Annotated in this window: 37 protein-coding genes, 1 tRNA gene and 1 pseudogene; 23 read left to right on the top strand and 16 right to left on the bottom strand. The window is 66.7% G+C overall.

What is annotated here, in order from left to right; translation table 11 throughout:
• Positions 1–448, bottom strand: a 448-nt coding sequence (locus tag ACK4HL_RS12645) for a chromate transporter (protein ID WP_409760824.1), incomplete at its 3' end; no start/stop codon positions are given.
• A gap of 22 nt (positions 449–470) precedes the next feature.
• On the opposite strand from ACK4HL_RS12645, the gene ACK4HL_RS12640 reads away from it, so the two are divergent.
• The gene (locus tag ACK4HL_RS12640) at positions 471–3,908 is read left to right on the top strand and encodes an indolepyruvate ferredoxin oxidoreductase family protein (protein ID WP_409760822.1); all 3,438 of its coding nucleotides are present in this window, start codon (positions 471–473) and stop codon (positions 3,906–3,908) included.
• On the opposite strand, the gene ACK4HL_RS12635 is transcribed toward ACK4HL_RS12640, so the two are convergent.
• Together ACK4HL_RS12635 and ACK4HL_RS12630 are read right to left on the bottom strand one after the other, a co-directional pair.
• The gene (locus ACK4HL_RS12635; RefSeq protein WP_409760820.1) at positions 3,909–4,823 is read right to left on the bottom strand and encodes an arginase family protein; all 915 of its coding nucleotides are present in this window, start codon (positions 4,821–4,823) and stop codon (positions 3,909–3,911) included.
• A 20-nt stretch (positions 4,824–4,843) separates the two neighbouring features.
• Positions 4,844–5,797 (bottom strand): sensor histidine kinase, encoded by a 954-nt coding sequence (locus ACK4HL_RS12630; RefSeq protein WP_409760818.1) that lies wholly within the window; start codon positions 5,795–5,797, stop codon positions 4,844–4,846.
• Positions 5,798–5,952: 155 nt separating this feature from the next.
• Here ACK4HL_RS12630 and hemH point away from each other — a divergent pair, with 155 nt between their 5' ends.
• The 3 genes from hemH to ACK4HL_RS12615 all read left to right on the top strand — a co-directional run bounded on the left by hemH (position 5,953) and on the right by ACK4HL_RS12615 (position 8,500).
• Positions 5,953–6,975 carry a ferrochelatase gene (gene hemH, locus ACK4HL_RS12625; protein WP_409760816.1) on the top strand — a complete coding sequence of 341 codons (1,023 nt, stop codon included), beginning with the start codon at positions 5,953–5,955 and terminating at the stop codon, positions 6,973–6,975.
• Positions 6,976–7,050: 75 nt separating this feature from the next.
• Positions 7,051–8,037 carry an SPFH domain-containing protein gene (locus ACK4HL_RS12620; protein ID WP_409760814.1) on the top strand — a complete coding sequence of 329 codons (987 nt, stop codon included), beginning with the start codon at positions 7,051–7,053 and terminating at the stop codon, positions 8,035–8,037.
• 16 nt (positions 8,038–8,053) lie between these two features.
• Positions 8,054–8,500 carry an NfeD family protein gene (locus tag ACK4HL_RS12615; RefSeq protein ID WP_409760812.1) on the top strand — a complete coding sequence of 149 codons (447 nt, stop codon included), beginning with the start codon at positions 8,054–8,056 and terminating at the stop codon, positions 8,498–8,500.
• A 10-nt stretch (positions 8,501–8,510) separates the two neighbouring features.
• Here ACK4HL_RS12615 and ACK4HL_RS12610 read toward each other — a convergent pair whose 3' ends face one another.
• On the bottom strand, positions 8,511–9,515 hold the full coding sequence (locus ACK4HL_RS12610; protein WP_409760810.1) for an SIS domain-containing protein: 1,005 nt from the start codon (positions 9,513–9,515) through the stop codon (positions 8,511–8,513).
• Positions 9,516–9,621: 106 nt separating this feature from the next.
• On the opposite strand from ACK4HL_RS12610, the gene ACK4HL_RS12605 reads away from it, so the two are divergent.
• Positions 9,622–10,809 carry an outer membrane beta-barrel protein gene (locus ACK4HL_RS12605; protein ID WP_409760808.1) on the top strand — a complete coding sequence of 396 codons (1,188 nt, stop codon included), beginning with the start codon at positions 9,622–9,624 and terminating at the stop codon, positions 10,807–10,809.
• Here the strand turns inward: ACK4HL_RS12605 and galU are convergent.
• Positions 10,806–11,699, bottom strand: a complete 894-nt coding sequence (gene galU / locus ACK4HL_RS12600; protein ID WP_409760806.1) for a UTP--glucose-1-phosphate uridylyltransferase GalU — start codon at positions 11,697–11,699, stop codon at positions 10,806–10,808. The two genes, ACK4HL_RS12605 and galU, sit on opposite strands and share 4 nt — an antisense overlap.
• A gap of 108 nt (positions 11,700–11,807) precedes the next feature.
• Between galU and galE the strand changes: the two genes are divergently transcribed.
• From galE to ACK4HL_RS12585, 3 genes are all read left to right on the top strand, one after another.
• Positions 11,808–12,797, top strand: a complete 990-nt coding sequence (galE, locus tag ACK4HL_RS12595) for a UDP-glucose 4-epimerase GalE (protein ID WP_409760804.1) — start codon at positions 11,808–11,810, stop codon at positions 12,795–12,797.
• 87 nt (positions 12,798–12,884) lie between these two features.
• Complete coding sequence (locus ACK4HL_RS12590) at positions 12,885–14,084, top strand: lytic murein transglycosylase (RefSeq protein WP_409760802.1); 1,200 nt, start codon at positions 12,885–12,887, stop codon at positions 14,082–14,084.
• Positions 14,084–15,136 carry a GDSL-type esterase/lipase family protein gene (locus ACK4HL_RS12585; protein ID WP_409760800.1) on the top strand — a complete coding sequence of 351 codons (1,053 nt, stop codon included), beginning with the start codon at positions 14,084–14,086 and terminating at the stop codon, positions 15,134–15,136. Before ACK4HL_RS12590 ends, ACK4HL_RS12585 begins: the two co-directional genes overlap by 1 nt.
• 18 nt (positions 15,137–15,154) lie before the next feature.
• On the opposite strand, the gene lgt is transcribed toward ACK4HL_RS12585, so the two are convergent.
• From lgt to gltB, 3 genes are all read right to left on the bottom strand, one after another.
• Positions 15,155–16,063, bottom strand: coding sequence for a prolipoprotein diacylglyceryl transferase (gene lgt / locus ACK4HL_RS12580; RefSeq protein ID WP_409760798.1), 909 nt, complete (start codon positions 16,061–16,063; stop codon positions 15,155–15,157).
• 66 nt (positions 16,064–16,129) lie between these two features.
• Positions 16,130–17,548, bottom strand: coding sequence for a glutamate synthase subunit beta (locus tag ACK4HL_RS12575; protein WP_409760796.1), 1,419 nt, complete (start codon positions 17,546–17,548; stop codon positions 16,130–16,132).
• 1 nt (position 17,549) lies between these two features.
• Positions 17,550–22,223 (bottom strand): glutamate synthase large subunit, encoded by a 4,674-nt coding sequence (gene gltB / locus ACK4HL_RS12570; RefSeq protein ID WP_409760794.1) that lies wholly within the window; start codon positions 22,221–22,223, stop codon positions 17,550–17,552.
• 387 nt (positions 22,224–22,610) lie between these two features.
• Here gltB and ACK4HL_RS12565 point away from each other — a divergent pair, with 387 nt between their 5' ends.
• The gene (locus ACK4HL_RS12565) at positions 22,611–23,066 is read left to right on the top strand and encodes a GNAT family N-acetyltransferase (RefSeq protein WP_409760792.1); all 456 of its coding nucleotides are present in this window, start codon (positions 22,611–22,613) and stop codon (positions 23,064–23,066) included.
• Positions 23,067–23,083: 17 nt separating this feature from the next.
• Here ACK4HL_RS12565 and ACK4HL_RS12560 read toward each other — a convergent pair whose 3' ends face one another.
• Genes ACK4HL_RS12560 through ACK4HL_RS12550 form a run of 3 tightly spaced genes read right to left on the bottom strand, consistent with a single transcriptional unit; the run spans position 23,084 to position 24,555 of the window.
• The gene (locus ACK4HL_RS12560) at positions 23,084–23,875 is read right to left on the bottom strand and encodes a sulfite exporter TauE/SafE family protein (protein ID WP_409760790.1); all 792 of its coding nucleotides are present in this window, start codon (positions 23,873–23,875) and stop codon (positions 23,084–23,086) included.
• 43 nt (positions 23,876–23,918) lie between these two features.
• Entirely contained in the window at positions 23,919–24,224 is a 306-nt protein-coding gene (locus tag ACK4HL_RS12555) for a rhodanese-like domain-containing protein (protein ID WP_409760788.1), read from the bottom strand.
• A gap of 16 nt (positions 24,225–24,240) precedes the next feature.
• Positions 24,241–24,555, bottom strand: coding sequence for an ArsR/SmtB family transcription factor (locus ACK4HL_RS12550; RefSeq protein ID WP_409760786.1), 315 nt, complete (start codon positions 24,553–24,555; stop codon positions 24,241–24,243).
• A gap of 78 nt (positions 24,556–24,633) precedes the next feature.
• Here ACK4HL_RS12550 and ACK4HL_RS12545 point away from each other — a divergent pair, with 78 nt between their 5' ends.
• From ACK4HL_RS12545 to ACK4HL_RS12515, 7 genes are all read left to right on the top strand, one after another.
• Complete coding sequence (locus ACK4HL_RS12545) at positions 24,634–25,503, top strand: MBL fold metallo-hydrolase (RefSeq protein WP_409760784.1); 870 nt, start codon at positions 24,634–24,636, stop codon at positions 25,501–25,503.
• 128 nt (positions 25,504–25,631) lie between these two features.
• The gene (locus ACK4HL_RS12540) at positions 25,632–26,525 is read left to right on the top strand and encodes a DMT family transporter (protein WP_409760782.1); all 894 of its coding nucleotides are present in this window, start codon (positions 25,632–25,634) and stop codon (positions 26,523–26,525) included.
• A gap of 5 nt (positions 26,526–26,530) precedes the next feature.
• Entirely contained in the window at positions 26,531–26,968 is a 438-nt protein-coding gene (locus ACK4HL_RS12535) for a DoxX family membrane protein (protein WP_409760780.1), read from the top strand.
• Between the two features lie 15 nt (positions 26,969–26,983).
• Positions 26,984–27,736, top strand: a complete 753-nt coding sequence (locus tag ACK4HL_RS12530) for a glutamine amidotransferase (RefSeq protein WP_409760778.1) — start codon at positions 26,984–26,986, stop codon at positions 27,734–27,736.
• A gap of 224 nt (positions 27,737–27,960) precedes the next feature.
• Positions 27,961–28,974, top strand: coding sequence for a ligase-associated DNA damage response exonuclease (locus ACK4HL_RS12525; RefSeq protein ID WP_409760776.1), 1,014 nt, complete (start codon positions 27,961–27,963; stop codon positions 28,972–28,974).
• Entirely contained in the window at positions 28,971–30,557 is a 1,587-nt protein-coding gene (locus ACK4HL_RS12520) for a cisplatin damage response ATP-dependent DNA ligase (RefSeq protein WP_409760774.1), read from the top strand. Before ACK4HL_RS12525 ends, ACK4HL_RS12520 begins: the two co-directional genes overlap by 4 nt.
• 182 nt (positions 30,558–30,739) lie before the next feature.
• Positions 30,740–31,969 carry an NAD(P)-binding domain-containing protein gene (locus tag ACK4HL_RS12515; RefSeq protein ID WP_409760772.1) on the top strand — a complete coding sequence of 410 codons (1,230 nt, stop codon included), beginning with the start codon at positions 30,740–30,742 and terminating at the stop codon, positions 31,967–31,969.
• Between the two features lie 3 nt (positions 31,970–31,972).
• Here the strand turns inward: ACK4HL_RS12515 and ACK4HL_RS12510 are convergent, their stop codons facing one another.
• Positions 31,973–32,887 (bottom strand): acetamidase/formamidase family protein, encoded by a 915-nt coding sequence (locus tag ACK4HL_RS12510; protein WP_409760770.1) that lies wholly within the window; start codon positions 32,885–32,887, stop codon positions 31,973–31,975.
• A gap of 118 nt (positions 32,888–33,005) precedes the next feature.
• Between ACK4HL_RS12510 and ACK4HL_RS12505 the strand changes: the two genes are divergently transcribed.
• Together ACK4HL_RS12505 and ACK4HL_RS12500 are read left to right on the top strand one after the other, a co-directional pair.
• Positions 33,006–34,070, top strand: a complete 1,065-nt coding sequence (locus ACK4HL_RS12505) for a polysaccharide pyruvyl transferase family protein (protein WP_409760768.1) — start codon at positions 33,006–33,008, stop codon at positions 34,068–34,070.
• Positions 34,057–35,451 (top strand): Coenzyme F420 hydrogenase/dehydrogenase, beta subunit C-terminal domain, encoded by a 1,395-nt coding sequence (locus ACK4HL_RS12500; protein WP_409760766.1) that lies wholly within the window; start codon positions 34,057–34,059, stop codon positions 35,449–35,451. The genes ACK4HL_RS12505 and ACK4HL_RS12500 overlap by 14 nt, the downstream gene beginning before the upstream one ends.
• Positions 35,452–35,471: 20 nt before the next feature.
• Here ACK4HL_RS12500 and ACK4HL_RS12495 read toward each other — a convergent pair.
• Positions 35,472–35,547 (bottom strand) — tRNA-Ala (locus ACK4HL_RS12495).
• Between the two features lie 111 nt (positions 35,548–35,658).
• Here ACK4HL_RS12495 and ACK4HL_RS12490 point away from each other — a divergent pair.
• The 3 genes from ACK4HL_RS12490 to folD are packed head-to-tail and all read left to right on the top strand — an operon-like array spanning position 35,659 to position 37,156.
• Positions 35,659–35,952 (top strand): YggT family protein, encoded by a 294-nt coding sequence (locus ACK4HL_RS12490; protein ID WP_409760914.1) that lies wholly within the window; start codon positions 35,659–35,661, stop codon positions 35,950–35,952.
• Positions 35,949–36,275: a DUF167 domain-containing protein gene (locus tag ACK4HL_RS12485; RefSeq protein ID WP_409760764.1), complete on the top strand. Its 327-nt coding sequence runs from the start codon at positions 35,949–35,951 to the stop codon at positions 36,273–36,275. Before ACK4HL_RS12490 ends, ACK4HL_RS12485 begins: the two co-directional genes overlap by 4 nt.
• 2 nt (positions 36,276–36,277) lie before the next feature.
• Positions 36,278–37,156, top strand: a complete 879-nt coding sequence (gene folD, locus ACK4HL_RS12480) for a bifunctional methylenetetrahydrofolate dehydrogenase/methenyltetrahydrofolate cyclohydrolase FolD (protein ID WP_409760762.1) — start codon at positions 36,278–36,280, stop codon at positions 37,154–37,156.
• A gap of 24 nt (positions 37,157–37,180) precedes the next feature.
• Here the strand turns inward: folD and ppa are convergent, their stop codons facing one another.
• On the bottom strand, positions 37,181–37,720 hold the full coding sequence (gene ppa / locus ACK4HL_RS12475; protein WP_409760760.1) for an inorganic diphosphatase: 540 nt from the start codon (positions 37,718–37,720) through the stop codon (positions 37,181–37,183).
• Between the two features lie 41 nt (positions 37,721–37,761).
• Between ppa and ACK4HL_RS12470 the strand changes: the two genes are divergently transcribed.
• On the top strand, positions 37,762–38,346 hold the full coding sequence (locus ACK4HL_RS12470) for a hypothetical protein (RefSeq protein ID WP_409760758.1): 585 nt from the start codon (positions 37,762–37,764) through the stop codon (positions 38,344–38,346).
• A 16-nt stretch (positions 38,347–38,362) separates the two neighbouring features.
• Here ACK4HL_RS12470 and typA read toward each other — a convergent pair whose 3' ends face one another.
• Entirely contained in the window at positions 38,363–40,195 is a 1,833-nt protein-coding gene (gene typA / locus ACK4HL_RS12465; RefSeq protein ID WP_409760756.1) for a translational GTPase TypA, read from the bottom strand.
• A gap of 126 nt (positions 40,196–40,321) precedes the next feature.
• Between typA and ACK4HL_RS12460 the strand changes: the two genes are divergently transcribed.
• Complete coding sequence (locus ACK4HL_RS12460; RefSeq protein WP_409760754.1) at positions 40,322–40,780, top strand: J domain-containing protein; 459 nt, start codon at positions 40,322–40,324, stop codon at positions 40,778–40,780.
• Here the strand turns inward: ACK4HL_RS12460 and ACK4HL_RS12455 are convergent.
• Positions 40,777–40,980 (bottom strand): annotated as a pseudogene (locus tag ACK4HL_RS12455) (alpha/beta hydrolase); the annotation flags it as partial. The gene ACK4HL_RS12460 and the pseudogene ACK4HL_RS12455 overlap by 4 nt on opposite strands.

Raw genomic sequence — 40,980 nt, 5'->3', positions numbered from 1 at the left:
AGTCGGCGCGGGTCTTCAGCGCGCGCCGGGCCACGCGGAGCAGGGCCTCGAGCACGATCGCCAGCACCGCCGCCTTGGTGCCGTAGAACAGCGCCTCGACAAGGGGCAGCCTGCCATAGGCCGCGTAAAGCATGCTGAGCGCCAGCACCACGGCGGCGCCGGGCAGCACGAAGAGGAGTCCCGCCGCGAGACCGCCTCTCGTGCCGTGGAGTTTCCACCCTGCGTAGGTGGCAAGCTGCATCGCCTCGGGGCCGGGCAGCAGCATGCAGAAATTGAGTGCGCTCAGGTAATCCTTTTCGGTGAGCCACTTCCGTTCCTCCACGATCTCGCGGTGCATCAGCGCGATCTGGCCCGCGGGCCCGCCGAAGGAGAGAAGCCCGATCCGGGCCCACACCTTCAGGGCTTCTCCGAATGTGACCGTTGCAGGGGAAGCGTTTTGATTGTCCATCTCTTTCAGTATAGTTGCGCCCATGTCCAAGTCGACCCACAGCCTTGCCGACCTCTATGACCTTTCGATCACGCGCCTGTTCCTGACCGGCCCGCAGGCGATCCTGCGCATGGTGCTGATGCAGTCTGAGGCGGACCGCCGCGCGGGGCTCGACACGGCGGGCTATGTGTCGGGCTATCGGGGCTCGCCTGTCGGCACGGTGGACAATCAGTTCCAGGCGGCGAAGCATGTACTGGCGCCCCGCAACATCGTGTTCCAGCCCGGCCTCAACGAGGATCTCGCCGCCACTGCCTGCTGGGGCACGCAGCAGGCCGAGATGCGCGGCGAGGGAAAGCACGATGGCGTGTTCGCCGTGTGGTACGGCAAGGGCCCGGGGGTAGACCGCACGGGCGACGTGTTCCGACATGCCAACATGGCAGGCACCTCGCCCCATGGCGGCGTTCTCGCCATCGCGGGCGACGATCATTCAGGCGAGTCGTCGACCGTCGTTCATGCCAGCGACGTGGCACTCATGGATGCGATGATCCCCGTGCTCTCGCCCGCCGGCGTGCAGGAGATCATCGATTTCGGTCTCCTGGGGTTTGCGCTCTCCCGCCATGCCGGCGTCTGGGCCGGGCTCAAGTGCGTGCATGACACGGTGGAATCCTCCGCTGTCGTCGAAGCCGGGCCTGACCGCGTGACGCCGGTTCTTCCCGTCGAGCCCCCGCCGCCGCCGGGCGGGCTCTCCATCCGCCCGAGCGATGACCGCTTCGCGCAGGAACAACGCCTGCACATGCACAAGATTGCAGCCGTGAGGGCGTTCACGCGCGCCAACGCCATCAACCGCATCGCGCTGCGCGGCGGCGATGCTCCGCGGCTCGGCATCGTCGCTGCCGGGAAAGCTTATCTCGACGTGCGGCAGGCCCTCGACGACCTCGGAATCGACGAGGCGAAGGCCGCCCGCCTCGGCGTCAGGCTCCTCAAGATCGGCATGGTCTGGCCGCTCGAACCCGCAATCGTCCGTGACTTCGCCGAGGGCCTCTCCACCATCCTGGTCGTCGAGGAAAAGCGCTCGCTCATCGAGGCGCAGATCAAGGACATTCTGTACACGGAGGAAGTCCGCCCCGCCGTCATCGGCAAGGCGGACGAGGAGGGCCGCACGCTGTTCGCGCCGCATGGCGTGCTGGAACCCAACGAGATCGCGCTCGCCATCGCGCGCCGCATCCAGGACCGCGCCACGGCGGATTGCGCCGCCGCCCTGCAGGATGGCGCCTCGGCGAGAAACCAGGCCGACCTCGTGGCGCGCGTGCCCTATTTCTGCGCCGGCTGTCCGCACAATTCCTCCACCGTGCTCCCCGAGGGGGCGCGCGGCTATGCCGGCATCGGCTGCCACTGGCTGGCGCAATTCGTGCCGGACCGCAAGACGGAGGGCGCCACCCACATGGGCGGCGAGGGTGCCAACTGGGTGGGCGAGGCGCCCTTCTCGACGCGCGGCCACGTGTTCCAGAACATGGGCGATGGCACCTACAACCATTCGGGCCTCATGGCGATCCGCCATGCCGTCGCCACCGGCACCACCATCACCTACAAGATCCTGTTCAACGACGCCGTCGCGATGACGGGCGGGCAGCGCAACGACGGCGGCCTCACGGTCGAGCAGATCGCCGCGCAGATGCGCGCGGTCGGAGTCGAGCGGATCGCGCTCGTCTCCGACGAGCCGGACAAGTATCCCTCGCGCGCCGCCTTCCCGCCTTTCACGAGCTTTCATCACCGCAGCGAACTGCAGGCCGTGCAGAGCGAGATGATGGGGGTGAAGGGTACCAGCGTCATCATCTATGACCAGACCTGTGCCGCCGAGAAGCGCCGCCGCCGCCGCAAGGGCGAGTTCCCGGACCCCGCCCGCCGCGTCTTCATCAACGAGCTCGTCTGCGAGGGCTGCGGCGATTGCGGCGTGCAGTCCAACTGCGTGGCGATCCAGCCGGTCGAGACCGAGTTCGGCAGAAAGCGCCGGATCGACCAATCGAGCTGCAACAAGGATTTCTCCTGCCTCAAGGGGTTCTGTCCCAGCTTCGTGACCGTGGAGGGTGGCGAACTGGTGAAGGGTGCGGGCGGTCCGGCGCTCGATTTCGACAAGGTTCCCTTTCCCCCCGTGCCCGAGCCGGAGCTTCCGGCCCTCGACAGGCCATGGAGCATTCTGGTCACCGGCATCGGCGGCACCGGCGTCGTCACCATCGGCCACATCCTCGGCATGGCCGCGCACATCGAGGGCAGGGGCGCGGCGCTGATCGACATGGTCGGCATCTCCCAGAAGAACGGCGCCGTCGTCACCCATCTCAAGATCGGGCACAAGCCGGAGGATATCTCGGCCGTGCGCGTGGCGCGCGGGGCCGCGGACCTCATCCTCGGATGCGACCTCGTCACCACCGCCTCCGAGCGCATCCTTTCCTCCGCCTCGCGCCGCAGGACGAAAGCCGTCGTCAACAGCCACGAGACCATGCCGGCGCAATTCACCCATGAGGCGGATTTCGACGTGCAGGGCGGCGCCCTTGCCTTGCGGATCGCCGCGGCGGTGTCGCCGGGCGGCCTCTCGGCCATCGATGCAACCATGATCGCGACGAGGCTCCTCGGCGATTCAATCGCCGCCAATCTCTTCACGCTGGGCTACGCCTGGCAGAAGGGCCTCGTTCCCGTTTCACGCGCCGCCATCGAGGAAGCCGTGAGGCTCAACGCTGTTTCGGTGAAGATGAACCTTGCCGCCTTCGCCTGGGGCCGCCGCGCCGCGGTGGACGAGCAGGCGGTGCGCACGGTGATCGGCGCGCGGGCGGAGAGGAAACCCGAGACCTTGGACGAGATCGTCGCCCGCCGCGCGGATTTCCTCACCGCCTATCAGGATCGGGCCTATGCCGAGAGCTACCGCGCTTTCGTCGCCAGGGTGCGCGCCGTGTCGGAGCCCCTCGCATTCGCGGTGGCGAAGAACATGTTCAGGCTGATGGCCTACAAGGACGAATACGAGGTGGCGCGGCTCTACACGGACGGCAGCTTCGCGCAAAGCCTCGCCCAGCAGTTCAAGGGCGATTTCAAGCTGAAATTCCATCTCGCCCCGCCGATCCTCGGCCGTGTCGATCCCGTCTCCGGCAAGCCGGTGAAGACGGAATTCGGGCCCTGGATGATGGGTGCCTTCCGGCTTCTCGCCCGGATGAGGCGGCTGCGCGGCACCGCCTTCGACGTGTTCGGCCGCACCGCCGAGCGCCGCATGGAGCGCCGGCTCATCGCCGATTACCGGGCGATGATCGAGGGTCTTCTTCCGGTACTCGCGCCGGCGAGGCTGGAGACGGCGCTGGCGCTGGCGGAACTCCCCGGCACGATCCGCGGCTTCGGCCATGTGAAGGAGGCGAACCTGGCCAAGGCGAAGCTGCGCGAGGCCGAGCTCCTCGCCGCCTTCCGCGGCAGCGCCCCCGCGATGAAGGCCGCGGCGGAGTGATCACGCCCGCTTTTCGATCCGCGCGATCACGTGGGCGGCGATCCGCGCCGCGGTGAAGGCGGCGGTTCCCGCGGGGTCGCGCCCCTGCACGAATTCCACCATCGCGAAGCCGGCGATCCGCGCCCTGGCCGCAACGCCCGCGATCAGGTCCGTCACCTGGGTGTAGTCGAGCCCGCCGGGCGTCGGATAGGCCACCGCCGGCATCAGGCTCGCGTCGAGGGCATCGCAGTCGAGCGAGATCACGCAGTCGCAATCCTCCGGGATGTGCGAGAGCACCGCCTGGACGCCCGCATGGTGAATCTCCCGCGCCGTGACGATGTGCGCGCCCCAGTTCAGCGCATCGCGGAGTTCTCCCTCGCGCGCACTGCCGAGCCCCCTTATGCCGGCCTGCACGATGCGCCACACATGCCCGTGCTCGGAGGCCCGCCGCATGGTGGAGGAAAATCCCATGGTCTCGCCGTGCCGCTCGTCGCGCCAGTCGATATGGGCATCGATCTGCAGGATCACGATCGGCGGCTGGTTCGAATAGGCGGCGATGAAGGGAATGGGAACCGAGTCGTCGCCGCCGAACATGATGGGCACCGCGTTGGCCTCGAGGATGCGCCGCGTCGTCTCCTCGATGAGCCTGCGGTTTCCGGGCCCGTCCTTGGCTCGCCCCGGGAGGTTTCCAAGGTCGCAGACGGGAAGTCCGTGCCTGAGGAGCGGCCCGCCGAGGTCGAAGTCCCAGTGGTCGAGCCAGGCGCTGTCTTCAGCGAGGGCGTTGCGGAAGGCATCGGGTGCCGCCCGGTAGATGCGGTGGTCGATGCCGGGGTAGGGCGTGCCATAGGGCGCCCCGAAGATCGCCGCCGCATAGCCTTCGGGGCCCGGCGCGGCGGTGGCCCCCATGAAGGGCAGAAAACTGGCGGAAGCTGGCATCGTCCTCGTCGGTTCCTCTCTCAGGCGGCGCGGGTCTGGCGATCGCCGCCCGGCGCCGCCCAGGTGAGGCGATGCGCGGGAAGCACGAGCCGGGCCACCGTCCCGAGGCCGGAGGCGCTGTCGACCGTCACGTCGCCAGAATGGAGCAGCGCCACGCGCCTGGCAATCGGCAGCGCGAAGCCGTTCAGTCCCTCGCGCCCGAGCTGCGGCTCGAACAGCCTCTCCTTCTCCGCCGTCAGCGCACGTCCGCCCCGGTTCGTCACCGAGACGGCAAGTTCCCCGCCGGCGAGCTTCATCAGGCGGAGCTCGATGACCGCCCCCGGTGCCGCGGCTGACACCTGCCAGAGCACGAGGCTTGCGATGGCCTGCCGGATACGGCCGGCATCGCAGCAGAGCTCAGCGCCCTCTAGAAGTGTCGCAACGATCACCACATCCGCCTTCTCGGCGGTATCGCGGCAGAGGCCGAGGGCGGTTTCGACCAGTTCCGCCGCCTCGACCTGCTGCTCGAGCAGCTGCAGCCGCCCGCGCTCGTAGCGGGCATAATCGTGAAGCTGGGCCGCGAAGGCCGCGAGGCTCCGGCTGTTTTCCAGGATGAAGCGGCAGGAATTGCGAAACTCCGGATCCTCATGCGCCGGCCCCCTGCGCGCGCACAGAAGCTCCGAGAAGCCGATGATGGTGCTGACGGAATTCTTCAGTTCCCCGGCCACGCCTTCGATCAGGCGGAGGGTCGGCGTATCCGAAGCCCTCGCCGGAAGGGCGCCGGGAGTACCGCTTGCGGCTGCCGGGGCAGGCGGGGTTTCATCTCCCGCACCGCGCAACATCACCGCCGCGGCGGCAGTCCCCGCCCCGAGGAGGACGAGGCAGGCGATGAGCACGCCCCCCAGAACGTCGAACGCGGCGAGGAATGTCGCAAGGGAAACGATCAGGCACAGGAAGGCCGTGCCCGAGGTGAGCGCCACTACCAGGACGGTCATCGCGGGAAACATCCCCGGCCGCTGCCCGATCACACAAGCCCCCGCTGGCCAAACAATTGTGAGGGATTATGATCTTCTGGCCTTTTCAAGCCGTTAACGGCAAAGTGACGGCAACTGCCACCCCCCTCGGCTGAAGAAAACGGTTCCATCTTCCCATGAATGTACTCCCTCCGGGGCACCCCCCGTTCCAGGTCGGCAAGATCGGCGTGCTGCTGATCAATCTCGGCACGCCAGAGGCGACCTCCTACTGGCCCATGCGCCGCTACCTGAAGGAATTCCTGTCCGATCGCCGGGTGATCGAGGTCAACCCCGCCCTGTGGTGGGTCCTGCTCAACGGCGTCATCCTGTCGACGCGCCCGAAGAAGAGCGGGCATGCCTATGAGCAGATCTGGAACCGGGAACTGAACGAGTCCCCTCTCAAGACCATCACCCGCTCGCAGGCCCGGAAACTCGCCGCAGAACTGGCTGACCTTCCGCAGGTGATCGTCGACTGGGGCATGCGGTACGGCCTTCCGCCCGTGGGCGAGCGGATCAAGGCGCTGAAGGAACAGGGCTGCGACCGCATCCTTCTGTTTCCCCTTTATCCGCAATACAGCGCCTCGACCACAGCAACCGCGCTCGACAAGGCCTACGACGCGCTGAAGACCATGCGCTGGCAGCCGGCGATCCGCACGGTGCCGCCCTATTTCGACGATCCCGCCCATGTCGAGGCGCTGGCCCTGTCGCTCGAGCAGCACATCACGACGCTCGAGTGGGAGCCGGATGTGATCCTCGCTTCCTTCCACGGCCTGCCGAAGGACTATTTCATGGCGGGCGACCCCTATCACTGCCACTGCATGAAAACGGCCCGCCTGCTGCGGGAGCGGTTGAAACTGCCGCCGGAAAAACTGCAGGTCGTGTTCCAGTCGCGCTTCGGCAAGGCGGAATGGCTTCAGCCCTACGCCCAGCAGACGGTGGAAGGCCTGCCGGCCAAGGGCGTGAAGAACCTTCTGATGATCACGCCGGGCTTCGCGTCGGATTGCGTCGAGACGCTGGAAGAGGTGGCGATCGGCCTCAGGGAGACGTTCCTGGAGGCTGGCGGCGAGAAGTTCTCAGTCGTGCCCTGCCTCAATGATTCAGACAATTCGATAACCATGCTGGAGAAACTCGTCCGCCGGGAGCTTCAGGGCTGGCTCTGAACCGCTTGCAGTTGCAGCCGTGCCGGGCCATTTTGTGCCCGCCGCGCGGGTGGCGCGCGTCGGGGAGGGTCGGCGATGCTTGAAGCACTGGGTTTTGAGGGCTTGGGGGTTTTCGTTCTCGTCATCGTTGCGGTGGTGATCTTCTACCTGCTGCGCGCCATCCGCATGGTGCCGCAGGGCTACAATTACACCGTCGAACGCTTCGGCAAATACGTGCGCACGCTGCCGCCCGGCCTCGGGCTCATCGTTCCGTTCATCGACCGCGTCGGCGCCAAGCAGAACATGATGGAGCAGGTGCTGGACATCCCCTCCCAGGAGGTCATCACCCGCGACAACGCCATGGTGAAGGTCGACGGCGTCACCTTCTTCCAGATCGTTGATGCGCCGCGCGCCACCTATGAGGTGCGTGATCTCAACTACGCCATCACCAATCTCGTGATGACCAACATCCGCACCGTCATGGGCTCGATGGACCTCGACAGCCTCCTCTCGCAGCGCGACGAGATCAATCTCCGGCTGCTCAACGTCGTCGACCAGGCGACCCAGCCCTGGGGCGTGAAGATGAACCGCATCGAGATCAAGGACATAGCGCCCCCGCGCGATCTCGTGGAATCCATGGCCCGGCAGATGAAGGCCGAGCGCGACAAGCGTGCAGCCATCCTGGAGGCGGAAGGCCTGCGGGCCGCCGCCATCCTCAAGGCGGAGGGCGAGAAGCAGTCGGTGGTGCTGGAGGCCGAGGGCCGGCGCGAGGCGGCCTTCCGCGACGCCGAGGCGCGCGAGCGATTTGCCGAGGCCGAAGCCAAGGCCACGCAGATGGTCTCTGAGGCAATTGCCGCGGGCGATGTCCAGGCGATCAACTATTTCGTCGCTAACAACTACATCAAGGCGCTGGAGCGGCTCGCCGCCTCGCCGAACCAGAAGGTGCTGATGCTCCCCGTCGAGGCCTCTTCCGTCATCGGCTCGATCGCCGGCATTTCGGAGATCGCGCGCGAGGCCTTCGGCGGCCAGCCGCCTTCACCGCCCCGGCGCGGCAGCGTGCCGGCCACCGGCCCGAGCAGCTGAGCGGGCGAGGCGCACCGTGGATCAGGTCTTTCCCCTTCTCGGCCATTGGGTGTGGTTCGTCGCGGCGGGCATCCTGCTGATGCTCGAACTGATCTCACCCGGCGTGTTCTTCATCTGGCTCGCCGTTGCCGCGGGCCTCACGGGACTTGCCGATACGCTGTTCGGCATGCCGTGGCAGGCAGAGTTGCTGGTGTTCGCGCTGCTGTCGGTCGCCGCGGTGTTCGGCGGGCGGCGCTTCTACAAGGGACCCGGCATGGAGCCCGAGGACAACCCTTTCCTCAACCGCCGCCAGATGAGCTATGTCGGCCGCAGCTTCACGCTGAGAGAGCCGATCGTCGACGGTCGTGGCCGCCTCACCATCGAGGACACGGTGTGGGAAATCGAGGGCCCCGACCTCGCCGCCGGAGCCCGCGTGAAGGTGACGGCCGTGCGCGACATGAGCCTGATCGTGACGCCGCTCTGAGGCCCGGGCTTCAGATCAGCCCGATCCGCAGCAAGTCGTGGATGTGGACGAGGCCCACCGGGCGGCGCTCCGCATCGATGACGAAGAGGCTGGTGATCTTCAGCGAGTTCAGCTGTTCCAGGGCCTCGGAGGCGAGGGCGTCCGGCCCGATCGTCTTCGGCGCATGCGTCATCACCTTGCCCACCGAGAGGTCGAGCAAGCCCGGCGTCATGTTGCGGCGGAGATCGCCGTCGGTGACGATGCCGATGAGCCGGTCTTCGCCGTCCACGACGCCGAGGCAACCATAGCTGCGCCTCGTCATCAGGATCAGCGCGTCCGACATGGCGAGCGTCTCGGGGCCGAGCGGCAGTTCCTCCCGTCTGTGCATGATGTCGCGCACGTGCTTCAGCTGTGCCCCAAGCTTGCCGCCCGGGTGGAACTTGCGGAAGTCGTGCGCGCTGAAGCCCTTGTCCTCGAGCAGCGCCATGGCCAACGCATCGCCGAGGGCGAGCTGCAGCAGCGTCGAGGTGGTGGGAGCAAGCCCGTTGGGGCAGGCCTCCTTCGCCCGCGGCAGGGGCAGCACGATGTCGGCGCCCTTGCCCAGCGTGCTGTCGGGCACCGAGGTGATGGCGATGAGCGGCACCGCGAAGCGGCGCGAATAGGTGAGGATGTCGCGGAGCTCGGGCGATTCGCCCGAGTTCGAGATCGCGACCACCACGTCCTCCGCCGTGATCATGCCGAGGTCGCCGTGGCTCGCCTCCGCCGGATGCACGAAGCTCGCCGGCGTTCCGGTGGAAGCCAGCGTCGCGGCGATCTTGCGCGCGATGTGGCCGCTCTTGCCCATGCCCGTCATGACGACGCGGCCCCGCGCGTTGCGGATCGTCTCAACCGATTGCGCGAAGGCATCGCCCAGCGCTCCGTCGAGGGCCGAGATCAGCTGTTGCATGCCTTCGGTTTCGGTGACGAGGGCGCGGCGGGCGGAGGCGCGCCATTGCGCGCCGAGGGGGACGGGAGTGAGGGCAGGGCGATTTGGCATGACGGTCTCATAGGCGTTTTCGCGCCGCTTCGCAAAGCGAACGGCGTCAATCGCTCGTTAACCATGTCAGCCTAGCCTGCAACCCGGAGGTGAGATGGTTTCCCGAATGAAACGCGGCTCGCTGCAGGCCGCCGTCATGTCCGCCGCCCTGATGGCCGGAGCATGCGGGGCATTTGCCCAGGAGCCCCCGCAACTCAGGGGACCGGCGGACGAGGGCGGGGGGCTGGCAATCGGTGGCCTCAGACTGCATCCCGCACTGGGGATCGAGGCCCTTCACTCGAGCAATCCCGAACAGAGCCCGTCCGACCCGCAGGCCGCCCTGGGCCTCAGGCTGCGTCCGGCGCTTGCCGTCGAAAGCGAATGGGTCAGGCACGCCTTCACCGCCGGTGTTGCCGGAGATTTCACCCGCTATCCGCAGGGCGGCAGCACGCGCGAACAGTCGCTCGCAGCCGATGCCCGGCTGCGGCTCGACGTGAGGCGCAGCACCGCACTCGCTGTGGAGGCCTCCTACCTCACCGATACGCCGCCGGACGAGGGCGATGTCGAGCATACGGTCCAGGGCAGGCTGGGGCTCAGCCATGATCTCGGCGTCACCGCCGTGAAGCTCGAGGCCGGGGTGCTGCGCCAGACGTATGCCGATGAGGAGGACGCGGGGGACGATGCCGGAGACCGAGACTATGTCGAGCCCGTGCTCTCGCTCCGCGTGAGGCACGGATCGGGCATGCTGCGGCCCTTCATCGAGGGGGAGGTTGCGCCGCGCTGGCACGACGAGCCGGTCGATCCCGCAGGCTACCATCGCGATTCGCAGGGCTATGCCGTGACGGGCGGTTTCGAGATCGCCGCAGACCCGGTCTGGAGCGGCGAACTGGGACTAACCTGGCTTCATCGCCGCTACCAGGATCAGCAACTCGGCTCGGCGAGCGCCCTGGGCCTCGCCGGAGCCGTCGCCTGGAGCCCCACGGAACTCACGCGCATCATGATCACGGCCGCCACCGCCATCGATGATGAGGACCAGGAAGCGGGCGAGGGTGGCAATCCCGTCTGGACGGCGGGAATCGAAGCCAGCCACGGGCTGCGGGAGAACCTGGCGGTGGACGCCAGCCTCTCCCTCGAGATCGACGGCCGGGGCTCCGCCGCCGACCTCACCTATGAGGGTGGAGTCGAGATGACGTGGAAGCTCAATCCGCTGCTCGCCTGGACGGCGGGATATGATCTGACCTGGCTCGATGCTGCCATGTCTGAGGAGAGCTATGTCGAGCACCGCCTCTCCGCCGGCGTGGTTCTCAGCCGCTAGATCTCCTCATGTCCCGAAAGGATCTTGCGCAATGCCTCCCGGAAGCCGGGGGCGATGTCCGGGCGGTCGAGGGCCAGCGCCACATTCGCCGCGAGGAATCCCACCTTGTCGCCGCAGTCATAGGTCGTGCCGCGATATCTGAGGCCGTGGAACGGCTGCTGCGCCATCAGCCGGATCATCGCGTCGGTGATCTGGATCTCGCCACCCGCACCCGGTTCCTGCCGCTCGATCTCGGCGAAGATTTCGGGCTGCAGGATGTAGCGTCCCGATATGATGAGGTTGGAGGGCGCGTCCTCGCGCCGCTTCGGTTTCTCCACCATGCCGGTGATGCTGAAGGCGTTGTCCTGCCAGTCCGTTGCGCCGACGACGCCGTAGCGGCTCACCTGGTCCCAAGGAACCTCCTCCACCGCCACCACGTTTCCGCCGCCATGCGTCTCGTAGACATCCATCATCTGGCGCAGGCATCCCGGGCTCGCATGCATCACCATGTCCGGCAGCAGCAGTGCGAACGGCTCGTTGCCGACGATCTGCCTGGCGCACCAGACGGCGTGGCCGAGGCCCAGGGGCTCCTGCTGGCGGGTGAAACTCGCCTGGCCGGCCCTCGGCAGGCCCTTCGCGAGGAGGTCGAGCTCGGCTGTCTTGCCCCTGCGTTCGAGTGTCGCCTCGAGTTCGAACTGCTTGTCGAAATGGTCCTCGATGGCGGCCTTGTTGCGCCCCGTGACGAAGACGAAATGCTCGATTCCCGCCTCCCGGGCCTCGTCCACCGCGATCTGGATCACCGGCCGGTCGACGACGGTGAGCATTTCCTTCGGCACCGCCTTGGTGGCCGGCAGGAATCGCGTGCCGAGTCCCGCCACGGGAAACACCGCTGTCTTGATCGGACGGACCATGTATTCACCTCTTCATAAACCTGGTTGCTGCCGCCGCCCCGGAGATTAGACGGGATTGGGGATTTTGCAGTAACGAAACGATCGGCATGTAAGCGACTGGAGATATCGATGACAACTCTCGTGACGGGCGGCGCCGGCTACATCGGCAGCCACATGGTTCTGGCGCTGACGGACATGGGCGAGGACGTGGTCGTGCTCGACAATCTCTCGACCGGCTACTGGTGGGCGGTTTCGCCGCAGGCCAGGCTCGTCGAGGGGGACATCGGCGATGAAGCCCTGCTCGAGCGGTTGATGGCCGAGCATCGCTTCGACGCCATCGTGCACTTCGCCGGCTCGATCGTGGTGCCGGATTCGATGCGCGATCCCTTGGGCTATTACCTCAACAACACTGTCAAGTCGCGCATGCTCATGGCTGCGGCGGTCAAGGCCGGCGTGCCGCGCTTCATCTTCTCCTCGACCGCGGCCGTCTACGGCAACACCACCTCGCAGCCCGTCTTCGAGGATGCAGGGCCTGCCCCCATCTCGCCCTATGGCTCGTCGAAGCTCATGACCGAGTGGATGCTGCGTGACGTCAACGCCGCCCACGGCATGCAGTACATCGCGCTTCGCTATTTCAACGTGGCAGGAGCCGATCCCCAGGGCCGCATCGGCCAGTCGACGCCGCGCGCCACCCACCTGATCAAGGTCGCCTGCCAGACGGCATTGGGCCAGCGCGACCACCTCGACGTCTATGGCACCGACTATCCGACGCCGGACGGCACCTGCCTGCGCGACTACATCCATGTGAGCGACCTGATCCAGGCCCATATCGATGCGCTTTCCCATCTCCGCCGCGGCGGCGAGAGCGGCATCTTCAACTGCGGCTACGGCAAGGGCTATTCCGTGCTCGAGGTGATCAAGGCGGTGGAGCGCGTGAACGGCGCGGCACTCCCCGTGCAGTATGCGCCGCGCCGCGAGGGCGATCCGGCGGCGATCGTCGCCGGCGCCAGCCGCGTGCGCGAAGTGCTGGGCTGGCAGCCCCGGCACGAGAACCTCGATTTCATCGTGGAGACGGCGCTCGCCTGGGAGCGCAAGCTCGCCCAGCGCAACGCCGCCTGAACCCTGCCCATGCCCGATTGAGGCCGCATTTGGCGGTTCAAAGGCTTCCCTGTTAGACTGACGGTCAATGCCGCCAATGGGGAAGCCATGAACAGACGCCAGTTCGCCATGCTGCTCGCGCTTGCGCCTCTGTCAGCGCTTCCGGCGCGGGCGGACGCCAAGTTCCAGGCCTTCATCGAGAACACCCTGTGGCCGCGCCTCAAGAAGGCGGGGATTTCGCGCGAGCTCTTCGAGGCAGGCTTCAGCGGCATCACCGAGCCCGATCCTGCCGTGCTGAAGCTCGCCGCCAACCAGCCGGAATTCACCTCCACGACCTCGGCCTATCTCGCCAAGGCGGTGACCCCCATTCGCATCGAGACCGGCAAGGCGAAAAAGGCCGAAGAGGCGAAGCTGCTCTCCGCCATCGAAAGCAGGTATGGCGTCGACCGCCACATCCTGCTCGGCATCTGGGGCATGGAGTCGAATTTCGGCAAGGACAAGGGCTCGATGAGCGTCGTCCGCTCGCTGGCGACGCTCGCCTATTCGGGGCGCCGCAAGGCCTATGGCAACGAGCAGCTCATCGCCGCCTTCAAGATCCTGAAGCGCGGCATCGTCAAGCCTTCGAACTTCACCGGCTCCTGGGCGGCAGCCATGGGCCACACCCAGTTCATTCCCACGTCCTATCTCTCATTCGCCGTTGACTGGACGGGCGACGGCAAGAAGGACATCTGGAACTCGAAGCAGGATGCGCTGGCCTCGACCGCCAACTACCTCGCCAAGGCCGGCTGGAAATCCGACAGGCCCTGGGGCTGGGAGGTGACGCTGCCCAAGGACTTCAACATGGCGCTCGTCGGCCGCGACCATTGGCGCACCGTGGCAGCCTGGCGGAAGCTCGGCGTCGAGCGTGCCGACGGCGGCAAGTTCGGGGCCCCCCAGGCCGACGCCTTCGTGATGGTGCCGCAGGGCGCCAACGGGCCTCGCTTCCTGGTGACGCGGAACTTCCTCGCCATCATGGATTATAACATCTCGCATTCCTATGCGCTGGCGGTGGGCCATCTGGCGGACCGCATCCGGGGCATGGGGCCCATCCTCGCCGCCTGGCCAGACGCCGAGTTCGACCTGAGCTTCGAGCAGCGGGTGGACCTGCAAAGGCGCCTCACTGCCCTGGGCTTCGTAACCGGCGGCACGGATGGCCGCTTCGGCGCCCGCACCTACGAGGCGATCATCGCCTACCAGCAGAGCGCCGGGCTGCCGCTCGACGGCCGCCCCTCGCTGAAGCTCCTCCAGCACATCAAGAAGAACGGCTGATGCGGGGACTGGCGCTTCTCCTCCTCGCGTTCCTTGCTGCGGCCCCCGCCCGGGCGCAGTCGACGGAGGCGCCGGTGATGGGCACGTCATCGGACGCCGGAACAGCCGAGGAGGCGCAACCGCAGACGACGCGCATCCTCGTCATCGGCGATGCCATTGGCGGCGGCCTCGGCGCCGGCCTCACCCGCGTGGCGGAGGCGCGGGGCGATTATGAGGTGGCCCTACGCTTCAACGAGGAATCGGGCCTCGCACGCCCCGAGGTCTATGACTGGGTGGCGACCGTCCCCAAGGTTCTTGAAAGCAGCGAATACGACGTGATCGTGGTGCTGGTGGGCGCCAATGACCGCCAGACCATCCGCTCCGGCAACATGCGCTATGCCTTCAACAGCGAAGGATGGGTCGCGGCCTACAGGGCGCAGGTCGACCAGCTTCTGGACGAGCTCTCCGCCTCTGGCGCCCGGGTCTTCTGGGTGGGCCTGCCGCCCATGGCGGACCCGGATTATGACGCCGCGATGCAGGCGATCACCGCCCTCCAGCGCGAGCGCGTCGAGGCGCGCGGCATGACCTTCATCGACATGCGCCCCGTCCTCACCGCCGACGGCGGAAGCTATACTGACACCGGCCCGGACGACACCGGCACCGTCACGAAGCTCCGCGGAAGAGACGGCATTTCCTTCTTCAAGGCCGGCAACAACCTCATGGGCGCCCAGGTCCTCGCAGCGATCGAGTCCGGCCCGGCCGCAAGCCCGGAGCAGGGGACGGCCCCCGTGGCCGCAAGCCAGGGCGCCGAGCCCGCGGAAGAGACATCGCCCGTTCCGCTCTTCGGCCAGGTCCTGATGAATGGCGAGGTGTATACGGCGGCGCCCGAGGGGGTGACTGCCAATGCCGTGATCCTGGCAGGAGGCGGGCTCTCGAGCGAGGCCGCGCTCCGGACGCTCCGCGACGTCGCGCCGGAGGGGAGCGCCGCCGCCAGGCTCTTCAGGCAGGGTGATGCGGGAAGGGCTCCGGCCGGCCGCGCCGATGATTTCTCGCTTCCCCCGCCGCCACCCTGAGGGGGGAAGGCGGGACACTCACTCGAATGAGGCTCCGCTCCGCTTCAGCGCGATATATTCCCTGGTCCAGCTCGTGGGGATCGTCAGTGGCAGCAGGATCAGGGCGAGCAGCACGAGCGCGGCAACGGGCGGAATGCGCCCGTCGTCCTTCGGCACCGCAGGCGCAGCAGAAGGTGTTCTGGCCACGCAGAGGTGGAACATCAGGATGCCGGCGAGCGCCATGGCGAGGTTGAACCATTGTCCGGGGCCGATCCCGCCCAGCGAGGACTCATAGTCGCGGAACTGGTCGATGAGGAAGCGAAGCCCGCCATAGGCCGCGAGGAAGATCGCTGTCGCCGCGCCCTGGCCGGGCGGCCAGCGCTTGAGGCTCAGCACCAGAACCGGAACCAGCAGCAGGTTCTTGGCGCCGTCGTAGAGCGAAACTGGATGCCGGAAGCCCTCGACGTCCGGCAGCTTCACGCCCCAGGGCATGCTCGTCACCGTTCCGATGACGCCGCCCTCGATGAAGTTTCCGATGCGGCCGACGCCGAAGATGAAGGCCGCCGCCACCACGAGCACGTCCAGGATTTTGAGGAGCGGCGTCCGCGTCCAGAGCGACGCCACCAGCGCGGCGAGGGCGGAGCCCGCCAGCAGCCCGTGGCTCGCCATGCCGCCCACCCAGACCTGCGGAATCTGCTCCTTGTGGGTCTCGTACCACGGCCATTCATAGACGATCACGTCGAAGACCCGACCGCAGGCCAGCACCAGCACCACGAAGATCAGGCTGACATGCACCACCTGCGCGCCGCTCCAGCCAAGAAGGGCGCGCTTCCGCCAAAGCCACAGCACCATGAAGGCGAAGCCGAAACTGTAGGCGAAGCCGTACCAGTAGACGGAAAATCCGGCGATGGTGAACATCGCGGGATCGAAGTCGACGACGTAGCCCATGGGTTGCTCCCTCGCATCCTGCCAAGCACGTCCAAACCGGCCTTTTCTTGCTCTTGGTGGAGGAGGTCAGCGCGGCAGCGTCGTCTCGCCCATCAGGAACTCGTCCACCGCGCGCGCCGCCTGGCGCCCCTCGCGGATCGCCCAGACGACGAGCGACTGCCCGCGGCGCATGTCGCCAGCCGAGAACACCTTCGGCACCGAGGTCTTGTAGTTCGCCAAATTGGCTTCGACATTGCCGCGCGGATCGAGCTTCACGCCGAGTGAGGCCAGCATACCCTCATGCACCGGGTGGACGAAGCCCATGGCCAGCAGCACGAGATCGGCCTTGAGCTCGAAATCGGAGCCGGGGATTTCCTTCATCGCCGCATCGACCTTCACGCAATGAAGCTTCCGCACTTCGCCGTTCTCGCCCGAGAAGGCCTTGGTCATCACCGAGAAGTCGCGTTCGGCGCCCTCCATGTGGGAGGACGAGGTGCGCAGCTTCAAGGGCCAGTTCGGCCAGGTGAGCAGCTTGTTCTCCTTCTCCGGGGGTTTCGGCATCACCTCAAGCTGCGTCACCGAAAGCGCGCCCTGGCGCACCGAGGTGCCGATGCAGTCCGAACCCGTGTCGCCGCCGCCGATGACGACGACATGCTTCTCCGCCGCAAGGATCGGGCGGTTGTCGAGCGGCGGCTCCTTCGAGACGCGGCGGTTCTGCTGCGGCAGGAACTCCATGGCGAAATGGATGCCGGCGAGGTCACGCCCCGGGATCGGCAGGTCGCGCGGCTTCTCGGCACCGCCCGAGAGGATCACCGCGTCGAAGCTGTCGATCAGCTGCTGGGCGTCCTGCGTCACGCCGATGTGCGTGCCGAAATGGAATGTGACGCCCTCCGCCTCCATCTGCGCGATGCGGCGGTCGATCAGGTGCTTCTCCATCTTGAAGTCGGGAATGCCGTAGCGCAGCAAGCCGCCGGCCTTGGCGTTCTTCTCGAACACGTGCACGCTGTGACCGGCGCGCGCCAGCTGCTGGGCGGCAGCGAGTCCTGCCGGGCCCGACCCGATGACGGCCACCTTCTTTCCCGTCCTGTCGCGGAAGGCTTCGGGCTTGAGCCAGCCATTCTCCCATGCCTTGTCGACGATCGCGCATTCGATCGTCTTGATGGTGACCGGCGTGTCCTCGAGGTTCAGCGTGCAGGAGGCCTCGCAGGGGGCAGGGCAGACGCGGCCCGTGAACTCCGGAAAATTGTTGGTGGAGTGCAGATTGCGCGAAGCCTCTTCCCAGTCACCCAGATAGACGAGATCGTTCCAGTCCGGGATCTGGTTATTGACCGGGCAGCCATTGTGGCAGAACGGAATGCCGCAATTCATGCAGCGCGCGGCCTGCGATTTCACCGCCTCTTCCGAGAGCGGAATGACGAACTCCTTGTAGTGACGGATGCGGTCCGCCGCCGGCGTGTAGGTCCGGTCCTGCCGCTCGATCTCGAGGAAACCCGTTACCTTTCCCATCTCATGCGCTCCTCTTGACGCCGATCGTCATGCCGTCGCTGGTCTGCTGGGCCTTCTCCAGTTCCTGGAGGGCGCGGGCATATTCGACCGGCATCACCTTCACGAATTTCGGGAGATAGGACGCCCAGTCCTCGAGAATCGTCCTCGCCCGCGACGACCCGGTGTATTTCATGTGCCGCGTGAGGAGTTCCCGCACGCGCTCCGCATCGCGCCGGTCCATCTGCGAGGTCACGTCGACGAGGCCGTGATTGTGGAGGTCCGCAACGGAATGATGCAGCTTCTCGAGAGTGGCCTCCTCCGCCGGGATCGGCTGCAGGTCCACCATGGCCAGGTTGCAGCGCTTGGCGAAGTCGCCCGCCTCGTCCAGCACATAGGCGACGCCGCCAGACATGCCGGCCGCGAAGTTGCGGCCCGTCTCGCCGATCACCAGCACGCAGCCCCCCGTCATGTATTCGCAGCCGTGGTCGCCCACGCCTTCGACGACGGCCACGGCGCCCGAGTTCCTGACCGCGAAGCGCTCGCCCGCGACGCCGCGGAAGTAGCACTCGCCGGTGATCGCGCCATAGAGCACCGTGTTGCCCACGATGATGGACTTCTCCGGCACGAAGCCGATCTTCCCGTGCGGCCTCACGATGAGCTTGCCGCCCGAGAGGCCCTTGCCGACATAGTCGTTGGCCTCGCCCGTCAGCTCCAGCGTCACGCCATGCGCCGCCCAGGCGCCGAAGCTCTGGCCGGCGATGCCGGTGAGCCTTACGGTGATCGTGTCCTCGGGCAGTCCCGCATGGCCGTAACGCTTGGCGACTTCGCCCGAGAGCATGGCGCCGGCCGTCCGGTCGTAATTGTGGATCTCCGCCTCGATGGTGACGGGCTTGCCCTCCGCGAGAGCGGGGCCGGCCTCGGCGATCAGCTTGCGGTCGAGGATCCTGTCGATGCCGTGGTCCTGTGCCGAAACCCTTCGCGTGGCGACGGGGCCGACGACGTCCGGCCTGGCGAAGATCTTCGAGAAGTCGAGGCCTTTCGCCTTCCAGTGGGCGATGGCCTGCGCCTGGTCGAGCCAGGCCGTCTCGCCGATAAGCTCATCATAGCGACTGACGCCCATCTCGGCCATGATCTCGCGCACTTCTTCCGCAACGAAGAAGAAATAGTTGATCACGTGCTCCGGCTGGCCCTTGAAGCGCTTCCTGAGTTCCGGGTCCTGCGTCGCCACCCCCACCGGGCAGGTGTTGAGATGGCACTTGCGCATCATGATGCAGCCTGCGGCGATCAGGGGTGCCGTGGCGAAGCCGATCTCGTCGGCGCCGAGCAATGCTGCGATCACCACGTCGCGGCCCGTGCGAATGCCGCCGTCGGCCTGCACCGCGATGCGGCCGCGGAGGTCGTTCGCCACCAGCGTCTGCTGCGTCTCGGCAAGCCCGATCTCCCAGGGGAGGCCCGCGTGCTTGATGGAGGTCAGCGGCGAGGCGCCCGTGCCGCCCTCGTAGCCCGAGATCGTCACGTGGTCGGCATGCGCCTTGGAAACGCCCGCAGCCACCGTGCCGACACCCACCTCGGAGACGAGTTTCACCGAAACCTGTCCCGCCGGGTTCACGTTCTTCAGGTCGAAGATGAGCTGCGCGAGGTCTTCGATCGAGTAGATGTCGTGGTGCGGCGGCGGCGAGATGAGGCCCACGCCCGGCGTCGAGTGGCGCACCTTTGCGATGGTGGCGTCCACCTTGTGGCCGGGAAGCTGGCCTCCCTCACCGGGCTTCGCCCCCTGCGCCATCTTGATCTGCATCATGTCGGAGTTGACCAGATATTCCGCCGTGACGCCGAAGCGGCCCGAAGCCACCTGCTTGATGGCCGAGCGCATGGAATCGCCGTTGGCGAGCGGCTTGAAACGGTCCGCCTCCTCGCCGCCCTCGCCCGTGTTGGACTTGCCGCCGATGCGGTTCATGGCGATGGCGAGCGTCGTGTGCGCCTCGCGGCTGATCGAACCGAAGGACATGGCCCCGGTGGAGAAGCGCTTCACGATCGCCGTGGCCGGTTCCACCTCGGAAATGTCGATGGGCTTGCGGCCGCGCTCTTCGGCCGTCCTGATGCGGAACAACCCGCGCATCGTCTTCAGCCGCTCGGACTGCTCGTTCACCAGCTTGGCGAAGGCCTGGTACTTGTCCTTGGCGTTGCCGCGCACGGCGTGCTGCAGGTTGGAGATCGTCTCGGCGTTCCACACATGTGCCTCGCCGCGGGTGCGCTGGGCATAGTCGCCGCCCACGTCGAGCGCCGCCCGGAACACCGGGTTCTCGCCGAAGGCGTTCTCGTGGCGGCGGAAGGCTTCCTCCGCGATCTCGAGCAGGCCCACGCCCTCGATCTGCGTCGCCGTGCCGGTGAAATACTTCTTCACGAAATCGGAGGAGAGGCCCACCGCGTCGAAGATCTGCGCCCCGCAATAGGACTGGTAGGTCGAGATGCCCATCTTGGACATCACCTTGAGAATGCCCTTGTCGATGGCCTTGATATAGCGCTTGACCGCCTCGTAGGCGCTGATCTTCTCCTCGAGCGTGGGGAGCATGTCCTCCAGCGTCTCGAAGGCGAGATAGGGGTTGATCGCTTCCGCGCCATAGCCCGCCAGCGCGCAGAACTGGTGCACCTCGCGCGCCTCGCCCGTCTCCACGACGAGCCCCACCGAGGTGCGCAGGCCCTTGCGGATCAAATGATGGTGCGTGGCGGAGGTGGCGAGCAGCGCCGGGATCGGCACGCGCTCGGCGGAGACCGCGCGGTCGGACAGGATGATGATGTTGTAGCCGTCCTTCACCGCCCGCTCCGCCAGCGCGCAGACGGAGTCGAGGGCGGCCTCCATGTATTCATGTCCGTTCGCCACGTCGTACGTGATGTCGATGGTGGCGGTGCGGAACGGGTTGTCGGCGACGGCACCGATGGTGCGGATGCGCTCCAGTTCCTCGTTGGTCAGGATCGGCTGCGACACCTCGAGGCGCATGTGCGTCGAGGTGCCCTTGAGGTCCAGAAGGTTGGGCCGCGGCCCGATGAACGAGACGAGCGACATCACCAGCTCCTCGCGGATCGGGTCGATGGGCGGGTTCGTCACCTGCGCGAAGTTCTGCTTGAAATAGGTGTCGAGCAGCTTGGGCCGGTCGGAGAGCGCGGAGATCGGCGCGTCGTTGCCCATCGAACCCACGGCCTCCTGGCCCGTCTGGGCCATCGGAGCCATGAGGATCTTCAGGTCCTCCTGCGTGTAGCCGAAGGCCTGCTGCCGGTCGAGCAGCGCCACGGTCGACTTCGCGCGCCTCGTCTTCGAGGCCGGCAGGTCCTTCAGCACGATCTGCGTGCGCTTCAGCCACTCCTTGTAGGGGTGGGCGGTGGAGAGCTGCCTCTTGAGCTCGTCATCCGAGATGATGCGGCCCTCTTCGAGGTCGATCAGCAGCATCTTGCCGGGCTGCAGGCGCCACTTGTGGGTGATGTGCTCTTCCGCGAACTGCAGGCAGCCCATTTCGGAAGCGAGCAGGATGTGCCCGTCGTCGCTCGTCATGTAGCGCGAGGGGCGAAGCCCGTTGCGGTCGAGCGTGGCGCCGATCATTCGGCCGTCGGTGAACACCATGGCAGCCGGGCCGTCCCACGGCTCCATCAGGGCCGCGTGGTATTCGTAGAAGGCGCGGCGGTCTTCGTCCATCAGCGGGTTGCCCGCCCAGGCCTCGGGGATCAGCATCATCATCGCATGGGGCAGGGAGTAGCCGCCCATGGTGAGGAATTCGAGCGCGTTGTCGAAGCAGGCCGTGTCGGACTGGCCTTCATAGGAGATCGGCCAGAGTTTCGAGAGGTCCTCGCCGATGACGTCGGAACGCATGTTCGCCTGGCGCGCGGCCATCCAGTTGTAGTTGCCGCGAACCGTGTTGATCTCGCCGTTGTGGCAGATGAAGCGGTAGGGGTGCGCGAGCGGCCAGGAAGGGAAGGTGTTGGTCGAGAAGCGCTGGTGCACCATGGCGAATGCGCTCTCGACGCGGGCGTCCTCGAGGTCGCGGTAATAGGCGCCGAGCTCCTTGCCCAGCACCAGGCCCTTGTAGACGAGGGTGCGGGCGGAAACCGAAACGGGATAATAGGTCCTGGCGCGCTGTCCCAGCACTTCCAGCACGCGGTTCGAGACGACCTTGCGGCAGACGAAGAGCTTCCGCTCGAAATGCGCCTCGTCGCGGATCGTCGGGCCGCGCCCGATGAACACCTGGCGGTGCACGGGCTCGGTGCCCTTCACCGAATATCCGAGCACCGAAGGATCGACCGGCACGTCGCGCCAGCCCAGCACCTTGAGGCCTTCCTCGCGCGTCGTCTCCCACCAGATGCGCTCGATGTCCTGGCGGTAGATCGGCTCGCGCGGCATGAACAGCTGGCCCACGCCGTAATGTCCGGGCCCGGGCAGCTCGAAGCCGATCCGCTTGGCCTCTTCCGCGAAGAAGCCGTGCGGAATCTGCAGCATGAGGCCGGCGCCGTCGCCGGCCTTGGGGTCGGCGCCGACGGCACCACGGTGCTCGAGGTTCTTGAGGATCGAGAGCCCGTCCGCGATCATGCGGTGGCTTTTCCTGTTGTGGATGTTGGCGATGAGGCCGATGCCGCAGGCATCGTGTTCGTTGCGCGGGTCATAGAGACCGTGGCGCCCGGGAAGTCCCTCTGGCCGGTACTCGATGTTCATGGCCAACTCCTTGCTTCTTCCTCGTCTCATCTTACCTCACCAAGGCCGTTATTGAACCCGGGTGGTGCCGTTCTCTTGGGGTGCTGGAGGGCCGATCTTTTGGGGTGGGAGCCTTCGGGTGGCTCCCGGACCCGTTCGGGCGATCGGACTCCCGGGCACCCTTTGCCCTGAGCCTGCCCTTTATTTGCGTTTGCGGAGCGCCGATCGGGGCATGCACGCGGCGTCCACGGCCGGTTTGGCCGTCGTGTTCAGGGTCCTGGTGGTCGTATTCCGGAACATCCGGGTCCACTTGCCTTGATTGACACCGCGAAAGGACAGTGACACTGTCCTATCTTCTTATGGCAGATTGAGCGGCGTTGCGCAAGAAAGGATTTGAGGGAGCTTCGCATGGACATTCGCAGGGGCGATCTTTCGGACGAGCGCATCGTCGGCCTTTTGCGCCATCACTTCCAGAAGTGTCACGAGGTGACGCCACCCGGCAGCGCCCATGTGTTCGACGTTTCGCGCCTTAGGGAGCCGGAGATCGATTTCTGGGCCGCCTGGGAGGGCGAGGTCCTGCTCGGCGTCGGCGCCATGAAGCCGCTCGACGCGACACATGGCGAAGTGAAGTCGATGCACACAACGGAAGCGGCCCGGCGGCGCGGCGTGGCAAGCGCCATCCTCGCGCATATCATCGAGAGGTCGCGGGCGAGGGGCCTCACCCGGCTCAGCCTCGAAACCGGTTCCTTCGCCTATTTCGCCCCGGCGGTCGCCCTCTACAAGGCTCAGGGCTTCACCGAGTGCCCGCCGTTCGGCGATTACCGCCCCGACCCGAACAGCGTGTTTCTGACGCGGGAACTCTGAAGCTTCCTCGCTGCAGGCTATGCGAACAGCGGCGAGAGGCCCTTCCACAGCACGAAGAGCCCGATCAGGATCACGAAGCCGGCGAACACCATGGCGAGCCGGCCCTTTGCCTTGGCGAGGCGCCGCCCCGCGAAGCTGCCGATCAGTCCTCCCAGCACGCCACCGGCGATGAAGAACGCCGCGATGCGCCAGTCGACGAGCCCTGCCCAGGAATAATTCGCCGCGGTGGTGGCGCCGAAGGCGGTGACGGCGACCAGCGATGTGCCGATGGCATTGGCGATCGGCATTCCCGTTGCCAGCATCAGCCCCGGCACGATGAGAAAGCCGCCGCCGATGCCGAAGAAGCCCGAGAGTGCGCCGACGGCAAATCCGATGATGAGGAGCAGCGGCAGCAGCCGCGGCGCCGTGCCGAGGCTCAGCCGCACGTCCGGGTTTCCTTCCGCATCCTTCTTCAGGAGCATCACGGTTCCGATGACGAGCATCAGGAGCCCGAACATCCACAGCAGGTGCTGGCCCGGAACCCTCATGGCGAGGCTCGAGCCCGCGAAGGCGCCGGCGATCCCCGCCGCCGAGAAGCTCACCGCGCAGGGCCATTTCACCGTGCCCGCCCTGGCGTGGTTCACGAGATTGGCAAGTGCGGAGAGGGAAACGGCGATGGCGCTGGTGCCGAGCGCCACGTGCGTGGAGCCCACGCCCACCGCATAGAGCAGGAGCGGCACCGCGATGATCGAGCCGCCGCCGCCCACCAGCCCCAGCACGAAACCCACGAGGCTGCCGGAAAGAATCGAAAGGAGATCCTGGGCACTCATGGAAATGGCGGCCCTCCGCATGCGGCCCGCGTCAGCGGTCCGGTCAGCCCCGCTTCACCGGCAGTCCGGCGGCCTTCCACGCCTCGATGCCGCCGTCCAGGATGTAGGCTTCGGCCTCGCTGCAATCGGCCAGCGCGCGGGCGTTCATGCGCGTGCGCGCACCCGACTTGCAGAAGAACACGAGCTTGGTTCCGCCGATCGCACCCCGGCCGAGACGGGAGAGCGGAGCATTGCGGGAACCTGGGATGTTCTCGGCTACGTGCTCATAGGCTTCACGGACGTCGATGAGGACCGCGCCTTCGTCGACGAGTTTTTTCGCCTCGGAGGGCGTGATGTGCTTGAGCGGCATTGATGCTGTTCCTGATCTAGCAATAGACTGTCTTGAGGGTCGCCAGGAGCTGGCGCACCCTGGGGTCCAGCACGTGATAGAAGATCTGCTGCGCATCGCGCCGGAAACCAACGATCTTCTCCTCCCGCATCTTGGCGAGGTGCTGGGAGAGGGCGGACTGGCTGAGCCCAACCTGCGCGGTGAGCGCCATCACGCTCATCTCGCCATGTTCGAGGAGCTTGCACAGGATCATCAGCCGCTTCTCGTTGCCGAGCGACTTCAGCATGGCCGCGGCCTCCGCCGCCTTCTCCTCGAAGCCGGCCAGGCTGGTATCGAGCAGCGCCTTGTCCATGAGACCTCCCTTTTAGGTATTGCTAATTTAGAGTTATCTAATATATTGTCAAGTGAATAAGAACAGAGAGGAGCCACCATGCCCAAGCCCATCATCCATGCCTTCTTCGACGAGCCCACCAACACGGTGAGCTACCTGGTGGCGGATCCGGAGACGAAGCAGGCCGCCGTCGTCGACCCGGTGCTCGATTACGATCACAAGTCCGGCAAGGCCAACGTGAAATCGGCCGACGAGATCCTCAAGCGGGCGGAGGAGGAAGGCTTCTCGATCACGCTGGTGCTCGAAACCCATGTTCATGCCGATCACCTGTCGGGCGCTCCCTACATCAAGCTCAAGACGGGCGCGAAGGTCGCCATCGGCGAGCGCATCAAGGAGGTGCAGAAGATCTTCCGGCCGGTCTTCAACGCCATGGACGTTTCTGGCGAAGGCTCCGAGTTCGACATCCTGTTCAAGGACGGCGACCGTTTCTCGATCGGCAAGCTCCAGGGCGAGGTGATCGCCACGCCGGGCCACACCCCCGCCTGCATTTCCTACAAGATCGAGGATGCCGTCTTCGTCGGCGACACGCTGTTCATGCCGGATTACGGCACGGCCCGGGCTGATTTCCCGGGCGGCGACGCCCGCGCCCTCTACCGCTCGATCCGCCGCCTCCTTTCGCTGCCGCGCGAGACGCGGCTCTTCATGTGTCACGACTATCTCCCCAAGGAAGGGCGCAAGCACTACGCCTGGGAGACGACCGTGGGCGATGAGCGCGACCGCAACGTGCATGTGCATGAGGGCGTCTCGGAGGAGGATTTCGTCACGATGCGCACCACCCGCGATGCGACGCTCTCAGCGCCCGCACTCCTCATGCCCTCGATCCAGGTGAACATGCGCGCCGGCCAGCTTCCCCCGGCGGACCCCAACGGCGTCCACTATCTCCGCGTGCCGATCACGCTTACGGCCTGAGGTGTCTTCCCTCCCCAGGGGGGAGGGAACACAGCGCGATCCGGAATGGGCGCATGCGCGGAATCCGCTGCGCCCTCGGCGGTTTTCCACTATTCTCCGCCGCCGGATTCGTTTTTCTCCAGGATTCCATGCCCATTTCCCAGAACCTCCGCGGCATCGGTGCCATTCTCCTTGCCACCGGCACCTTCGTGGCCAACGACACCTGCATGAAGCTGGCGCTCTCCGACGCGCCGCCGTTCCAGGTGCTGGTGATGCGCGGCATCGGTGCCTGCCTGTGGTGCATCCCCTTGCTCTTCGCCATGGGCCTCTTTCGCGACATCCCCAAGGCCTTCCAGCCCTGGGTGCTGCTCCGTTCCTTCACGGAGGTCTTCGCCATCCTGAGCTTCATCACGGCACTGGGCCACATGCCGATCGCCGACGTCACCGCCATCGCCCAGATCGCGCCCCTCGTCGTGCTGCTCGGCATGTGGCTGTTCTTCGGCGAGAGGGTGGGGGGCTTCAGGCTCGCTCTGGTGGGCCTCGGCATCACCGGCGCGCTCATGGTGGCCCAACCGGGCGGCGAAACCGCCTCGCCCTTCGCCATCTTCGGCTTCTTCACGGCGGTGGGCGCGGCCTTCCGCGACATCCTTTCGCGCAAGGTCCCGGCAGCGACGCCCGCCCTCGTCGTCACCTTCTCGACGATCTTCATCGTGATGGTGAGCGCGCTCGTCATGTCCGCGTTTTTCGAAAGTCCTGTCCCGCCGACATTCCGCCATGCCTGGCTGATGCTGATCGCCGGATTCTTCCTGATGTGCGGGCACTCCTTCGTCTTCATCGCCTACCGCATCGCACCGGCGCGGGTCGTGGCGCCGTTCAACTATTCCTTCATGATCTGGGCGGGCCTCTCGGGTCTCCTCGTCTTCGACGAGATTCCCGATGCACTGGCCGTCTCGGGCATGGTGCTGATCATGGCCGCGGGCCTCGCCGTGGTCCTGCTCGAGGGACGCACCCGCCAGGGCGTCCCGGCTCCGGCGAAGGGCTGAAGCCCATGGCCCGTCTCCTCGAAGCGATGACCAACCTCATGGAGCGCATCCCGCATGCGCTGATCGGCCTTGCCGGCCGCCTCTCACTCGCATGGATCTTCTGGAACGCGGGGCGCGCACGCATGGGCGGCAGCTGGAACGTGCTCGAGCCGCGCGGCATCACCATCTCCATGCTGCGCGGCGGCTACGACATCCCGCAGATTCCCGCGGGTGCTGCGGCCATCGCGATCCAGACGGCGGAACTGGTGCTGCCCGTGCTCCTTGGCCTCGGGCTTGCAAGCCGGTTCGCGGCGCTGGGCCTCCTCCTGCTCATCGCCGCCTTCGAGATCTTCGTCCAGCCCGGCCCCTATGCGCTGCATGGCGCCTGGGCTGCAATCCTGCTGATGATCATGAAATACGGCCCCGGCAGCCTCTCGCTCGATCATGCGCTGGGCCGCCGCTGAACGAGCCATGATGCGATGACGCGCGACATCCTCATCGTCCTTCACTCGGAAACCTCCACACCCGGCCGCATCGGCCACATGCTTGTTGCCAAGGGCTACGGTCTCGACATCCGCAGGCCCTGCCTCGGGGACGATCTGCCGGAGAGCCTCGAGGCACATGCGGGCGCGGTGATCTTCGGCGGCCCGATGAGCGCCAACGATCCCGACGGCTGGATCGCCCGCGAGATCGACTGGATCGGCGTGCCGCTCGGGGAGAAGAAGCCTTTTCTTGGCGTCTGCCTCGGCGCGCAGATGCTCTCGAAGCATCTGGGCGGCCGCGTCGGGCCACATGAGGATGGCGTGGTCGAGATCGGCTACTATCCGCTGAGCCCGACGGAGGAGGGCCTCGCCATGGGCCCCTGGCCGGACAAGGTCTATCACTGGCATCGCGAAGGCCTCACGCTGCCCTCGGAGGCGGTGCGCCTCGCCACCGGCGAGCATTTCGAGAACCAGGCCTTCCGCTATAACGGGACAGCCTATGGCATCCAGTTCCACCCGGAGGTGACGCGCCTCATCATGCATCGCTGGGGCGTGCTCGGCGCGCACCGGTTCGGCCTTCCCAACGCCCAGGACGCACGCGCCCATCTCGAAGCCAATCTCCTGCATGATGCCGCGGTGAAGGCCTGGCTCTCGCAGTTCCTCGATCACTGGCTCTCGTCCCAATCCGGCGGAGCATCGCACGCGGCGCGCGAGTGTGTCGCGATGGAACGCGAGCTTTCTCGAATTTAAGTCTTTCTTTCCGCACTGGAAACCCTTTGGAAACCCTGTTCCGCCATGATCGTCTTCATGGCAGGCGGTCCCCGCGCGGGACGGGCGCCAGGGTCGAACCGGGATCAAGGTACTGCGTACCCGGTCACCAGTTTCGGCGGGGAACCCAGCGGGTAGGGTTCCCCGCTTTTCATTTGTGCCGCCGCCTTGCGGAACGCCGCGCCAGGCATGACATTCTGCCGGTGATGTCCGCTCCGCCATCCTTCCAGTCCTGGCTCCGCCCCGGCCCGCAGGGGCTTTATTGCGTGCCCGGCGATTTCCATATCGATCCTGCCGCCGCCGTGCCGCGCGCGGTGATCACCCACGGCCATTCGGACCACGCGCGCCCCGGTCACGGCGCGGTGCTCGCCACGGCGGATACGCTCGCCATCATGCGGCTGCGCCTCGGGGAAGGGTCGGGGGCGAGCACGCAGGCCCTGGCCTATGGCGAGCCGCTGAAGGTGAGGGACGTGACCATCCGCCTCGTGCCGGCGGGTCACATACTGGGCTCCGCGCAGGTGGTGATCGAACATGCGGGCCAGCGGGCCGTGATCTCGGGCGACTACAAGCGCCACCCCGACCCGACCTGCGATCCCTTCGAGCTCGTCCCCTGCGATCTCTTCGTGACGGAGGCGACCTTCGGCCTTCCGGTCTACCGTCACGAGCCGGATCAATCGGAAATCCGCAAGCTCCTCGCTTCGCTGCGCGACTTCCCCGAACGCACGCACCAGGTCGGCGTATACGGGCTCGGCAAGTGCCAGCGCCTGATCGCGCTCTTGCGGCGCGCCGGCTACGAGCGGCCCGTCTGGCTCCACGGCGCGCTCCGCGCCATGACCGATTACTACGTCTCGCGTGGCTTCGACCTCGGCGAGGTGCCCTCCGTCGCCGATGCGCCGGACAAGCTTGCCGGAGAGATCGTGCTGTGTCCGCCCTCGGCGCTCGGCGACCGCTGGTCGCGACGCTTCGCCGACCCGCTCTCGGGCTTCGCCTCGGGCTGGATGAGGATCAGGGGCCGCGTGCGCCAGCGCGGCGTCGAGCTTCCTCTCATCATCTCCGATCATTGCGACTGGCCGGAACTCCTCCGCACCGTCGCCGAGACGGGTGCCTCGGAAGTCTGGGTCACGCACGGCCGCGAGGAGGCGCTGGTGCATGAGCTCGGCAAGCGCGGCATCGCAGGCCGGGCGCTCCGCCTCGTGGGCCGGGAGGACGACGCCGAATGAAGGCCTTCTCCGAGCTTCTCGACCGCCTCACCTACACGCCTGCCCGCAACGGCAAGCTCATGCTGATGCGGAATTATTTCCTGTCGACGCCCGATCCCGACCGCGGCTTCGCCCTGGCCGCCCTCACCGACGGGCTTCCCATCTCCTTTCCCCTGCGCCGCGTGCTGGCAGAGATCGGCGAGAGCCGCTTCGACCCCGAGCTCTTCCGCATGTCGCGGGACGACGTGGGCGACACGGCGGAGACGGTCGCCCTCATCTGGCCCGCCGGCGAAGGAGAGCGCGATGCGCCCCGCCTCTCGGAGATCGTTGCGGCGCTGTCGCGCGCCGGGCGCTCGGGCCATGCGGCTCTACTCACGCAATGGCTCGACAGGCTCGATGCGACGGGTCGTTGGGCGCTTTTGAAGTTCCTCTCGGGCGCGCCGCGCGTCGGCGTCTCGGCGCGGCTTGCCAAGCAGGCGGTGGCCGATGCCTTCGGAAGGAGCGTCGACGACATCGAGGAGCTCTGGCACGGTCTGGAGCCGCCCTACCTGCCGCTCTTCGACTGGCTGGAGCAGAGGGCCGATCGACCTTCGCTCTCGGCCATCCCTGTCTTCCGCCCGCTGATGCTCGCCCATGCGCTGGAGGAAGCCGACTGGGAAGCAATGGAGGTCGGCGATTTCGCCGCCGAATGGAAATGGGACGGTATCCGCATCCAGGTGGCGGCGAAGGGCGGCACGACGAGGCTCTTCTCCCGCACCGGGGACGACATCGGCCAGAGCTTCCCCGAACTCCTCGACCACTTCCGATTCGACGCGGTGCTCGATGGCGAATTGCTGGTGGTGCGCAACGGCGAGGTGGCACCCTTCTCCGATCTCCAGCAGCGCCTGAACCGCAAGACGGTGACGCGCGCCATGGTGACGAAGTATCCCGTTCACGTCCGCTTCTACGATGCCCTCGAGATCGGCGGGGAGGATCTCCGCGGCCTCTCCTTCCTCGACCGCCGCAAGAGGCTCGAAGGCTGGCATGCGAGCTTCGGCCCACCCTTCAGCGACTTGTCGGAACTCCTCTCTTTCGAAAGCAAGCAGGCACTCAAGGCGCGCTGGGAAGGAACGCGCGAGGAGGGGATCGAGGGCCTCATGCTGAAGCGCAAGGAAAGCCCCTATCTGGCAGGCCGCCCCAAGGGCCACTGGTACAAGTGGAAGCGCGCGGCCTTGACCGCCGATTGCGTGCTGCTTTATGCGCAGAAGGGGGCCGGCAAGCGCTCCTCCTTCTATTCCGACTACACCTTCGGGGCATGGATGGAGAAGGAGGGAGAACCGGTTCTGGTCCCGGTCGGCAAGGCCTATTCCGGCTTCACCGACGCCGAGCTCGTCGAGCTCGACCGATTCATCCGCCAGAACACGGTGGAGCGCTTCGGCCCGGTGCGCTCGGTGGCGCCCAAGCTCGTGCTCGAGATCGCCTTCGACGCGATCCAGCCCTCCGCCCGCCACAAGTCCGGCATCGCCATGCGCTTCCCCCGCGTCTCCCGCATCCGCTGGGACAAGCCCGCCGCCGAAGCCGACACCCTCGCCACGCTGAAGGCGCTGATCACCGCGCAGCGCTGATGCGAGGGCTGCACGCGCCGCGGCCGGAAGCGGCGGGCGGCGATAACGGTGGCGGCCGGAGAGATTGCGTGGTATGCTTAGTCCTTACTTACCTTGCTAAGGTTGCCTTTGTCGCCCGATGAATGCTGTGAATGGGCAGCGTTGCGATCGTTTTCATTATTCAGTTTCCGGTAGGCGGTCCCATGATCGAGCGCCATGACACGGTTATCGTCGGAGGCGGGCAAGCGGCTCTGGCGATGAGTTATTGCCTGCAGCAGCGCAATGTCGAACATCTGGTCCTCGAGCGCAAACGGCTTGCCGAGCGCTGGCGAAGCGAGCGGTGGGATTCCCTCGCCTTCCAGATGCCGAACTGGTCGCTGCAGCTTCCGGGCATGGGCTATGAGGGAAGCGATCCCGACGGCTTCGCGACCCACGGCGAAATACTGGCTTTCATCGAGCGCTACGCGGAGCGCATCAAACCTCCCCTGCGGGAGGCAACCGAGGTCACCTGCCTGCGGGCGGCGGAAGACCGCGGATACGAGGTGGAGACGCCGGACGGGCTCATCCGTGCTGATCGCGTGGTCATCGCCACCGGTCCCTTCCACGCCGTTGCGGTTCCCGAGTTCGCCGCGTCGCTGCCGGGCTCCGTCTACCAGATCGGAGCCGCCCACTACAAATCACCCGAGGCGCTGCCGGCGGGCAGCGTGGTGGTCGTCGGGAGCGGGTCCTCGGGAACACAGATCGCCGATGAGCTTCTCCGGGCCGGGCGCCGCGTCTTTCTCTCCGTGGGCAAGCATCGCTATGCGCCGCGCCGGTACCGCGGCCGGGATGTCATCTGGTGGTACGAGAAGCTCGGCCGTTTCGACGTTCCGATCGATGCCTTTCCCGGACGCCGCTATCCGCCGCCCACCGTGATGACCGGGGTCGACGGCGGTTACGACCTGTTTCCGCGCAAGCTCGAGCGGGAGGGTTGCGTCCTCGTCGGGCGGATCGAGGGCGCCGCGAACGGCTGGCTCGTGCTGGGCAATGACGTCGACAGCGTGCTGCAGAATGCCGACGCCTCCTGCGCGGAGTTCATCGCGGCCGCCGATGCCCTGGGGGATGAGATCGGCCTGCCCCCGCGGTCGGGCGAAGATGCCGGTCTTCCGCCGCCGTCCTGCGCGGTCAGCGAACCCATGTGGTCCATCAACCTGAAGGCGGAGAACGTCACCTCCGTCATCTGGGCCTCGGGTTATGCCTGTGACTATTCCTGGCTGAAGGTGCCGGTGCTCGACGAGCGCGGCTCGCCCGTCCAGTCTCGCGGGATCACCGCCTGCAGCGGCATCTACTTCCTCGGTCTCCACTGGATGCACACCTTCCGTTCGGGGCTGCTCTCCTATGTCGGCGGCGACGCGGCCCATGTGGCGGAGCACATGTGCGAACGCTCCCGGTAAGGCTCACCGCAGCCCGGCGAGCGCCGCCTTGGCAATGCGGCAGGCCACTGAATAGGCGGGGTTGAAGACGTTGGCCACGTCGTAGCGCACGCACTGGCCCATCACGTGGCTCGCCGCCACCTCATCAAGGCCATGTTCCGCCATCAGCCAGTCATGCATCTCAGTCGTGGCGTGCTGCAGCGCCTGGTCGAGCGGCCGGGCATTGCCCACGGTGAAGATCTCCGTGCCATTATCCCCTCTCGGCCAGCCGATGCGCAGGCCCTTGAGAACCTCCGCGGTGAACGTCACCTCCGCCGCCGTCTCGATGCCCGTGCCCACGATCTCGCCATCCGCCTGCTGGGCATGGACGTCGCCGAGGAAGAACAGCGCGCCCGGCACGAAGACCGGGAACATCGCCTCCACCCCGGCGCGGAAGCCGCGGTAATCCATGTTGCCGCCGTGGCGTCCACTGGTGGCGGTCGAGATCGCCTGGCCGAGGTCCGGCGCCACGCCGAAGCACCCGATCATCGGCTCGACCGGGACCGACCATCGGACGAGCCCGGCGGGAGGTTCGGCCAGCCGGGCACGGCCCTTCGCGGCCTCGATCAGCCACTCCGTCTTCTGCCGCTCGGGAAAGCGCGGCACGGCATTCGGGTCCACCACGTTGGGGCTCAGCGTATCGTAGGTCCAGCCGGTGGGCCTCGTCATGCGGATGTCGCGGATCGTCACCTTGAGCGTGTCGCCCGGCTCCGCGCCCGTGATGAAGAAGGGCCCTGTCATCGGGTTCGGCCGCTCGCCGATCTTCTGGCCGCGATGGTCGAAGCCATGGGCGTCGGCGGTGGCCGCCGTCACCGTTTCGCCGCTGGCGATCTCCAGCGCGGGAGGATGGCTGCCGATGGTGTTGAAGAGAGTCGTTGGGATGAAGCGATGCGCCGTCATGTGGGTTGCCCGTAGCCGTAATCAACCGATTGTCGCCGCTTTCCCGGCGAATTGGAAGGGCAAGGGAACAAGCGGCGGGGCTCGCGATTGACTCCGATCAGCCCTGAACGGATCGCTCATGACCCACGCGTTGGACATCGGTGTCCTGACGTTGCACCGCTGCATCAATTATGGCTCCTACTGGCAGGCGCGCTGTCTCCTGGAGGGCTTGCGCCAGCGTGGCCACCGCGCCGTGCTGCTCGACCATGACTGCCCGCGTGCGCGCCGTGCGGAATGGCGCTGCGCCCTGAACCCGCTTCTGCCGCACTCCCTCCCCGGAGCCGAGCGCCGCCGCTATGCTCGAAAGACCCGCCGTTTCTTCGCCGCCCAGGAAAATCTTCCAAGATCGCCCCGCTTTCCCCTCGATGCGCCGCGCAGCCCCGGCCACCACGAGGTGGTGGTGGTCGGCAGCGACGAGGTGTGGAACACGCTGCATCCCTGGTACGGCAACCGCGCGCTGTTCTTCGGCAAGGGTATCAATGCCGCGCGACTCGTCTCCTATGCCGCGAGCTTCGGCACCCACGCCGCCGGAATGGGGCTCGACGCGCATTGGACCGAGCAGCTGCGGCACTTTTCAGCGATCTCCGTGCGCGACGAGAATTCGCGCCGCCTGATCCGCCAGGCGGTGGGACGGGAGGCAAGCCTCGTGCTCGATCCCTGCCTGCAGTTCCCGCCGCAGCTTGCGGAGCCCGCGGGGGAGGGTGATTACGCCCTCGTCTACGGCCACGGCTTTCCGGAGTGGTTCGCGCGCGCCGTACGCAACTGGGCCGATGCACGCGGCCTCCGGCTTCTCAGCGTCGGATATGGCAACGCCTTCGCCGATGAGCAGCGGATCGAAGCCTGTCCGGAGGAGTTCGCCCGCCTCATGGCGGGGGCACGCGCAGTCGCCACCAATTTCTTCCATGGCTGCGTCTTCGCCCTGATCAATGCCAAGCCCTTCGCCTGCGTGGGCAGCTGGTACCGCTTCAACAAGATCCGCGACCTGCTCTGCGAGCTCGGCGCCAACGCCCACGTGGTGGGTGGCGAGGCGGGGCCCGGGGCTTACGCTGCCCTGCTCGACACCCCGCTCGATCCCTGCATCGGCAGGCGCATCGGTGAGTTGAGGCACAGTTCCCAGGGTTATCTCGACCATGCCCTCGGCTGACCGGCCGGCGGCACTGGCGCCCCGTGACGTGGTGAAAGCCGGGCTTTGCATCGGCTGCGGCAGCTGTGCCGCGGCGGAGCCTTCGGCGGCGATGCGCTGGGATGAGCATGGCCAGCTCACGCCCCGCGGGCCGTCCGGCTGGTACAGAGGCCGCAGCGAAAGCTTCGCGCGCCGTTGCCCCTTTTCCCCCGCCGCCCGCGACGAGACCACGCTCGCTCGGGACCTCTTCCCCGGGGCGCCCCATGCCGAAGAGAGGATAGGGCGCCACGAGGCCTGTTACGTGGGACACGCGGCGGAGGAGCCCTTCCGCGCCCAGGGCAGCTCGGGCGGCATGGTCTCCTGGGTCGCGGCGGAACTCCTGCGCCGCCGCCTCGTGGATGGCGTGCTGCATGTCGCGCCCTCCGACCCGCGCGCCACTGGAAGACTATTCTCCTACCGCGTGTCGCGCACCGCGCGAGAACTCAAGGCAGGGGCGAAGTCCCGTTACTACCCGGTCGACCTGGCGGCGGCGCTGCGCGAGGTGCGCGAGCGCCCCGGTCGCTATGCGCTGGTCGGCATCCCCTGCTTCATCAAGGCGGTGCAGCTTCTGCGCCGCGAAGACCCGCTGATGCGCCAGCGCATCGCCTTCACGCTGGGCCTGTTCTGCGGCCACATGAAGAGCGCGCGCATGGTGGAAAGCTTCGCCTGGCAGATGGGCATCGCTCCCGAAGAGATCGCCGCCGCCGAGTTTCGCCTCAAGGACCCGAACCGCCCCGCCAACTGGTACAGGGCCGAGATCGCGACTGCCGACGGCCGTCGCAGCAGCGAGGACTGGTGGAACCTCGCCGACGGCGACTGGGGTGCGGGCTTCTTCCAGAATCCGGCCTGCAACTGGTGCGACGACGTGGCGGCCGAGACGGCGGACATCGCCTTCGGCGACGCCTGGGTGGAGCCCTATTCCTCGGATGGCCGGGGCACCAACGTGGTGGTCGTCCGCACGCCATTGCTTGCGGGCGTCCTGCGCCAGGGGCTGGCCGAGGGCCGCCTGGCGCTCGCGGAGGTCGATGCGGATTTCGTGGCCGAGACCCAGGCGGCGGGCTTCCGCCACCGGCGGGAGGGGCTCGCCCTCCGGCTGGCGCTGCGCCGCGGCCCTCTCAAGCCCATGAAGCGCGTTCGCCCGGGCATGCCGCCGATCACCGCCCGCCGGAAGCTCGTCTATCTCTCTCGCTTCGTCATATCCGCCGCGAGCCACCGCATGTTCCGCGCCGCGCGCGCCCTGCGCTGGCCCGGCCTCTATCTCGGCTGGGCAAAGGGCGCGCTCGCGCTCTACCAGGGCCTCGCCTGGTCGCGAGGCCGCATCGGCAGGCTGGCCGACAGGCTGTCGCCGAAGCGGGAAACGTGAGCATGTTGGAGAACCCTGGATGGTGGAGCGAAGGGGGATCGAACCCCTGACCTCGGCATTGCGAACGCCGCGCTCTCCCAACTGAGCTACCGCCCCGATCCACAGGTGACAGGCTCTTAGTCCCTGCCCGGGCGAGCGTCAAGCTTGCTTGCGGCAGCGCTCCCGCCTACATCTGGACAGAAGCGAAAACTGCAGGGCCCCATGACGATGAACCCGTTCCTCTGGCTGATCCTCACCATCATCAACATCTATTTCTGGATCATCCTGGCAACCGTCATCCTGAGCTGGCTCGTGGCCTTCAACGTGGTGAACCGGTCGAACCCCTATGTGCGCCAGATCGGCCAGGCGCTGGAGCGGCTGACGGAGCCCTTGCTCCGCCCCATCCGGCGCTTCCTGCCGGACCTCGGCGGCATCGACATCTCGCCCATCATCCTGCTCATCGCCATGCAGTTCTTCGGCATGCTGGTGACGCGGATCTTCATCAATCTCGGCTGGGCGTGAACTCACCGCTGCGGCCCGGCCGCGGCGGCATGCTGCTGAGCCTGCGGGTGACGCCGAGATCCTCGAAGTGCGAGGTCGCGGGGCTGCACGTCGCAGCCGATGGCCAGGTCTCGCTGGCGGTCAAGGTCACCGCCCCGCCCGACAAGGGCAAGGCCAACAAGGCCGTCATCGAGACGCTCTCCCGCGCCACCGGCCTTGCCAAATCCGCCTTCGCGATCGTCTCGGGGGAGACGGAGCGCAACAAGTGCCTTCTGGTCACTGGAAATCCGGCGGAAGTTGAGGCATTGATTGCCCGAAGCGTGAATGCAGGGAAGGAAAATTGAATATGGCGAAAGTGATTGACGGCAAGGGCTTCGCGGAAGGCCTGAGAGGGCGGATTGCCAAGGCCGTGTCGGACCTGAAGGCGAAGCACGGCTTCACCCCCGGCCTTGCCGTGGTGCTGGTGGGCGAGGACCCGGCCTCCAAGGTCTATGTCGCCAACAAGGCGAAGCAGACGGTCGAGGTCGGCATGAAGTCGTGGGAGCACAAGCTTCCCGCCGAGACCTCCGAGAAGGACCTGCTGGCGCTCGTCCAGATGCTCAACGACGATCCGGACGTCCACGGCATCCTCGTGCAGCTGCCGCTGCCCAGGCACATCGACTCGACCAAGGTGCTCTCCGCCATCTCGCCCGCGAAGGACGTGGACGGCTTCCACGTGGTGAACGTCGGCAAGCTCTCGACCGGCCAGGATTCGCTCGTGCCCTGCACGCCGGTGGGTTCCGTCATGCTGGCGAAGGACGTGCTCGGCAAGCTCGATGGCCTCGAGGCCGTGGTGATCGGCCGCTCCAACATCGTCGGCAAGCCGGTGGCGCAATTGCTTCTCGCGGAGAACTGCACCGTCACCATCGCGCACTCGAAGACGAAGGATCTCCCCGGCGTCGTCCGCCGCGCCGATCTCGTCATTGCCGCGGTAGGCCGGCCCGAGATGGTGAAGGGCGACTGGCTGAAGCCCGGCGCCACGGTGATCGACGTCGGCATCAACCGCATCGAGCGCGAAGGCAAGGGCAAGCTCGTGGGCGACTGCGACTATGCCTCCTGCGAGAAGGTGGCGGGCGCCATCACGCCCGTCCCCGGCGGTGTCGGCCCCATGACCATCGCCTGCCTCCTCTACAACACGGTGAAGGCCGCCTGCGCCGCCAGGGGCATTCCGCAGCCGGAGATGTGAGGCCGGGGTCTGAGGGGCGGCGCCTTAACCCTTCGCCGCCTGCCTCGCCCGCTCGATCGATTCGAGGATCATCCGCTCGGCCTCGGCCGCGTCGCCCCAGCCCACCACCTTCACCCACTTGCCGGGCTCGAGGTCCTTGTAGTGCTCGAAGAAGTGCTCGATCTGCTTCAGCGTGATGTCGGGCAGGTCGGTGTAATTATGGACGTTCTCATAGCGGCGGGTGAGCTTCGGCGTCGGCACCGCGATGATCTTCTCGTCATGGCCCGCCTCGTCCTGCATCTTGAGCACGCCCACCGGCCGCACCGCCACGAGCGCGCCGGGAACGATGCCGCGCTGGTTGGCGATCAACACGTCGCAGGGGTCGCCGTCGTCCGAAAGCGTGTGCGGAATGAAGCCGTAGTTCCCGGGATAGCGCATGGAGGTGTAGAGGAAGCGGTCGACCACCAGCGTTCCCGCCGCCTTGTCCATCTCGTACTTGATCGGCTCGCCGCCAACCGGCACCTCGACGATCACGTTCACTTCCTTGGGGGGATTCTTGCCGATCGGAATGGCGTCGATACGCATGGCGCTTCCTTGCAGTTGAGCTTTGTGGCAGCCTCTCTGCCATGAGATCTCCCCTCTGGCTATGCTTCTTCTGTCTGTGCCCGGCCGCCGCGGCTGCGGGCGAGATCGCCAGCGCCTATAGCCGCTTCGACCTCGAGAAGACATGCCGCCAGGTGGAGAAGGGCGACGAATACGTCTCCGCCGGCACCTGGTCATGCGGGGGAAAGGAGGGTCCGGAAGTCCTCGTCGCGATCTCGGATGACCGCAGCTTCGTGGGCTTCGGACGCAAGGCGGCGGAAAGCTGCGCCTTCCGCAAGACGTTCGACCGCTTCAATACCGCGCTCTCGCCCGTCGAATGGCGGATCAGCGGCGGAAAGCCCTTCGCCGCCATCGAGCGCTGGCGCGTGGTGACGGATGAGGAGGGCGGAACCCAAACCTGGCTCGTCATAACGGCGCTGAAGGGCGACGGGGCCTGCCACGTCCACTACGTCGCGGGGTCCTATCCCGATGCGAATGAACACGCCCGGCGCGCCGCCGATGATCTGGTGCCGGACTTCGACTGCGAGAACGACGTGCCGACCGTGGATTCGAAGGTTGGCCCGCCCGGCATCGCCATGGTCTCCTGCGGCGAGCTCGCTGCCGAATAGCCCTTGAGGTCCGGGCCTAGGCCGCGTTCTCCGCTTCCTTGGCCCGGCTCACGCGCTTTCTCTCATGCGGGTCGAGGATCGCCTTCCGGAGGCGGATCGACTTCGGCGTGATCTCCACATATTCATCTTCGCCGATATAGGAGAGCGCCTTCTCGAGGCTCATGCGGATGGGCGGCGTCAGGATCATGTTCTCGTCCTTGCCGGAGGCGCGCACGTTGGAGAGCTTCTTCTCCTTCAGCACGTTGATCTCGAGATCGTTGCCGCGCGTGTGCTCGCCGACGATCATGCCGGCATAGACCTTGGTGCCGGGGTCGATGAACATCGGCCCGCGGTCCTGCAGGTAGAACAAGGCATAGGCCACCGCCTCGCCCTCGCCGTTGGAAATCAGTGCACCGGTGTGGCGCGCCGGAATCTCGCCGGCATAGGGCGCATAGGAATGGAACAGCCGGTTCATGATCGCCGTGCCGCGCGTGTCGGACAGCAGCTCCGACTGGTAGCCGATGAGGCCGCGCGTCGGCGCCAGGAAAACGAGGCGCTGGCGGCCGGCGCCCGAGGGGCGCATGTCGCGCAGCTCGCCCTTCCGCTCCGAGACCTTCTGCACCACGACTCCGGTGTGCTCCTCGTCGACGTCGATGATCACTTCCTCGATGGGCTCGAGCCTCTGGCCCGTCTCCTCGTCCTGCTTGAACACCACGCGCGGGCGGCCCACGGTGAGCTCGAAGCCCTCCCGCCGCATCGTTTCGATCAGGATGCCGAGCTGAAGCTCGCCGCGGCCCGCCACCTCGAAGGCGTCGGTTTCGGTCTCGGAGGGGGTGACGCGCAGCGCCACGTTGCCTTCGGCCTCGCGCAGCAGCCGCTCGCGGATGACGCGGGACTGCACCTTGTCGCCCTCCTTGCCGGCGAGCGGGCCGTCATTGATGCGGAAGGTCATGGTCAGCGTCGGCGGGTCGATCGGCTGGGCGGGGATCGCCTCCGTCACGGCGGGATCGCAGATCGTGTCGGCCACGGTGGCCGTGGTGAGGCCGGAAATCGCCACGATGTCGCCCGCCTGGCACTCGTCCACCGGCTGGCGCTCGAGGCCGCGGAAGGCCAGCACCTTGGAGACGCGGCCCTGCTCCACCGTCTTGCCGTCGCGCGACAATGCCTTGATCGCCTGGTTCGCCTTCACCGTGCCGGAACGGACGCGGCCCGTCAGCACGCGGCCGAGAAAGGGGTTGGCCTCGATCGTCGTCACCAGCATGCGGAAGGGGCCTTCCTCCACCGGCGGCGCGGTGAAGTGCTTCACGATCAGGTCGAAGAGCGGCGCCATGTTCTCCTGCGGGCCGGCGGGCGCTTCCGCCATCCAGCCCTGCTTGGCCGAGCCGTAGATGATCGGGAAATCCAGCTGCTCCTCGCTGGCGTCGAGATTGGCGAAGAGGTCGAACACCTCGTTCACCACCTCGTTGTGGCGCTCGTCCGGGCGGTCGATCTTGTTGATGCAGACGATGGGGCGCAGCCCGATCTTGAGCGCCTTCTGCAGCACGAACTTGGTCTGCGGCATGGGGCCTTCGGCGGCGTCCACCAGCAGCACCGCGCCGTCCACCATGTTGAGGATGCGCTCCACCTCGCCGCCGAAATCGGCGTGGCCGGGGGTATCCACGATGTTGATCCGGGTGTCCTTCCAGGTGAGGGACGTCACCTTGGCCAGGATGGTGATGCCACGCTCGCGCTCGAGGTCGTTCGAGTCCATGGCGCGCTCGGCCACCTTCTGGTTCTCGCGGAACGAGCCGGACTGCGACAGCAGCCGGTCGATCAGCGTGGTCTTGCCATGGTCGACATGGGCAATGATGGCGATGTTGCGCAAATTCATGAGGCGCACGGGCTTTCTTGACTGTGGGAGTTGCGGGCGCGCTTAGCACGTGCAGCATGGAAAGGCAATTTAACCCTTGCTTGGCGCTTCTGTGGCAGGAAAGGCGGTATCCAGGAGGCCATTTCCATGTTCGAGTCCTCGTCCCGCGCCACCAGCCGCGCCCTCGTTGCCGTGACGCTGGCGGACGGCACGGTGTCCAACCTGTCGATCCGGCTGCCGCTCACCAACAAGCTGAACGACGCGCTGAACGGCGCCGACTCCTTCCTCGACGTGCAGACGTCCGAAGGCGTCCAGATGTTCATCGCCAAGGCGCAGGTGAGGTCCGTCAGGCTGGTGGACGTGCCGCGCGCGAACCAGCTCAACCTCTACCGCCGCGCCTCGGACGAAGCCGCCTTCGACCCCCACGCCACGCTCAAGGTGAAGAAGGGGGCGACGGCGGAGGAGATCCGGGCCGCCTATCACACCCTGGCCCGGCTCTATCACCCGGACCGGCTCGCCGCCTATGAGCTGCCCGAGGAAGTTCGGGACTACGCCCGCGCCATGCAGGTGAGGATCAACCTCGCCTTCGAGCAGATCGGCCGCTAGGCCCCGCGGCCCACGAAGCTGTCGAAGGCGGCAAGGAATTGCCGGCGGAACTCGTCGCGCTCGGTCAGGATCTCGTGCCGGGCATGGGGGATGAAGGTCAGCGCGATCCCCGGCACCTTGCGGGCAAGCTGCCTGATCCCCTCGTTGCCGACCACCCGGTCCGGCCCCGGCAACAAAAACCAAACCAATACACAGGGACT

The sequence above is a fragment of the Aestuariivirga sp. genome (genome assembly GCF_046294715.1).
In the GTDB taxonomy this organism is placed as follows: Bacteria; Pseudomonadota; Alphaproteobacteria; order Rhizobiales; family Aestuariivirgaceae; genus Aestuariivirga.
The sequence above is the reverse complement of the archived record's forward strand: the minus strand, read 5'-3'. Positions and strand labels throughout refer to the sequence as shown.

Excerpts from the sequence above, each read along its gene's own strand:
- ACK4HL_RS12470 (WP_409760758.1), top strand. The coding sequence starts at position 37,762 with ATGAGATCTCCCCTCTGGCTATGCTTCTTCTGTCTGTGCCCGGCCGCC.
- lgt (WP_409760798.1), bottom strand. The coding sequence starts at position 16,063 with ATGGGCTACGTCGTCGACTTCGATCCCGCGATGTTCACCATCGCCGGA.
- folD (WP_409760762.1), top strand. The coding sequence starts at position 36,278 with ATGGCGAAAGTGATTGACGGCAAGGGCTTCGCGGAAGGCCTGAGAGGG.
- ACK4HL_RS12560 (WP_409760790.1), bottom strand. The coding sequence starts at position 23,875 with ATGAGTGCCCAGGATCTCCTTTCGATTCTTTCCGGCAGCCTCGTGGGT.
- ACK4HL_RS12460 (WP_409760754.1), top strand. The coding sequence starts at position 40,322 with ATGTTCGAGTCCTCGTCCCGCGCCACCAGCCGCGCCCTCGTTGCCGTG.
- ACK4HL_RS12575 (WP_409760796.1), bottom strand. The coding sequence starts at position 17,548 with ATGGGAAAGGTAACGGGTTTCCTCGAGATCGAGCGGCAGGACCGGACC.
- galU (WP_409760806.1), bottom strand. The coding sequence starts at position 11,699 with ATGGTCCGTCCGATCAAGACAGCGGTGTTTCCCGTGGCGGGACTCGGC.
- ACK4HL_RS12620 (WP_409760814.1), top strand. The coding sequence starts at position 7,051 with ATGCTTGAAGCACTGGGTTTTGAGGGCTTGGGGGTTTTCGTTCTCGTC.
- ACK4HL_RS12605 (WP_409760808.1), top strand. The coding sequence starts at position 9,622 with ATGAAACGCGGCTCGCTGCAGGCCGCCGTCATGTCCGCCGCCCTGATG.
- ACK4HL_RS12550 (WP_409760786.1), bottom strand. The coding sequence starts at position 24,555 with ATGGACAAGGCGCTGCTCGATACCAGCCTGGCCGGCTTCGAGGAGAAG.
- ACK4HL_RS12505 (WP_409760768.1), top strand. The coding sequence starts at position 33,006 with ATGACCCACGCGTTGGACATCGGTGTCCTGACGTTGCACCGCTGCATC.
- ACK4HL_RS12510 (WP_409760770.1), bottom strand. The coding sequence starts at position 32,887 with ATGACGGCGCATCGCTTCATCCCAACGACTCTCTTCAACACCATCGGC.
- ACK4HL_RS12515 (WP_409760772.1), top strand. The coding sequence starts at position 30,740 with ATGATCGAGCGCCATGACACGGTTATCGTCGGAGGCGGGCAAGCGGCT.
- ACK4HL_RS12640 (WP_409760822.1), top strand. The coding sequence starts at position 471 with ATGTCCAAGTCGACCCACAGCCTTGCCGACCTCTATGACCTTTCGATC.
- ACK4HL_RS12590 (WP_409760802.1), top strand. The coding sequence starts at position 12,885 with ATGAACAGACGCCAGTTCGCCATGCTGCTCGCGCTTGCGCCTCTGTCA.
- ACK4HL_RS12520 (WP_409760774.1), top strand. The coding sequence starts at position 28,971 with ATGAAGGCCTTCTCCGAGCTTCTCGACCGCCTCACCTACACGCCTGCC.
- ACK4HL_RS12490 (WP_409760914.1), top strand. The coding sequence starts at position 35,659 with ATGAACCCGTTCCTCTGGCTGATCCTCACCATCATCAACATCTATTTC.
- ACK4HL_RS12525 (WP_409760776.1), top strand. The coding sequence starts at position 27,961 with ATGTCCGCTCCGCCATCCTTCCAGTCCTGGCTCCGCCCCGGCCCGCAG.
- ACK4HL_RS12610 (WP_409760810.1), bottom strand. The coding sequence starts at position 9,515 with ATGCCAAATCGCCCTGCCCTCACTCCCGTCCCCCTCGGCGCGCAATGG.
- ACK4HL_RS12500 (WP_409760766.1), top strand. The coding sequence starts at position 34,057 with ATGCCCTCGGCTGACCGGCCGGCGGCACTGGCGCCCCGTGACGTGGTG.
- gltB (WP_409760794.1), bottom strand. The coding sequence starts at position 22,223 with ATGAACATCGAGTACCGGCCAGAGGGACTTCCCGGGCGCCACGGTCTC.
- ppa (WP_409760760.1), bottom strand. The coding sequence starts at position 37,720 with ATGCGTATCGACGCCATTCCGATCGGCAAGAATCCCCCCAAGGAAGTG.
- galE (WP_409760804.1), top strand. The coding sequence starts at position 11,808 with ATGACAACTCTCGTGACGGGCGGCGCCGGCTACATCGGCAGCCACATG.
- ACK4HL_RS12540 (WP_409760782.1), top strand. The coding sequence starts at position 25,632 with ATGCCCATTTCCCAGAACCTCCGCGGCATCGGTGCCATTCTCCTTGCC.
- ACK4HL_RS12635 (WP_409760820.1), bottom strand. The coding sequence starts at position 4,823 with ATGCCAGCTTCCGCCAGTTTTCTGCCCTTCATGGGGGCCACCGCCGCG.
- hemH (WP_409760816.1), top strand. The coding sequence starts at position 5,953 with ATGAATGTACTCCCTCCGGGGCACCCCCCGTTCCAGGTCGGCAAGATC.
- ACK4HL_RS12530 (WP_409760778.1), top strand. The coding sequence starts at position 26,984 with ATGACGCGCGACATCCTCATCGTCCTTCACTCGGAAACCTCCACACCC.
- ACK4HL_RS12585 (WP_409760800.1), top strand. The coding sequence starts at position 14,084 with ATGCGGGGACTGGCGCTTCTCCTCCTCGCGTTCCTTGCTGCGGCCCCC.
- typA (WP_409760756.1), bottom strand. The coding sequence starts at position 40,195 with ATGAATTTGCGCAACATCGCCATCATTGCCCATGTCGACCATGGCAAG.
- ACK4HL_RS12565 (WP_409760792.1), top strand. The coding sequence starts at position 22,611 with ATGGACATTCGCAGGGGCGATCTTTCGGACGAGCGCATCGTCGGCCTT.
- ACK4HL_RS12630 (WP_409760818.1), bottom strand. The coding sequence starts at position 5,797 with ATGACCGTCCTGGTAGTGGCGCTCACCTCGGGCACGGCCTTCCTGTGC.
- ACK4HL_RS12555 (WP_409760788.1), bottom strand. The coding sequence starts at position 24,224 with ATGCCGCTCAAGCACATCACGCCCTCCGAGGCGAAAAAACTCGTCGAC.
- ACK4HL_RS12545 (WP_409760784.1), top strand. The coding sequence starts at position 24,634 with ATGCCCAAGCCCATCATCCATGCCTTCTTCGACGAGCCCACCAACACG.
- ACK4HL_RS12535 (WP_409760780.1), top strand. The coding sequence starts at position 26,531 with ATGGCCCGTCTCCTCGAAGCGATGACCAACCTCATGGAGCGCATCCCG.